The sequence below is a fragment of the Pantoea sp. PNT03 genome (assembly GCF_014852515.1).
In the GTDB taxonomy this organism is placed as follows: domain Bacteria; phylum Pseudomonadota; class Gammaproteobacteria; order Enterobacterales; family Enterobacteriaceae; genus Pantoea; species Pantoea leporis.
On record NZ_JACVBT010000007.1, the window covers coordinates 57,672 to 115,342 of the forward strand.

A 57,671-nucleotide genomic window follows, 5' to 3' on the forward strand; every position below is an offset into this window, starting at 1 on the left:
GCAGGGCGGCGCGCTGGTTGATATCGATTCGGCACAAACGCTAAAAGCGCGTCCGCCGTTGAGCAAAGCAATGTTCAGGAGGCTGCTCAGCAACCGCATGCTGTGGTGCGCCTATATCGGCCAATATTGCATCATCGCGTTGAGCTACTTCTTCATCACCTGGTTCCCGATCTATCTGGTGCAGGCGCGCGGCATGAATATTCTTGATGCCGGTTTTGCCACCATCGCACCAGCGGTATTTGGTTTCCTCGGCGGCATCAGCGGCGGCTATATCTCCGACAAACTGCTGGCAAGCGGCTGGAGTTTATCCTGGGCGCGTAAAACGCCGTATATCGTCGGCATGCTGATGGCGGCATCGCTGGTCCTGGCGGCGGTGATCCCCAGCAACGTCGGCATTATCGCCATGATGTCGTTCGCCTTCTTTGGTAAAGGCGTGGCGGCGGGCGCCGGAACCTGGACGATTGTCAGCGATACCGCACCGAAAGAAGCGGTTGGCCTGGCAGGCGCGATTTTTAACGGCATCGGCAATATGGCGGGTTTTATCACGCCGCTGCTGTTCGGCATCATCGTCGGCTTGACCGGTAGCTACAGCATCGGGCTGGTGTTTGTCGGCGCGCATTGCGTGGTCGCCGCACTGCTGTTCCTGCTAGTGATGGGACCGATTGAACGCGTTGGTGCGGAGCAGAACCCTGCTGCCTCTTATGAAAATCCGGAGAAAGCGCGCGGTATTAAAGCGGTTTAATCATCGGCTCATAAATTTTTGGAATCCCGATCTGAAATTCGTTATGATGTTAAAAAATGCACTTGAGCACAGTGCGTTAGTGCAATAAGTTGCCCACCATGTTTACATCAGGTGTGGTAGTAGATGAAGGGTTCAATTCACAGTTTCAGGGACGATTGGCTGCGATTATTTTTTGTTTATGCAACACCGCATAAGCATATCCCGGCCATGATTGAGTCCGCATTGGCGCGCAAGCTCGACATCATCCATGCCGCAACATCGCATCATGATTTGCGTTCACCACCGGGTAATCGCTTTGAGGCCTTAAGACCTCCGCTATTGGGATATTATTCAATACGGATAAATGAGCAGTATCGACTAATTTTTCAATGGGTTAATGGCACGGCAAGAGATCTCTATCTCGATCCACACACTTATCGTAAACACCGCTAGCAGCCACTTGTGGCCAACTGCTAACCGTTAAAGAGAAGCAACAATGAAACAGGCGATGCGTAAACCGACCAGCGTTGGCGATGTTCTGCAGTACGAGTTCCTCGAGCCGCTTAACCTCAAAGTGAATGACCTGGCAGAGATGTTGAACGTGCACCGCAATACAGTCAGTGCATTGGTGAATAACAACCGTAAACTGACCACCGAAATGGCCTATAGGCTGGCAGCTGTTTTCGATACTTCAGTCGATTTCTGGCTGAATCTGCAGCGCCATTTGGATCTATGGGAAGTGGAAAACGATGCCAGAACACAGGAAGAGTTGAGCAGGGTAACGCCGTTAAGTGCCTTTCTGGCGCAGCGTTCAGCGGTTGTAGCCTAAAATCATGGTCGCCATAAATGGCGATCCAACGTCGTAAAATTCGCATTTATACGCACCCCTCTCGCAAACCTCACCGATCGCACAAATCCACTCTGAAGATTTTTTGCTCAGCTGCCGATACCTCCTTACCACCCACTGATATTAAGGAGCGATATCGTGATAAAGCTGATTAATGTTGACGAACTGCGGCAGGGAATGTTTATCCACAAACTGGAGGTTTGGTGGGTCAAAGATAAGCGCATTCGCAACCAAATGCTGATCACTGATAAACGCCAGATCGCGATGATCCGCAATGAGGGGATCCTGCAGTTATGGATCGATCTCGACAAATCGGTACAGGCACCCGTCACGCCTGCGCCGAAAAAAGAGATTCCTCAAACCCCGTTTTTCCAGGAGATGGATCAGGCGCAAAGCATCTTCAATCAGGGGAAACCGCAGGTGCTGGCGATGTTTAACGAGGCGCGCATGGGGCAAGGCCTCGACCTCGATTACACCCTTGATCTGGTTGATCAAATTGCCGGTTCGATCACCCGCGAACCCACGGCGCTGCTGAGCGTGGCGCGCCTGAAGAATCACGACGATTACACTTATCTGCACTCAATGGCGGTGTGCGGTTTGATGATCTCGCTCGGCAAAAAAATGGGCCTCGATGAGCATCAGCTGCGGCGCGTTGGTATGGGCGGTTTGCTGCATGATGTGGGTAAAGCCGCGGTGCCGCTGGAGATTCTCAACAAACCCGGCAAGCTCAGCGATGAAGAGTTCACCGTGATGCGTCAGCATCCGATCGTGGGCGCGCAGATGCTAATGGAAGCCAATGCCGGTGAAGATCTGCTGGATATCGCGCTGCATCACCATGAAAAGTACGACGGCAACGGTTATCCGCACGGACTGAAAGGCGACGAAATCTCACTGTATGCGCGCATGGCATCGGTGTGCGACGTCTATGATGCCGTTACCTCGAATCGCCCTTATCGCCAAGGCTGGACGCCTGCCGAAGCGATGCACAACATGTTGAGCTGGCGTGGCCACTTCGATAACACGCTGTTGCACGCCTTCGTACGCACCATCGGCATTTATCCGGTGGGATCGCTGGTGCGACTGGCTTCCGGGCGCGTGGCGCTGGTGGTACAGGCTGGCGAAAAATCGCTGCTCAAGCCCAAAGTACATGTGTTCTGGTCGCTGCACGCGCAGCGCGAAGTAAAACCGGAAGCGCTCGATCTTGGCGACAGCTTCTGCACCGACAGCATCACCGGCGCGGAAGACAGCGGCTTATGGCAGAACATCGATCTGAACCGCATCTGGGCGTTAGAAAGCGCTTAATTCTTCACCATTTTTATACTTTATTTACGCCCGCTTCCCGCCTTTTTACCTCTTCTTTATGCCGCGCCGCGCATGCTTGCAGCATTACCAAAATCCTCTGGAGGTTGCTGTGAGCGTGGGCGTGATAGCCGGCATCGTGCTGGTGTTTGTTCTTCTGGGCTACCTGATTTATGCCCTGCTTAATGCGGAGGCATTCTGATGGCGGCGAATGCATTTATGCTAATTGCGGTGTTTCTGCTGGTACTGATGGTGCTGGCACAACCGCTGGGACGTTATCTCGCCCTGTTTGTCGCTGACAAGCCGCTGCTGCCGCGCACCGAAGGCGCGCTGTGGCGACTGGCCGGTGCCGACGGCGATGCCATGCGCTGGCCGCACTATCTGCTGGCGATTCTGCTGTTTAACGCGCTGGGTTTTGCCTTGCTGCTGCTGATGTTGATGACGCAGGCTGCGCTGCCGCTGAACCCGCAGCATCTGCCTAATCTCAGCTGGGATCTGGCGCTCAATACCGCTATCAGCTTCGTCACCAACACCAACTGGCAATCCTACGCCGGGGAAAGCACGCTGAGCTATTTCAGTCAGATGGCGGGCCTCACGGTGCAGAACTTCCTGTCGGCGGCGACCGGTATCGCCGTGGCGTTTGCGCTGATTCGTGGTTTTGCCAACCGTTCGCTGGATACGCTCGGCAACGCATGGCGTGACCTGACGCGCATTACCCTTTACGTGTTGCTGCCAATCAGCCTGGTTATCGCGCTGTTCTTCGTCAGCCAGGGCAGCATTCAAACCTTCGAACCGTACCATGCGCTCACCACGCTGGAAGGCGCGCAGCAGACGCTGCCGCTCGGGCCGGTGGCATCGCAGGAAGCGATCAAAATGCTCGGCACCAACGGCGGCGGTTTCTTCAACGTTAACTCGGCGCATCCGTTCGAAAACCCGACGGCGCTAACCAACTTCGTACAGATGCTGAGCATCTTCCTGATCCCGGCGGCGCTCTGTTTCACCTTTGGTCAGCATCTGGGCGATCGTCGTCAGGGCCACATGCTGCTGTGGGCGATGACCATCATGTTTGTGCTGGCGGTGATCACCGTGATGTGGGCCGAACTGCGTGGTAATCCGCACTTCCTCGCGCTCGGCGCAGACAGCGCCATCAACATGGAAGGCAAGGAGACGCGCTTCGGCATTCTCAACTCCAGCTTGTTTGCGGTGATCACCACGGCGGCGTCGTGCGGTGCGGTTAACGCCATGCATGACTCCTTCACCGCGCTCGGCGGCATGGTGCCGATGTGGTTGATGCAGCTGGGTGAAGTGGTGTTCGGCGGCGTCGGTGCTGGCCTGTACGGCATGCTGCTGTTCGTGCTGCTCGGCGTGTTTATCGCCGGGTTGATGATCGGTCGCACGCCAGAGTACATGGGCAAAAAAATCGACGTATGGGAGATGAAGATGACAGCGCTGGCGATCCTGGTGACGCCAACGCTGGTGCTGCTCGGCACCGCGCTGGCGATGATGACCGACGCCGGTCGCGCCGGTATGGCCAATCCTGGTATTCATGGCTTCAGCGAAGTGCTGTACGCGGTTTCCTCTGCATCCAATAACAACGGCAGCGCCTTCGCCGGACTGAGCGCTAACACGCCGTTCTGGAACCTGCTGCTGGGCTTCTGCATGTTGGTGGGCCGCTTCGGCATCATCATTCCGGTGCTGGCGATTGCCGGTTCGCTGGCGGCGAAGAAAATTCAGCCAGTCGGCAACGGCACGCTGCCAACGCACGGCCCGCTGTTTATCGCGCTGCTGATTGGCACCGTCTTGCTGGTGGGCGCATTGACGTTCATCCCCGCGCTGGCATTGGGCCCGGTCGCGGAACATCTGCAATTAATTCAGGGATAACGGAATCATGAGTCGTCAACAACTGGCGCTGTTTGATGCGGCGCTGACCCGCGTTGCCATGCTGGATGCGCTGAAAAAACTCGATCCACGCGTGCAGTTCCGCAACCCGGTGATGTTTTTGGTGTGGATCGGCAGCGTGCTGACCTCGGTATTGGCGGTGGGCATGGCCAGCGGCGCGCTCAGCGGTAACGCGGGCTTTACCGCCGGCGTCGCCATCTGGTTGTGGTTCACCGTGCTGTTCGCCAACTTCGCTGAAGCGCTGGCGGAAGGGCGCAGCAAGGCGCAGGCCAACAGTCTGAAAGGCATCAGTAAAACCAGCGATGCGAAAAAACTGGCCGAAGCGCGCTACGGCGCAGCCTGGCACAACGTGGCGGCCGATACGCTGCGCAAAGGCGATGTGGTGCTGGTGGAAGCCGGTGACATCATTCCGTGCGACGGCGAGGTGCTGGAGGGCGGCGCATCGGTGGATGAGAGCGCCATCACCGGTGAATCCGCGCCGGTGATTCGTGAATCGGGCGGGGATTTCTCCTCGGTGACCGGCGGTACGCGCATTCTTTCCGACTGGCTGGTGATTCAGTGCAGCGTCAATCCGGGCGAAACCTTCCTTGACCGCATGATTGCGATGGTGGAAGGCGCGAAACGCCGTAAAACGCCGAACGAAGTGGCGCTGACCATTCTGCTGGTGTCGCTGACAATTGTGTTCCTGCTGGCGACCGCCACGCTGTGGCCGTTCTCAGCGTATGGCGGCACGCCGGTCAGCATCACGGTGCTGGTGGCGCTGCTGGTGTGTTTGATCCCGACCACCATCGGCGGCCTGCTGTCGGCCATCGGTGTGGCGGGCATGAGCCGCATGCTGGGCGCGAACGTTATCGCCACCAGCGGCCGTGCGGTGGAAGCGGCGGGCGACGTAGATGTGCTGATGCTGGATAAAACCGGCACCATCACGCTTGGCAACCGTCAGGCGACGCAGTTTCTGCCCGCGCCGGGTGTCAGCGAACAGCAGCTGGCCGATGCGGCGCAGCTGGCATCGCTGGCCGATGAAACGCCGGAAGGACGCAGCATCGTGGTGTTGGCGAAGCAGAAATTTAACCTGCGTGAGCGTGACTTGAGCAGCATGGGGGCGAGCTTCATTCCCTTCTCGGCGCAAACGCGCATGAGCGGCGTAAACGTGCAGGATCGTCTGATCCGCAAAGGCGCGGTCGATGCGGTTCGTCGCCACATTGAAGCCAATCATGGCCGCTTCCCGTTAGAAGTGAATGCCGCCGTCGAAGAAGTGGCGCGCGCTGGCGGCACGCCGCTGGTGGTGGCCGAAGGCGCGCAGGTGCTGGGCGTGGTGGCGCTGAAAGATATCGTCAAAGGCGGCATCAAAGAGCGCTTTGCCGAGCTGCGCAAGATGGGCATCAAGACGGTGATGATCACCGGCGATAATCCGTTAACTGCGGCGGCGATTGCGGCGGAAGCCGGCGTCGATGACTTCCTGTCTGAAGCGACGCCGGAAGCCAAGCTGGCGCTGATTCGTCAGTATCAGGCCGAAGGGCGCTTAGTGGCGATGACCGGCGACGGCACCAATGACGCACCGGCGCTGGCGCAGGCCGACGTGGCGGTGGCGATGAACTCGGGAACTCAGGCGGCGAAGGAGGCCGGCAACATGGTCGATCTCGACTCGAATCCGACCAAGCTGCTGGAAGTGGTGCACATCGGCAAACAGATGCTGATGACGCGCGGCTCGCTCACCACCTTCAGTATCGCCAACGACGTGGCGAAGTATTTCGCCATTATTCCGGCCGCGTTTGCCGCCACCTATCCGCAGCTCAACATGCTCAACGTGATGGGGCTGCATTCGCCGAACTCGGCGATTCTGTCGGCGGTAATTTTCAACGCGCTGGTGATTGTGTTCCTGATCCCGCTGGCGCTGAAAGGCGTGAGTTATCGTCCGCTGAGCGCGGCGGCGCTGCTGCGTCGCAACCTGTGGATTTACGGTGCGGGCGGATTAGTAGTGCCGTTTATTGGTATTAAAGCCATCGACCTGCTGCTGACGCTGCTTGGTCTGGCTTAAGGAGAAGAGAAATGAGTCAGTTACGTCCGGCTATTGTATTGTTAATAGTGCTTACGCTGCTCACCGGCGCGGTCTATCCGCTGCTCACCACCGGTCTGGCGCAGTGGTGGTTCCCATCGCAGGCCAACGGTTCGCTGATTGAGCAGGATGGCGCGGTACGCGGTTCCGAGCAGATTGGGCAAATGTTTAATCAGCCGGGCCACTTTTGGGGCCGACCTTCCGCTACCGGCGATGCGCCTTATAATGCGTTGGCCTCCAGCGGCAGCAATCTGGCAGGCAGTAATCCGGCGCTGGATAAAGCGGTAGCGGAACGCGTCGCCGCGCTGCGTGCGGCGAATCCGCAAGCGCCCAAAGCGGTGCCGGTGGAGTTGGTCACCGCATCGGCGAGCGGATTAGATCCGGATATTTCGCCAGAAGCCGCGTTGTGGCAGGCACCGCGCATCGCCGCCGCGCGCAAGATGGCGCTGAAAGATGTCGAGGCGCTGATTGTGCGCCACACCGAGCGCCCGCTGCTGCCGTTTGTTGGCGAAGAGACGGTAAACGTGCTGCGCCTGAATCTGGCGCTGGATGATTTACAAGGATAAACACCTCGCGCAATGCATTGCGCCGCTACGGTATATGCACGCAATCGTAGCGGCGTGATGTATCACGCTGTTTTTACGATGGACGATCGATGAACGACGATATTGCCCGCCCCGATCCCGATGCGCTGCTGCTGAACCACAGCGACAGCCATCGCGGTAAGCTGAAAATCTACTTTGGCGCCTGTGCGGGCGTGGGCAAAACGTTCGCCATGCTGCAGGAGGCGCAGCGCCTGCGGGCGCAAGGTCTCGACGTGTTAGCCGGCGTGGTAGAGACCCACGATCGTGCAGAGACCGCCGCGCTGCTCAACGGGCTGGCGCTGTTGCCACGGCGAACCACCGGCCGTTCGCGCCATGCCGAATTCGATCTCGATGCCGCGCTGGCGCGCCATCCGGCGGTGATCCTGATGGATGAACTGGCGCACACCAACGTGCAAGGTTCGCGTCATCCCAAGCGCTGGCAGGACATTGAAGAGCTGCTCGAAGCGGGCATTGACGTCATCACCACCGTTAACGTCCAGCATCTGGAAAGCCTGAATGATGTGGTCGGCGGCGTCACCGGCATTCAGGTGCGTGAAACCGTGCCCGATCCCTTCTTTGATAGCGCCGACGAAGTGGTGCTGGTGGATCTGCCGCCGGACGATCTGCGTCAGCGGCTGAAAGAGGGCAAAGTCTACGTCGGCGACCGCGCCGAACGCGCCATCGAAAACTTCTTCCGCAAAGGTAATCTGTTCGCGCTGCGTGAGCTGGCGTTGCGTCGTACCGCCGATCGCGTGGATGACCAGATGCGTGCCTGGCGCGATCGGCAAGGCCGCGACAAAGTGTGGCACACGCGTGACGCCATTCTGCTGTGCATCGGCGACGATACCGGCAGCGAAAAACTGGTGCGCACCGCCGCGCGTTTAGCGGCACGGCTCGGCAGCGAATGGCACGCGGTGTATGTGGAAACGCCGCGCCTCAATCGGCTACCGGAAGCGCGCCGTCGCGCCATTTTACGCACGCTGCAACTGGCGCAGGAACTTGGCGCTGAAACCGCCACGCTCTCCGATCCCGATGAAGCGCGCGCGGTGCTGCGTTACGCGCGCGAGCACAACCTCGGCAAAATTGTGACCGGCCGTCAGCCACAACGGCGTTGGCGGCGCGACAGCTTTGCCCAGCGCCTCGGCGAACTCGGCCCGGATCTCGATTTGCTGGTGGTCGCACTGGATGAACCGGTGCGCGATGCGCCGCATCCGCTCAGCGGCCAGCGCGCCAGCAACGAAAAATGGCGGCTCTATCTGCGCGGCTGTGTGATGGCGCTGCTGCTGTGTATTTTGGTCACCGGCGTCGGCCGCTGGCTGCTGGTGGCGTTTGATCCCGCCAACAGCGTGATGATTTATCTGCTGGCGGTGGTGCTGGTGGCGCTGCGCTATGGCCGCTGGCCATCGGTGTTCGCCACGGTGATCAACATCATCGCTTTCGACCTGTTCTTTGTCGCGCCTACCGGCACCGTGGCGGTGTCGGATTTGCAGTATCTGGTGACCTTCGCGGTGATGCTGGCGGTGGGCGTGATTGTTGGTAATCTGACAGCGGGCGAGCGCTATCAGGCCAAAGTGGCGCGCTACCGTGAACAGCGCGCGCGGCATCTGTATGAGATGGCGAAAGCGCTCGGCAGCGATTTGACGCCGCAGGATATCGCCACCACCAGCCAGCGCATCATCGATGTCACCCTGCAGGCGCGCAGTTTACTGCTGCTGCCGGATGAGCAGGGCGAGCTGCAAACCGTGGGCGATACCGCGATCGGTACGCCGCCGGATCTGGCTATCGCCAAATGGAGTTACAGCAAAGGCCAACCGGCGGGCGCGGGCACCGATACCTTGCCCGCGGTGCCGTACCAGATTTTGCCGCTGAAAAGTGGTAATCACTGTCGCGGCTTGCTGGTGGTGGAACCGGAAAACCTGCGTCAGCTGATGATCCCCGAACAGCAGCGTTTACTGGAAACCTTCACCGTGTTGATTGCTAACGCGCTGGAACGCATGGCGCTGTCGCACAGTGAGGCGGCGTCGCGGCTGGCCGCCGAGCGCGAGCAGCTGCGCAATGCGCTGCTGTCAGCGCTGTCGCACGATCTGCGCACGCCGCTGACGGTGCTGTTTGGTCAGGCGGAGATGCTGATGCTCGATCTCGCCAGCGAAGAGTCGAAGTATGTCGGCCAGGCCAATCAGATTCGTGAACAGACGCTGAGTACTATCCGGCTGGTGAGTAACATGCTGGATATGGCGCGCATTCAATCCGGTGGACTCAATCTGCGCGAAGAGTGGGTGGCGCTGGATGAGGTGATTGGCGGCGCGCTGAGCAGCATGGGCCCGTCGCTGAAGGGCCATGAATTTATCCTCGATTTACCCGAGATGGTGCTGATCAAAGGCGACAGCGCCATGCTGGAGCGGGTGTTTACCAATCTGATCGAAAACAGCCTGAAATACGCGGGCAACGCGGCGCAGCACGGTATTCGGGCGTGGCGCGATCGCGATCGGCTGGAGATTGCGGTGTGGGACAGCGGTCCCGGCATCGCGGCGGAGAACCTCACGCGTATTTTTGACAAATTTGCGCGCGGTGATAAAGAGTCGGCGGTGCCGGGCGTCGGCTTGGGTTTGGCGATCGGTAAAACCATTATCGAATCCCATCGCGGGCGCATCTGGGCGGAGAATCGGCCGGAAGGCGGCGCGGTGTTCCGTTTGTCATTGCCGCTGCCCGCCGCGCCTGAAATTTCTGAAGAAGGGCTGAAATAACTTCACATAAGTTCGGTTATACTCGCCCACTTGTCTGTTTATTAATGGGAACTTATGGAACGTTTTATCGAAAACCTGATGTATTCATCGCGCTGGCTGCTGGCTCCGGTTTACATGGGACTTTCGTTGGGCCTGCTGGCGCTGACCATCAAATTCTTCCAGGAAATTTTTCACCTGTTGCCGCACGTCTTCAGCATTGCGGAGAACGATTTGATTCTGCTGCTGCTGTCGCTGGTGGATATGACGCTGGTCGGCGGTTTGCTGGTGATGGTGATGCTTTCGGGTTACGAGAACTTTGTCTCCAAGCTGGATATTGATGAGCACAGAGAGAAGCTGAGCTGGCTCGGTAAAATGGACTCCGGCTCGTTGAAAAACAAAGTTGCGGCCTCGATTGTGGCGATTTCGTCGATTCACCTGCTGCGTATCTTTATGGACGCGCGCAACATCGAAAACGACAAGCTGATGTGGTACGTGATTATCCACCTGACGTTTGTGCTGTCGGCCTTTGTGATGGGCTGGCTGGACAATATGTCGAAGGGGGATAAGAAAGCAGTGAAGATGTAGTTTGTGCGCGCTGTCCCTCACCCCAGCCCTCTCCCGCAAGCGGGCGAGGGGGCTGACCGTGCCGCCATCGGCTTGAGCGGGCGAGGGGCTGACCGTGCCGCCATCGGCTTAAGCGGGCGAGGGGGCTGACCGCGCTACCATCGGTTCCCTCTCCCGTTGGGAGAGGGTTAGGGTGAGGGAAAACCGCTACCGCGTCGCTGGCTGCGTCCCGGCTAACTTCGGCATCACGTCCCGAATCATGGCGAAAAACTTCTGTAACCGCGCCGGATAGTAGCTGGCCCACGGATAAGTCAGCCACACCGGCAGCGGCGGCGCTTGCCACTCCGGCAACAGCTGAATCAAATCCCCTTTAGCTAAATCCTCCTGCACCACCCACGATGACACCACAGCCGCGCCCATCCCGGCAACGGCGGCTTTGCGCACCGCGTATAAACTGTCGCTGGCGAGGCGCGGGGCAATCGCCAGGTTCACCGGCTTGCCATCGTTGATACGCTGCAGGGCGATTTCGTTGCGATAAAAACTGGTCAGCGCCAGCCAGGGCAGGTTGGTGAGCTGCGAGACGTCCTCAATCGGCGGGTGCGCGGCCAGCAGCGACGGTGCCGCCACCACAAAGCGCGGCACTTCCGCCAGCAGCACCGCCACGATGGACGCATCGCTGGGCGCACCGACCTGAATGGCGCAGTCGATGTTTTCGCTGATGAAGTCTGGCGTGCGGTCATTCAGCGTCCACTCCACGTTTAAGCGTGGATAGCGATGCAGATAATCAATCAGCGGTTCAATCAGCTGATCCTGACCAAACGCATGCGGTGCCCGCACGCGCAGGGTGCCAATCGGGTCGTCGCTGGCACCGGTGAGGTCATCCTCCAGCGCGTGCCAGGTCGCGACCAGCTGACGCGCCTGCGCATAACAGCGTTCGCCATCGTCGGTGAGTTTCAGCGCATGCGTGGTGCGCATAATCAGTTTGAGACCGAGCCGCTGCTCAAGCGCCTGCAGCCTTCGGCTGATGGTGGGCTGCGTGGTGCCGAGCTGGGCGGCGGCGGCGGAGAGCGAGCCGCTCTCGACGATGCGGATAAAGGTCTGCATCAGTTCGATACGATCAAGGCTGGATGGGTTGTTCATACGCACCACGCATAACAGTTCTGTGTTTGAGCAGTCTACCGCGTATGGCGGCAACGCGCTTTAATAAGCGCACTTTCACGGGGGAATCCACTATGTCAGCTATATCAACGTCAGCCATGCCAGCTGAAAAACTGCCCGCGCCGCTGGTCTTTACGCTCGCGGCCGGTGCCGGACTCAGCGTCGCATCGATTTACTACAGCCAGCCGATGCTGGATATCATCAGCAAACAATTCAACGTTGGGATTGGCAGCGTCGGCATGGTGCCAATGCTGACGCAAGCCGGTTACGCGCTGGGGATTCTGCTGCTGGCTCCGCTTGGCGACCGCCACGATCGCCGTACCATTATCCTGATTAAAGGTTTGCTGCTGGTTGCCGCGCTGCTGCTGTGTGGCTTCTCGGGCGGATTGAACGCCTTGCTGATTGCCAGTTTCGTCACCGGTTTAACCGCCACCGTGGCGCAGGACATCGTGCCCGCTTCAGCGGCGTTAGCGCCGGAGCGCAGCCGCGGCAAAATCGTCGGCACGGTAATGACGGGATTGCTGGTGGGGATTTTGCTATCACGCGTGGTAAGCGGCGTGGTGGCGGAGTATTTCGGCTGGCGCACCATGTACATGATTGCGGCGGCGGCGGTGTTGCTGATTAGCGTGGCGCTGTGGCGCGTGCTTCCGCGCTTTACGCCGGGCACGTCGGTGAGCTATCCGCGTTTGCTGCTGTCGCTGGCGCATCTGTGGCAGCACCATCAAACGCTGCGCCGCGCCGCGCTGGCACAAGGTTTGTTGTCGGTGGGCTTTAGCGCCTTCTGGTCAACGCTGGCGTTGATGCTGAGTCAAAACTTCCATCTGGATAGCGCGGTCGCTGGCGCATTCGGCCTTGCGGGTGCGGCAGGCGCTCTAGCCGCGCCGTTAGCGGGCAGCGTGGCGGATCGCATCGGTCCGGCGCGTGTTACGCAGTACGGTGCCACGCTGGTAATGGTGTCGTTCGCGCTGATGTTCCTGCTGCCGCTGCTGCCGATGCCGGCTCAGCTTGGTCTGATTATCATCAGCACCATCGGTTTTGATTTGGGGGTGCAGGCCACGCTGGTGGCGCATCAGACGCTGGTTTACAGCCTGGCGCCAGAAGCACGCAGCCGCCTTAACGCCTTGATGTTTACCGTTGTTTTCATCGGCATGGCGACCGGCGCGGCGCTGGGTAGCTTGGCGCTGGCACATTGGGGCTGGACCGGAGTAGTCGCACTCTCAACATTGGCCGCTGCGCTTGCCCTGATGATTCGCCTCGCAAGCCGTCATCTGAAAAACTGATCGCCTAACATGTGCCAGGCTTAAAGGAGAATGTTATTTAAAAACGGAGCGTTATGAATTTCCTGGCCTGGACCGCCGCCACCGGCGGTCTTTTACTTCTTATGTCACTGGCTTCCGGTTGGATACACCGCGGGCCAGTGACCTCATTTGGTCTCTACCTGTTCGCGGGCATTCTATGTGGCCCGTGGATGCTCAATCTGCTGCAAGTCGACATCATCGGTCACGCCAACCTCGCCGCACATCTCACCGAAATCGCGATGGCAGCCTCGCTGTTTATCACCGGGCTGAAACTGCGCTTACCGCTCAACGCGCATGCGTGGCGGCTTGGCGTCAGGCTGGCGTTTCCCGCGATGCTGCTCACCGTCGGCGGCATGACGGTGCTGGTGCACTGGATCACCGGCTTTGACTGGGCGATGTCGCTGGCGTTTGGTGCCATTGTCGCGCCGACCGATCCGGTGCTCGCCAGCCTGATTTCAGTGAACGATGCGCGTGACGACGATGCCCTGCGCGTGGCGCTCTCCAGCGAAGCGGGCATGAACGACGGCTCGGCGCTGCCGCTGCTGATGCTGGCGATTTTGCTGTTGCAGCCGGGCGAACTCAGCACCGCTGCGCTCGGTGAATGGTTCGCCAAAGATGCGCTGTGGGCGATTGGCGGCGGGCTGGGAATCGGCTTTGCGCTGGGTTGGCTGATCGGCCAGCTGGCGACGCATTTACGTACCGCCAATCAGGATCTGGCACCCAACGATCTGTTCGCGCTGGCGCTGATTGCGCTCAGCTATGCCGCAGCGCAGTCGGTGGATGCGTCGGGCTTCCTCGCCACCTTTGCGGCTGGCGTCGGTTTACGTCGTGCGGAATTGCGCGTGGTGAAGCACTATCCGCAAGATGAGATGTCTGAAGAGGAGCGTTTCTTACCGGCTGAAGCGCGCGTGAATACCGGTCAGCGGATGGCGCAGGGCAGCAGCGGCATGGTGAAATCGGTGGGTTTGGTGATCGGCGATGCGCTCTCCTTTGGTGATACTATCGAGCGTTTGCTGGCGGCGGGCATGATGGTGGTGCTCGGTATTACGCTGGCGCAGCACTGGAATCTCACCGGCATTGGCCTGGCGCTGCTGCTGTTTGTGGTGGTGCGCCCGCTGGCGGTGTGGATCACCACGTGGCGCTGTGATATTCCGCTGATGCGACGCTTGCTAATTGGCTGGTTGGGTATTCGCGGCATCGGCAGTATCAATTATATTGCCTATGCATGGGTGCACGGCATGCGTGGACCGCAGGCGGAACAGATGGTGGACATGGCGCTGACGTTAGTGGTGTGCAGCATTGTGTTGCACGGCATCACGGTCACGCCATTGTTAAACTGGCGTGCTGCCCGTCAGGCCGCCCGCGCCGAACAGAACGAAAAATGATTTATTGGAAATTATTGGAGCCTATTATGAAAGCGTTATTACTCGCCCTCGTTGGGCTGTCGCTGTCGGCCGGTGCGTTGGCTGCCGACGGTGACAATAATCAGGAAGAGAATGTTTATGCCAGCCAGCTGTGTCATCTGGTGAGCAGTGAAAAGAAGACCAGTGATTTGGATGGTTACACCGAGAAGCTGAAGTCGCAACTCGCGGCCAGCCAGTCTTCATCGGCCATGCAGCAGCCTGAATTTAATGAAGAAATCGCGCAGGAAGTGATTAGCGCGTGGCTGGAGTTGGGCGAAGATGAGCGCGGCAAACTGCGTAAAGATCAGCAGCAGTGCGAACAAACGGTAATGACCCAGTTCCAGCAACAGGACTAATACCCGTCATACTTCAAGCTGCAGGTGCGTTGGCTGCGTGTGTTCACCCCTTTTGTAAGCTCCTGGGGATTCACACCCTCGCCGCCTTCCTGCAGCTCGAATTATTTAGGGTATTCGAAAAAGCTCGCGCCTTTTTAGGCGCGTTTTTTTATGGCTTTTTTGTACGATTTACGTACATAATCGCCAACGTCGAAATCAGACACGCGTCACATAATGAGATTCAGCTGTTGAAGCTGGCATTTTTTGCATACTGGCACTGGGCAAGATGATTACACGTCGTCACTTTTTGTTGGCTACTGGAGCAACCGTTCTCTCGATGACCGCGGGCAAGCTGTTTGCCCGCGATGACGTCATTCCGTTGTGGCCCGACGATCCGCCGGGCGGCGGCGGTCCTTCCGGCTTGCTTAAAGTGAATTCGCACGGCTCCTGGACCAATATCGTTTCACCCGCGATTCAGCGTTTCCGCCCGGAAAATCCCAACGGCGAAGCGGTGATTGTGGCGGCGGGCGGCGGCTATCGTTTTATCGGCATGGGCCGCGAAGCCTGGCCGGTAGCGCGCTGGCTTAATGCCAACGGTTATACCGTGTATGTGCTCAGCTACCGTTTGCCGGGTGAGAAGTGGCAGGCGGGCAATCTGGCACCGCTGCAGGACGCGCAGCGCGCCATTCGTCTGGTGCGTTCGATGGAGCGCAAAGTGCATGTGCTGGGCTTTTCTGCCGGTGGCCATCTGCTTGGCATGGCGGCAGCGCGTCCGGATTTCGAATCCTATCCGGCGCAGGATCCGCTTGACCAGATCAGGCCGAAGGTGGATAGCGTTGGCCTGATTTATCCGGTGATCACCCTTGAAGCGCCGTATCAGCACACCAACACGCATCTGATGATGGTGGGAAAAAACGCCACGCCAAGCCAGGAAGCCAACTGGTCAGTGCAAAATTACGTCACACGTCAATATCCCCCGACGTTCCTCGCGCAGGCCGAGGACGATCGCACCTCCAATCCTCATAATACTGAACTGATGCGCGATACCTGCCGCCGCATGCGCGTGCCGGTTGAGCTGATTGAGCTCAGCAGCGGCGGTCACGGTTTTGGTCTCGGCAAAGCGGGCACGCCTGCCGCATTGTGGGATCAGGCGTATGTGCGTTGGTTGGATAATCAGAGTTGATTACGTCAAATTGAAATGCGCATCCGGCTGCAGTGGTTCCGGTAACGGCATATCGCCATTCATCGCTTTCAAATTGCGTTCGATAGTGACGCACAGCGCATCGAGCGGCAGATGATTCGGTGCGGTGCCAAACGGATGTTCCAGCTCCTCCGCCAGCGCTTCCAGCGATAAAAAGGTGTAGGAGATAAACATCGACACCAGCGGCGTCATCAGGTGCAAATCCGCCACCAGCGCAAACGGCAGCAGCGTGCAGAACAGATAAACGGTGCGATGCAGAATCAGGCTGTAGGCGAACGGAATCGGTGTGCTGGCAATGCGATCGCAACCGCCCAGAATCGCTGATAGCTGATTCAGATTCTCATCAATGCTTTGCCAGACAATATCCGACACCAACCCTTCATCGCGGCGTAGCGCCAGCCATTCACTCAAACACACTAAAATCTGCGACGTCGGCATCGGATGATGCAACACCGCGCTGTGCCAGTTAGCCGGCAGCAAACGCTGTAAATCGGCCTGCACATCGGTTTTACGCAGGCGATGTTTCAGGCACCAGCAGAACGCCAGCAGCAAGCCGGTAAATTCCCGCACCTGTTCTTCGCTCACGCCACGCATGCTTTTGATCTGCCGCAGCAGCGAGCGCTGGGTGATATGCAGGCTGCCCCACAGGGTGCGGGCTTCGAGAAAGCGCGCATAGCTGGCGTTATTGCGAAAGCCGAGGAAGATGGCGATCGACACCCCGACCAGGCTAAAAGGCGCGGTGGTGAGGTGAATGCCGAAAGTGGAGTACCACGGATAGCCAAAAATGGCGATCAGCGACATCAGCAGGTTAAGTGACAGGCGGAACACGATGTTGCTGAGCACCGATCCATGCCAGTCAAATAGCCGGAGAAACCAGTGTTGGTGAGGACGTACGATCATTTTGCGATGGTGTATTTTTTAGGTTTTGTGGCGACAGGTTACGCCGCCAGGCATGAGGTGATCAACGCCATTGCTACAGGTTTTGAGACAAAAGCCGTGCTGCTCGCCTCACGCATGACGTGGCAGGCCGACTTTCAGCGCATCGATAAACAGCCGCAGCGCCATGGATTGATGCCGGTTGGGCGGGAACCACAGCGCAATCCCCGCCGATTGCACCCGCCAATCGGCCAGCAGCTCCACCAACTGGCCGCTGCGCATCTCCTTCTCGACATACAGCGACGGCACATAAGCAATGCCTAAACCGGCGAGAGCGGCCTGCGCCATCAGCGCGTTGCTGTCCAAAGTCAGCGTGCCTGGCACGTCAATCTCCTGCTTTTCTTCCGCCTGCACATATTCCCACTGATAACGTTTTCCGCTCGGTAAGCGCTGGCGAATGCACTGTTGCTGTAGCAGATCGCACGGATGATTAACCGCCGCGTTTCTCGCCAGATAAGCGGGCGCGGCGACGGTGACAAACGTCAGCGGGCCGCCAAGCGGAACGGCCACCATATCCTGTGGCACATCCTCAATCAGCCGAATGCCGGCATCAAAACCGGCGGCGGTGATATCCACCAACGCACCTTGCGCGGCAAAATCGAGCTGGATATCGGGATAGCGCGCGCTAAAGTCCGCCACCACGTGCTCCAGCAGCAAAGCGATCGCGGCATCGCTGGCGCTGATACGCAGCGTGCCGTAATGCTGATGGCGGCTGGCGGAGATGTCGTGCAGCACATCATCCATCTGGTTCAGCAGCGGCGACAGTCGATCCAGCAGTTGCTGCCCGGCATCGGTGAGCGACACGCTACGTGTGGTGCGTTGAAACAGCTGTACGCCCAGATTGTGCTCCAGCGTTTTCACCAGATGGCTGAGTGACGAGCGCTTGAGGCCGAGCATTTCAGCGGCACGACGAAAGCTGCGCTGCTCGCCCAGCGTTTTAATGGCCTGCAGTTCGTGCCAGGAAGGACGTTTCATTGGTGGCTTTTCCTCACCGGGTCATGCGCGATTAGGTGGATTATCTCCACCAGTAAAGCGATCTACCATCAGGTTTTCAATATGAGGAGCACAAGATGAAAACCTGGTTGATTACCGGCGCCAGCAGCGGGCTGGGCCGATTGATGAGTGAACGTTTACTGGCACGCGGCGATCGCGTAGTAGCGACGGTGCGGCGTGAACAGGCGATGGCCGATCTGCAGCAAACCTATGGCGAACGGCTGCAGGTTATCACGCTCGATCTGGCGCACACCGCCAGCATCGCGCCCACCATTAAACGCGCCTTTGCCGCCATCGATCGCATTGATGTGGTGGTGAGCAATGCCGCTTACGGCCTGTTCGGCGCAGCTGAAGAGTTGAGCGATGCGCAGATTGATCGGCAGATCGCCACCAATCTTACCGGCTCAATCCAGCTGATTCGCGCGGTGATCCCGTTCCTGCGCCAGCAAGGCGGCGGGCGCATCGCACAGGTTTCCTCGGAAGGCGGCCAGGTCGCTTATCCCAATTTCAGCCTGTATCACGCCACGAAATGGGGGATTGAAGGATTTGTCGAGGCGGTACGCCAGGAAGTCGCCAGTTTCGGTATCGATTTCCTGCTAGTCGAGCCGGGCCCCACCGCAACCCATTTTGGCGCCGGGCTGGACGTGGCAGATGCGCTAGAAATTTATCGTGAAAACGCTGCAGGCCAGCTGCGCCAGGCAATTCTTTCAGGCGATTTCACCATTGCTGGCGATGCCGGGAAATGCGTCACGGCGATGATCGCCACGCTGGATCAGGCCAGCATGCCGCTGCGTTTAGCGCTTGGCAGTACGGCGTATCAGAACATCGAAGCGGCGCTGGAAGGGCGGCTGGCGGAGCTGCGCGGGCAACGGGATGTGGCATTCGGCGCGGATGTGTAATCGTATAATGTAAAAATCACGCGAGTGCCATGCAGAACGCGTGGCACAAAAAAGCCGGGAAGACCGGCTTTTTGTTTAATCATCGGTAAGTTGTTCTGGCATGCACTCATAAAGCTCAGCGAGCTTGGCGAGATTAAAATCACGCGGTTTTTCGCTTTTTTCCATCGCGGAGACAGACGCTTGCGTGATGCCAAGCGCTTCAGCAACCTGCTTTTGAGTCAGCTTACGATAAATACGCCATGCGGCATGAAGGGTGACACCCTTATTAAGGGCGATGTCTACGACGTCACCTGGAATCAAGGCGTCATCATTAATACCGGATTCGTAAGGGATTGATTGCCATAGTTCAGCGAAATCAGCATGTTGAGTCAGTTTTTCGAACAGCTCAATGGGAACAATTGCCGCTTTGCGGTTGCCAGCACTGTCAGTGATGAATTCGATCATAGGATGTATGTTCCAGTATTCAGCGTTATCAGTTTTTTGAAAACGAGTTGAGAATCTGTGAATTAAGGCAGCAAATCTCTACCTTGATTATTTATATGTTCCGCTGGTACGTCTCATTACCTGCTGAATAGCGATGATTTTCGGTTCCTCGCCTTTGTTATAGTCGAACAAAACACGATAATTTCCCCATCTAAGCCGATAGTCAGCCTGACCATTTTTCAAAGACTTAACATCCAGATTGGGCGGAACAAGCGGAAACTTTTTTAACTCATTCACTTGCTCATTCAGCTTCTTCCTTTCGTTAGCGTCTGCAATGGCTCGCATCTGCTTCAGAGCAGCTTTGCGCCAATGTAGCTCTGGCATTCCCTTACCTCACTTGTTACAAACACTCCTCACTGGATTTAGATATTATAGATATTCTTTTCTATATCTGCAATGTATATAGATTTTTACTGTGTTTTAGTTCTATATAATCACAAAGCAGCGGGTTTGGCGGCTATCCATCATCAACGCTTTTGAGCCATCATCAGAATAGAATGGCGTGCACCGTCGCACGCAGCGCAATACCGAGCAGAATGCCAGGCACGGCAAAGCGGAACAGGCGCGGGAATCGGCTCGACAGGCCAAGGTAAATCCCGATGCCGGGCAGGTCAAAGGTCTGAATCAGTAATCCTGCCGAGGCGTTGATGTTGTGCGCACTGTATAATCCTTTCTCCACCAATCCCGCCACCACGCCGTAATAGGCGGTGCCGCCCGCCAGACATTTGGTCAGCGCCGGAAGAATATAGACTTCGGAAATATTCAGCTTATCCAGCAGTGGCGACACCAGACGCGTCAGCATTTCAATCCCGCCCGCTTCTTTCAACATGCCAACCACCGATAATGAAATAATCAGCATCGGCAGCGAACCCAGCGCCAGACGAATCGCATCGGATCCGGCGCTATTAATGATGCCAATCAGCCCCATTTTATTTTCGCTATTGGTAACGGCCTCATCTTCATTTAATAGCGCCGCATCGGAAAGTTTGCGGCCAAACAGGTGATAGGTTGCCGCCGCCGCTAATACACCGCCGCAGATCGAAATAATTAGCGCTGTGCTCCAGTGTAATCCCGCCGGAATCAGGGGATAAAAGGTGCTGGCCTGGCCCATCGCAAACAGCATCGCCAGCGTGGCCGCCATATGACGATCGGACGTACCGCGCTTTTCCATGATGGCCAGCGCCGCCAGCGGTGCCGCGAAGCTGACGAAATTAAGTTGAATCATGGCAAAAAATGCCAGACCGGTAATACCGAAAGGTTTTAATAACGGTGTGGCATGACGTACAACAAAATCCAGTACGCCTTTGACCTCCAGATATTTCATGATGAATAACATCACCACCATAATCGGAATCAATGTGTAGAGCGCCACGTCTACCGAGGCTTTGCCTGCGGACATAATGATATCAATAATATTCATGCCCGATTCCGACCTTTGCTCACACCGTTCTCCCCGTAAAAATAAATAAGCTGGCAATGCCATGAAGTTTGCGGTGCGCATTAATGCTCACCCTGCAGCAAAGAAATAAATCTTATCCTGTGCGTGGATTATTGAGTAGTGAAGAAAAGGTATATAAATTGCAGCCATAAAAAAACCAGCCATATTAAACGGCTGGTTTTTCAATTCCGGCGGGAAATATTAACGCATCGTCACAAACTCTTCCGCCGCTGTTGGGTGAATCGCTACGGTGTTATCGAAGTCTTGCTTGGTTGCGCCCATTTTCAGCGCCACCGCGAAGCCTTGCAGCATCTCATCCATACCGTTACCGATACCGTGAATGCCTACAATCTTCTCTTCCGGGCCAACGCACACCAGCTTCATACGGCACGGCTGGCGATGCTGGGTAACGGCGGTATACATCGCGGTGAAAGAAGATTTATACACTTTCACCTGATCGTCGCCGTACTGTTCGCGCGCCTGCGGTTCGGTCAGGCCCACGGTGCCAATCGGCGGATGGCTGAACACCACGGTCGGCACGTTGCTGTAATCCAGATGCTCGTCCGGTTTGTTGTTGAACAGGCGCTCGGAGAGACGACGACCTGCCGCCACGGCCACCGGCGTCAGTTCCACCGCGCCGGTGTTGTCGCCCACCGCGTAGATGCCTTTCACGTTGGTGTTCTGGAACTTATCGACCTTGATGTAACCTTTGTCGTTCAGCGCCACGCCGGTTGCTGCCAGGTTGAGGTTGTCGGTCGCCGGCTCACGGCCAATCGCCCACACCAGGCAATCCACGGTTTGCTCGTGGCCGTTATCCAGCTGCAGCGTCAGGCTGCCGTCGGCGTTTTTAATCACGGCTTTTGGAATCGATTCGGTGTGCAGCGTTGGGCCTTCGGCCTGCATCACTTCTACCAGCGTATCGACGATCAGCGGATCGAAGCTGCGCAGTGGCGCATGCTTACGCACGAAGAGATGCGTTTCCGCACCCAGCGCATTGACCACGCCCGCCAGTTCCACCGCGATGTAACCCGCGCCCACGACCGCCACGCGTTTTGGCAGCGCATCGAGTTCGAAGAAACCGTCAGAATCGATACCGTATTCCGCGCCCGGCACCTTTGGATGGCTTGGACGCCCGCCGGTGGCGATCAGAATATGATCGGCAGTGAGTGTTTCACCGTTCACTTCCACGGTGTTGGCATCGATAAAGCGCGCGAAACCTTTGATCACCTCAACCTTGTTTTTACCTAGCACGTTGTCGTACGAGCTGTGAATGCGGTCGATGTAGGCGCTGCGGTTTTTCACCAGAATTGACCAGTCAAACCGGTTTACCGTGGTATCAAAGCCATAATCTGGCCCATAAAGATGAATAGCTTCAGCGATTTGCGCCGCATGCCACATAACCTTTTTCGGTACGCAGCCGACGTTGACACAGGTGCCGCCCAGCTCTTTGGCTTCAATCAGCGCGCACTTCTGGCCATGCATCGCAGCACGGTTAATCGAGGCGATACCGCCGCTGCCGCCGCCGATGGCGAGGTAGTCAAAATGTCTGGTCATCCGTTATGTCCGTCTGTTGGAAGAAAATTGGCATAGAGTTTAACGCCAGGATGATTATTGACGCAAAGATTGCACCTATGATTGTAATAGCATTGATTTTTATGTCCGATTACAGGGAAGCATAGCATGCAACTGACATTCCTCGGCACCGGCGGCGGTGCGCCCAGCCTGCAACGTAACGTCACGGCGATAGCGCTGACGCTATCGAAACGTGGCGACACCTGGCTGTTTGACTGCGGCGAGGCGACGCAGCATCAATACATGCGCTCTGCGCTAAAGCCGGGCAAGCTGGAGAAAATCTTTATCACCCATCTGCACGGCGACCACATCTTTGGGCTGCCGGGTTTGCTCACCAGCCGCTCCATGGCCGGCATCCCCGAACCGATGACCATTTACGGGCCGAAAGGTATTCGCCAGTTTATCGAGATGGCGCTCAGTTTGAGTGGCTCGTACACCTCTTATCCGCTGGAGATTATCGAGATTGAAGCCGGTTTGGTGCTGGATGACGGCGAAGTGCGCGTGACGGCCTGGCCGATGAATCATGTGATTGAGTGTTATGGCTATCGCATTGAGCAGCACGATAAAGCGGGCTTCCTTGATGCGGCACGCCTGAAAGCCGAAGGCGTACCGCGCGGGCCGTGGTATCAGGATTTGAAAGCGGGTAAGCGCATCCAGCTGGAAGATGGTCGCGAGATCAACGGCGCGGATTATCTTGGCCCGGCAACCAAAGGCAAAGTGCTGGCGATATTTGGCGATACCGCGCCCACCGACGTGGCGCTCCAGCTGGCGGCGAATGCCGATGTGATGGTGCATGAAACCACGCTGGAGGCGGCGCTGCAGGAGAAAGCCAATGGACGCGGCCACTCAACCACCATTCAGGCTGCGGAAGTGGCGAAACAGTCGAGGGCGAAGCGCATGATCGCCACGCATTTCAGCTCGCGCTATTTGTCTAAGGATCGGGAAAAACTGTTGGCGGAGTGCCAGTCGGTGTTTGCGGCGACCGAGCTGGCACATGATTTCGCGGTGTTCGAGGTTTAGTGCTGTAGCGCCGGATAGGTGAAGAACAGCAGATGCGTCATGTTGAACAGGAAATGGATGCCGGTGGCGACCCACAGGCGTCCGCTCCACTGCCACGCCAGGCCGTAAATCAATCCGGCGAGCGTGGCGAAGATCATCAGCAGCGGTCCGCCAGGGAAATGCGCCAGACCAAACAGCAGCGACGTCAGCAACAGGGCCGCCACGGCACCAATGTGCTGGCGCAGACGCTGTTGCAGATAGCCACGAAAGAACGCTTCTTCTGCAAGTGACACGAAGAACAGGTTCGCCAGCATAAAACTGCCCAACCATTCCGGCCAGTGGGGTTCAACGGCCAGGCCACCTAACTGCACCGCGACATACAGCAGCAGCGGAATCGCCGCCAGCAGCGCCAGCCACAAAATTTTAAGTCGCGGCGGCGCGGATTGGGTGCGGAACAGCTGCGGCAAGCAGATGAGCAGCACAAACGGAATCAGCGCTTTATCGAAGTTGTACGAGAAACTAAAGGGCAGGCTGAGCGGCCCGGCCTGCACATCTTCCACCTGGCGCGGATTTTTGAAGCCCGGGAAAAAGTGTACAAACAGGCCGATGGCAATGGCAACCAGCGCGACTTCACTCACCCACTGAATCCAGCGCGCGTTATTTTCCACGCGAATCCAGGCGATGACGGCAATGGCGCCGAGCAGCACCATCGCCGGCCAATCCAGCACATCCTGGAACAGCCCAAGAATGGTGGCGAGCGTGAGCAGCAGTACCGAAAAACGTTTGGCGGGCGACAGCATAGCAAGCGCGCCAGCCAGAATGATCCACATGATAATAGTCCTAATAGGCTGGCGACGCGGTAAGGCGAATTTATTCTGGCACGATCTGCGTGACGCTGAAGTGACCGGTTCCGGCTGGCACCAGCTTCTGATGCAGCCACGGCAGCAGCTCTTCCATCTGCGCTTTCAGCTTCCACGGCGGGTTAATCACGATCATGCCGGAAGCCGTCATGCCGCGCTGATCGCTGTCTGGACGCACCGCCAGTTCAATCTGCAGAATGTTGCGGATATTGGTGGCCTGCAGATCTTTAACCATGTGTTTGATCTGCTGACGCATCACCACCGGATACCACAGCGCAAACACGCCGGTGGCGAAACGCTTGTGACCTTCCTGAATGCCTTTCACCACATCCTGATAATCGCTTTTCAACTCATATGGCGGATCGATCAGAATCAGGCCGCGACGGCTCAGCGGCGGCAGCTTGGCTTTCAGCTGTTGGTAGCCATCACCACGCGCCACGCGCGCGCGGGAATCTTTGCTGAACTCGGTGCGCAGCAGCGGGTAATCGCTGGAGTGCAGCTCGGTCAGCTCCATTTTGTCCTCTTCACGCAGCAGGAAGCGGGCAATCAACGGCGAACCAGGATAGTACTTTAAGGTGCCGTGCGGATTGAGATTACGCACCGCCGAAAGATACGGCTTGAGCAACTCAGGTACATCCGGCTGCTGCCAGATGCGGCCGATGCCTTCCAGATATTCACCGGTACGCTCGGCGTGCTCTCCGCTCAGCAGGTAACGTCCGGCACCGGCGTGGGTATCCAGATAGAGGAAAGGTTTTTCCTTCTCCATCAGGGCGGTGAGGATCAGGCTTTCAACGGTGTGTTTCAGCACGTCGGCATGGTTGCCGGCATGAAAACTGTGGCGATAACTCAGCATAAAAAAAGGGGGTCCGCGGTTGGATCAAAGGGAGTGAAAACATCGTGTGTGGCGCGATTATAGCCGCGCTGCATAAAAATTGCTGACGTTTTGGCTGCCGCTTAAGTTTTGCGCCAATGCGCCGCTATAGCCGGTTGCGATCAGACTTCTTGTCGGTAATTTGCTACGAAATGACGTGATACTCGAAATTTCATCGCGGATTAAGTAAGTTAGTTTCCGATAACGAAGCGGTCATGAGCGAAATGCCAGGTGGTTCTGGCAGGAAACTTTCCGGTGAAGACCGTATAATTTTTTGCTTAAAGCATCTCAAACAACTCCTGGTGACAATAATGAAAAAAATGACTGGTGTCGCGGTGGCAAGCCTGTTGGTACTGACTGGCTGCGCGAAACAACAACCCGTTCATAGTTTAGTAACGCCGCCGACTGCGGACGAACAATCCGCCGCGCAAACCGCGCCAGAGCAGCAAGGTACGCCATTTGTGGCTTCAGCGCCGGCGCAACCCGCGACGGCTTCACTCAGTGACGACCGTTCCAGCAACATTCAGCAGTGCCGTAAAGAGCTCGACGCGATGCGTCTGTATAGCCAGGCGTCATATGATAGCTATCAAGCCGAATTCCAGAAAATCGGTGCCCAGACCAATAAATATCTGCAAATTAAAGATTCGATTGGCGCGGATATTAACGACTTAGTGATGCCGCGTTATCAATTCCAGACTCGTGAATTGTGCTTCCGTATTAAGACACGTCTGTCACAGTTAATTATTCGTCAGGCCGGTTAAACCATAACTATTTAACTGCATTCGCTAAGTAGCAGCGCGAAATTTCGCGCTGAGGATGGGCTTCATCTCTATTTTATTAATAGAGATGAAGCCTTTTGTGTTCTTAAGGCTGTTACAGGAGATTGTGATGACACAGCGTCATCTGCCGTTTGTCTTTATTATCATCGCATTGTTCTTCCCTGCTCTGGCCTGCGCGGCCGCTGAAGATGATGTATTGCAAGCGTTTGGCGATGCAGCCCGCACGTTGCCTCCTGTTCCAGTGCAAAAGCCAAAACCTCAGCTAAAACCGGTAGCGCCAAAATTAGCTGAGAAACCTGCCGTAAAATCGAAAACGCCGGAGCAGCTTCACCAGCTCCGTGCGCAAATAAGCGAGCTTGAAAAACAGAAAGCCGCACTGCAACTAAAGAATGAACAGCATGAAAAAGCGCTGAAAGAACAGCAGGCGAACAGCGATAACAAACGGGCGGCGCTGGATGAAGAAAAACAGCAGCAAACACTAAATATCATCCGGCTAACTCAAGAGCTCAAAGCCGCACAGCAGCAAACGACGGATGCAACCGCGCTACGTAAGCAACTTACCGCAGCGCAGGCTGCTGCTAAGCGCGATCAGGATGCGCTAAAAACTCAGCGGGTCGAAAGTGAAAAAATGTCGCAGGCACTACAAAAGCAACAATCTGAGAGTGAGAAAAAGCTCGCGTCACTGAATGAAGTAAAAGTGATGCAGCAGCAAAACATAGTGAAACTCACCGCTGAACTGGAGGCTGCGAAAAAGCAGCCAGCAGCAGTGGTTGCAGCCGCAGAACCCAAAACCGATGCTGAGCGCGATGGCTATATGCTGGGGCAATCGATCGCCAGCAATGCGGTCGTTCAACTACAGATGGTAAAAGATACCGGTCTCACCATCAGCATTGATCAGTTGATCGCGGGATTCAGCACGCAGTTACAAACTGGCACTTCGCTAATGAACAGTGAAGAGATGTCACGGCGATATGCTGCGATGCAGGAGACGATCAATAAAAAGATGGGATCGCTGATTGAGAAGGGCTATGACCACCTCAACAAACATTTAGAACAGCGCAAAGCTTTAGTGACGCAAAATGGTGTGCGTTGGTTTGCCGTAAAAACAGTCAAAGCTAAGCTTATTCCTGACCAGCAAGTGGAAGTCAGCGTGAAAGTCAGTACCTTAGGCGGCAAAGTGATTAACGATTTTGCTGATGACAAAGTGCCGTTTGATAACAATCTGCCTCCCATGTTGTATGAAGGGATGTCGTTAACGGGAGCCGGCGGCGCAGTAGAAGGCTGGGCACTGGCAAAAGATATCATCGAACGCGAACCGCTGCCGCCGTGGGTGGCGCCCTACGATGTGATTCACTACCAACTCGCGATTAAATAATCTTCAGCCCGCCTTCTGGCGGGCTTTTCTTCATGGGTACAGGCTCAGTGGCATTGATTTTCCTGTCATCAAGCCGCATGTTAATAAAATGCGTCGCGCGAGCATTCGCGCCACTACTTCATCATGAAAGGACTGCGCTTATGACCAATCCGTTACTCACGCCTTTTTCGCTGCCCCCGTTTTCTGCTATCAAACCTGAACATGTGGTTCCTGCGGTTACCGAAGCGCTGAACGACTGTCGCGCAGCGGTAGAGCGCGTTGTGGCGCAAGGCGCGCCTTACACCTGGGAAAATCTGGTGCAGCCGTTGGCTGAAGTTGACGATCGCTTAGGTCGCCTGTTCTCGCCGGTCAGCCATCTGAACTCGGTGAAAAACAGCCCGGAACTGCGCGAAGCTTACGAGCAAACGCTGCCGCTGCTGTCCGAATACAGCACCTGGGTCGGCCAGAATGAAGGTTTGTATCAGGCCTATCGCAACCTGAAAGAGGGCGATAGCTACGCGGCGCTGGATACCGCGCAGAAGAAAGCAGTGGATAACAGCCTGCGTGATTTCGAGCTGTCCGGTATTGGCCTCGATAAAGAGAAGCAAAAGCGCTACGGCGAAATCGCGGCACGTCTTTCTGAACTGGGTTCGACCTACAGCAACAACGTGCTCGACGCCACCATGGGCTGGAGCAAGCTGGTGACCGATGAAGCGGAGCTGGCGGGTATGCCGGAAAGCGCGCTGGCCGCCGCCAAAGCGCAGGCCGAAGCCAAAGAGCAACAAGGCTGGCTTCTGACGCTGGATATCCCAAGTTATTTGCCGGTCATGACTTACTGCGACAACGCTGCGCTGCGTGAAGAGCTGTACCGCGCGTATTCAACGCGTGCTTCCGAACAGGGCCCGAATGCCGGCAAATGGGACAACGGTCCGGTGATGGCGGAAGAGCTGGCGCTGCGTCATGAACTGGCTCAGCTGCTGGGCTTCGACTCTTACGCCGACAAATCGCTGGCAACCAAAATGGCGGAAAATCCGGCGCAGGTCATCGACTTCCTGACCGATCTGGCGAAACGCGCCCGTCCGCAGGGTGAAAAAGAGCTGGCTCAGCTGCGCGCCTTCGCGAAGAAAGAGTACGGCGTCGACGAGATGAATCCGTGGGATCTGACGTATTACGGCGAGAAACAGAAACAGCATCTCTACACCATCAGCGACGAGCAGCTGCGTCCGTACTTCCCGGAAGCGCGCGCGGTAAGTGGTCTGTTCGAGGTGGTTAAACGCATTTACGGCATCACCGCTAAAGAGCGTAAAGACGTCGATGTTTACCATCCAGACGTGCGCTTCTTCGACCTGTTCGACGAAAGCGGTGAACTGCGCGGCAGCTTCTACCTCGATCTCTACGCACGTGAACACAAGCGTGGCGGTGCGTGGATGGACGATTGCGTCGGCCAGATGCGTAAAGCCGACGGCAGTCTGCAGAAGCCGGTGGCCTATCTCACCTGCAACTTTAACCGTCCGCTGCAGGGCAAACCGGCGCTGTTCACGCACGATGAAGTGATCACGCTGTTCCATGAATTCGGTCACGGTCTGCATCACATGCTGACGCGCATCGAAACGCCGGGCGTGTCTGGCATCAGCGGTGTGCCGTGGGATGCCGTCGAGCTCCCGAGCCAGTTTATGGAAAACTGGTGCTGGGAGCCGGAAGCGCTGGCGTTTATCTCCGGCCACTACGAAACCGGTGAACCGCTGCCGAAGGAACTGCTGGATAAAATGCTGGCGGCGAAAAATTATCAGGCGGCGCTATTTATTCTGCGTCAGCTGGAGTTCGGCCTGTTCGATTTCCGTCTGCATACCGAGTTCGATCCCGCCCAAGGTGCGCGCATCCTCGAAACCCTGCATGAAGTGAAGAAGCAGGTTGCCGTGGTGCCAAGCCCGGAATGGGGCCGTTTCCCGCACGCCTTCAGCCACGTCTTTGCTGGCGGATATGCGGCTGGTTACTACAGCTATCTGTGGGCCGACGTGCTGGCTGCCGATGCCTATTCGCGCTTCGAAGAAGAGGGCATTTTCAACCGTCAGACTGGTCAGTCGTTCCTCGACAACATCCTGACGCGTGGCGGTTCCGAAGAGCCCATGGAGCTGTTCAAACGCTTCCGTGGTCGTGAACCGCAGCTCGATGCGATGCTGGAACACTACGGAATTCAGGGATAAGCCGGCTTGTGAAAATTGGTTTAATCGATGAAACGGGCGCCGGAGACGGCGCCTTATTACATTTAGCCGAGCGCTGGGGTTTGCAGCAGGACGAACAGGCGACGATGGCGCTGGTGTTAACCGCTGAGCATCTTGAGTTGCGTAAACTGGATGAGCCGAAACTCGGCGGCATCTTTGTGGATTTCGTCTCGGGCGCGATGGCGCATCGGCGTAAGTTTGGCGGCGGTCGCGGCGAAGCGGTGGCAAAAGCGGTCGGCATCAAAAGCGGTTATCTGCCAGACGTGGTTGATGCAACGGCCGGTTTGGGGCGCGATGCGTTTGTGCTGGCGGCGCTGGGCTGTCGCGTGCGCATGCTGGAGCGCCATCCGGTGGTGGCGGCCTTGCTGGACGATGGCTTGCGTCGCGGTTATCAGGATGCGGAGATTGGCGGCTGGCTGCGCGATCGGCTGACGTTGCTGCACGCTGCTAGCCAGCAAGCGCTGAGCGATATCACGCCTGCGCCGGATGTGGTCTATCTCGATCCGATGTATCCGCATCGCCAGAAAAGCGCGATGGTGAAGAAAGAGATGCGGGTGTTTCAGTCGCTGGTCGGTGCGGATGATGATGCTGATGCGTTGCTGGAACCGGCGCGCCGTCTGGCGAAGAAGCGCATTGTGGTGAAGCGTCCGGATTACGCGCCGCCGTTAGCGGGCGTGGTGACGCAGGATGCGGTGGTGACCAAAAGCCATCGTTTTGATATTTATCCGCCGCTGGGGTAATAACGCAAACAATGCGCAATACATTGCGCCGCTACAAAAAATCAGGCCGGTAACCCGGCCTGATTTTTATTCTTCGTCTTCGTCGCGCAACGGCACAATCAACATGTCGATGTGCACGGTGTTAATCAACTGGCGCGCCGATGACATCAGCTTGCTCCAGAAGTCCTGATGGTGACCACACACCACCAAATCCACATCATATTTCTTAATCGCATCAACCAGTACCTGGCCAAGATCACCGCTGCCGCTCAGGGTTTCACTGATCGGATAACCGGCGTTAATCGACAGCTCTTTCAGCGCGGTGTGCGTCTCTTCAGAAATACGCTTCTGCATGTCGCCCAGATTGACATCAATCAGCCCGGTGTAGAGGTCTGAATAGTTCACATCAACGTGGATCAGCGAGATTTTTGCATCATAAGGACGGGCCAGCGAAACGGCTTTATCAACCAGCAACTGGCTTTCCGGGGAAAGGTCTACTGCAATCAGGATGTGTTTATAAGCCATGATAAAACTCCTTTCTCAAGATTCGGGGCAATCTTCCTGCTTTCACGGTCGGCGATTCCTTTGCGCGAGACGGCGATGAAGCGCCACCAACCAACTATTTCAGCCTCGCAGGCGGTTTTTGTTATGTCCTGAGTATAGCCAGAGTTGTTAACAAATGCTGCAAGCGCAAGTTCGCTTGTGAGGAAGATCAAGCGTTATCGGCTTTTTCACTCGCCCTGAACGAAAATCATCGCTGGAAAAAAATTCAACAGATCTCCTACACTGAAAATAAGTGCCACTGCCATATGCGTTGCGCACTCAGGTTCGCATAACAACAATGCAATCGACATCATTCAATGGCTGGTTTATTTCCCGTGCGGCGTCTACAGCAATTCCCCGCTGCGTTCGACGTCGTTGCGGCTCCAGCCGGGAGGGGAACATGATCAGCACTATCGCGCTTTTTTGGGCTCTGTGTGTGGTTTGTCTGGTGAATATGGCGCGCTATTTCTCTTCTTTGCGCTCACTTTTAGCCGTTTTGCGCGGTTGCGATCCGCTGTTATATCAATACGTGGATGGTGCGGGTTTCTTCACGTCGCACGGGCAGCCGAGTAAGCAGGTGCGGCTGGTGCGCTATATCTGGGAGAAGCGCTATCACGATCATCATGACGACGAGTTCATTCGCCGCTGTGAGCGCGTGCGCGGACAGTTTGTGCTGACCAGCGGGCTCTGCTTTTTGGTGGTGGTGAGTTTGATTGCGATGGCGATCTGGCAATAAAAAGGGCAATAAAAAGGGCAATAAAAAGGGCGACATCGCGTCGCCCTCATACCCGTCATACTTCGAATCACAGCCGCGTTAGCTGCGCGAGTTCACCTCAGTCACTTACTTAAGTAAGCTCCTGAGGATTCACTCACTTGCCGCCTTGCTGTCATTCGAATTATTTAGGGTATCCATCAGATCAGTTTCAATGCAATCCAGTAGAGCGAACCCGACAGCAAAATACACACCGGCAAGGTGAACACCCACGCCATAGCGATATTTTTGATGGTGCGACTCTGCAATCCACCGCCATCGACCAGCATAGTACCGGCCACCGACGACGACAGAATGTGCGTGGTAGAAACGGGCATACCGGTGTAACTGGCCACGCCAATCGATACTGCGGCCGTCACCTGCGCCGACATCCCTTGCGCATACGTCATGCCTTTCTTACCGATTTTCTCACCAATGGTGGTGGCAACACGACGCCAGCCAATCATGGTGCCGATGCCGAGCGCCAGCGCCACAGCCACAATAATCCAGATCGGTGCGTACTCAACGGTGCCCAGCAAATCGCTTTTCAGCTTGTTGAGGAAGCGCTTATCGTCCGCGCTGGTTTCCGGCAGCTTGGCCACTTTATCTACGGTATCGGAAACGCACAGCAGCAGGCGACGCATCTGGCTGCGTTGATCAACCGTCAGCTGATCGTAGCTCTGCAGATTGTTCAGCAGCAGCTGCGCACGATCGATAGCCTGCAGCGCACGGCTGCTGTCGCAATGGAACTCCTGCGGACCGCCAAGCGATTCATCTGGCGTTGGCACCACAGGCGGCGCCATCTGCACCATGTGCGTCAGTGATTCGTTGTGCTGCTGATAATACTGCTCCAGATGGTTTACGGCATCGCGCGTGCGGGTGATGTCATAACCCGACGCATTCAGGTTCACCACAAAACCAGCCGGCGCAACGCCGATCAGCACCAGCATAATCAGGCCAATGCCTTTCTGACCATCGTTAGCGCCGTGTGAGTAGCTCACGCCAATCGCGGAAACGATCAGGGCAATGCGCGTCCAGAACGGGGGCTTTTTCTTGCCATCAATCTTTTCACGGTCAGCAGGCGTCATGTGGATGCGCGAACGCTTGGTGGTTCCGCTCCAGTAGCGACGCAGGATAAAGATCAGACCGCCTGCAATCACCAGACCTACAATCGGCGAAAGAATCAGGGACATGAAGATATTGATGACTTTCGGCAGGTTGAGCGCGTCAACCACCGAGGTGCCGGTCATCAGGGCGTTGGTGAGACCAATACCGATGATAGCGCCAATCAATGTGTGAGAACTGGACGCCGGCAAACCCAAATACCAGGTGCCAAGGTTCCAGATAATCGCGGCCAGCAGCATGGAGAAGACCATGGCGAGTCCGTGGGCCGAACCGACATTCAACAGTAAATCGGTCGGAAGCATATGAACAATGGCATACGCCACGCTCAATCCACCAAGCAAAACACCTAAGAAGTTGAAAACACCCGCCATGACAACCGCCAGTTGCGCCCGCATCGCACGGGTATAAATGACAGTCGCGACCGCGTTAGCAGTGTCGTGAAAACCGTTGATTGCTTCGTAAAACAATACAAACAGCAGAGCAAGAATCAGTAACAGGCTGGTACTGAGGTCGAGACCAGCAAACAGATGTAGCATAAACGTTACGCCATTTTGGGAGGACATGAACGCGGCGCATTATCTGCGACAACGTGCGCGATATGAAAGAAAAATATAGCTCTTTATTGTCTTAAAATTGTAATGCAGCGTATAGATTTAGCTGAAAACAGCTTAAAATTAGTAAGTTACATTATGACACATTTACGGCATTTTTTTGAAGCTGGCGCTAAAAGCCGCAAATCCCTACAATCAGCGCCTTTCGGGCAAGGCGGATAAAGCAGTGGAAAAGTTTGACGTTATCATTATTGGTGCAGGCGCAGCCGGCATGTTCTGTGCGGCGCAGGCAGGGCAATTGGGTCGCCGCGTATTGCTGCTGGATAACGGCAAAAAAGCCGGTCGCAAGATTTTGATGTCGGGCGGCGGTCGCTGCAACTTCACCAACATGCACACCGAACCGGCGGCGTATCTGTCGCACAATCCGCATTTCTGCAAATCGGCGCTGGCGCGCTACAACCAATGGGATTTCATCGATCTGGTCAATCGCCACGGCATTGCGTATCACGAGAAAACGCTCGGGCAATTATTCTGCGATGACTCCGCACAGCAGATTGTCGATCTGCTGTTGAAAGAGTGTGATGCCGGGCAGGTGACGCTGCGCCTGCGCAGTGAAGTGCTGAGCGTCGATCGCGACGATAATGGTTATACCTTGCAGCTGAACGGCACATCGGTGCAGGCAGAAAAACTGGTGATCGCCAGCGGCGGGCTCTCAATGCCAGGCCTCGGCGCCACGCCGTTTGGCTATAAAGTGGCGGAACAGTTCGGCCTGAAAGTGTTCCCGACGCGCGCGGCATTGGTGCCGTTCACGCTGCATAAACCGCTGCTGGAACAGCTCAACACGCTGTCGGGCGTCGCGCTGCCCACCACCATCACCGCGCAGGACGGCACCTTATTTAAAGAAGCGATGCTGTTTACCCATCGCGGCTTATCGGGGCCCGCCGTGCTGCAAATCTCCAGCTACTGGCAGCCGGGTGAATTCGTCACCATTGATTTGTCACCTGCCACTTCGCTGGATGATTTCATTCATGTGCAGCGCGAAGCGCATCCCAATCTCAGCCTGAAAAACAGCCTGGCGAAAATTCTGCCAAAACGGTTGGTGGAAGTGCTGCAGGAGCTAAAGCAGATTCCTGACGTCACGCTGAAGCAGCTAAACAGCAAGCAGCAGGGCGAACTGGTCAGCACGCTGCATCAATGGCGCGTGCAGCCAAACGGCACCGAAGGCTATCGCACCGCCGAAGTGACGCTAGGCGGCGTCGATACCACCCAACTGTCGTCAAAAACCATGGAAGCGCGCGATGTGCCAGGTTTGTTCTTTATCGGCGAAGTGGTGGACGTTACCGGTTGGCTGGGCGGCTACAACTTCCAGTGGGCGTGGAGCTCGGCTTGGGCGTGCGCGCAGGCGCTTTAACTCACGTCGCTATGATGGCGCATTTCCTTTCTCCAGCGGATGAACCTATTAATGCTAAAACTCAAATTTATTGTGCCGTTGCTGATCGTCATCAGTGCCGCCGTTTGGTGGCTGATGCCGCATTACAGCGATGAGGACAAAGGCTATTACATCGCCATGTTCTGTACGCTCACTCATGATGGACGCGGCAATGCTCCGCAAGATATGCAGCAGATTATTGAAGGCAGTAATTCCGATTACGCATTACAAAAGGTGCATTTCCAGCAAGCTTTGGCAGAGCATCTGCAAACGGTTTGGCAGGATTTGTCACCGCAACAGCAGCAACAAGCGCGGCAGGAAAGACTCTCCTGCCGCCGTTTGATGTCTGAGAAATTGCTACCGGGCCAGCCGGTTCAGTAATTATTGAACGGGCAGCGCAGGGATTAAAAGCTGCGCCGCCGTTTTAAGAAGCCGCTCAACACCTTCCCGCTCCCATATCGCAAAACGTTTCGCAGCAGAATCTGACGCCAATTTTGCGAGACGCCCCGCATCCGCTTGCACGTTACTTATTGTACTAATTGATATTTTTCGCAGTGCCGCGCAAAATACACACAGTCACATGGTGCAGCAATCGCTCGCTGAGCATGATGTTGGCACGCGCCTCACATCAACTCAGGAGCTTCACGGATGACACTCGCGATGATGAACACACACAAAGCCTTTAAAGCACTGCAGTTGGCCGGCGTCAGCGACCAACAGGCCGAAGTCATGGTCGAGATCTTTACTGAGATGCAGCAGGATAATGCGTTATCTCGTGCTGATTTAATGAAGGCCGGAGAAGGAATTACAGGGAGCATTAAAGAACTGGATGTTCGACTTACCGGCGATATAAGAGAGCTGGATATTCGGCTTACTGGTGCGATTAAAGATCTGGATGTTCGGTTAAGTGGCGCGATTAAGGATATTGAGGAACTGAAAGCTGACGTGAAACAACTCAAAGCGGATGTTGCCACGCTGAAAACCGATATGCGCTGGATCAAACGTTTGCTAATGGTGATGACCACCACGATGGTCATTGCAGCGATCAAATACATTTTCTCTTAGATCTTGTGCTCCTGCGGCAGGAGTACAGTCGGCTGTACTCTCAGCGCGGCGCGATTCACATTCCCGCACACGCGCTGCCAGCAAACACGCTCAGCGCCGCGTAATTTGAAGCGGCGCACACTTATCACGAAGTAAAACTACAACACTGCGCTCCAGATTATCAGACTGGAGTCCAGCATGTTGGAAATTACGCCTGTCCCCGCGCTGACGCGCGCCATTGCGATTCTCGACTTTATTGCCCAGCACGGACCGTGCAGTGCCGCCGAGATCATTGAAACGCTGGCGCTTCCTAAAAGCAGCGCCTACCTGCTGTTCGCTGAACTGAAAAAACAGCGTCTGATCACTATCGATCGCAACAACAACTATTGCCTGTGGACGCGGCTGGTGGAGTTTGCCGGTCACGCACTGCAGCGCATGGATATCCGCGATATTGCGCGTCCACCTCTGACACGTTTAATGCAGCAGACCAATCTGCTGTGCCACCTCGGCATCCTCGAGGGTGGTCACGCCTGTTACATCCTCAAACTCGAATCCGCCGCCACCATCAGCGTGCGCTCACACGAAGGCAAAAGCCTGTCGCTGTATCGCTCGGGCATTGGCAAGTGTCTGCTCGCCTGGCAGCAACCTGAAGAGCAGGAACGCATCATCAGCGGCCTGCGTTTTGTGGCGGTGACGCCAACCTCGCTGCGTAATGCCGACGCGCTGCGTACCGAGCTGGCACGCATTCGCCGTCAGGGCTGGAGCTTTGATAACGGTGAAGATTATCCCGATGTGCGCTGCGTCGCCGCGCCGATTTTCAATGCCCGCCAGCAGCTCGTCGCCGCCATTTCGCTGGTGGGCACCCGACTCGACATTGACGACGACAAACGCGATTACCTTGCTGGCCAGGCGATTGCCTGCGCCCGCGATATTTCCCGTCTGCTGGGCTGGCGTAGCCCGGCGGAAAAACACGCCTCGTAACCAGGAGAAGAGCATGTCCCTACCTAAAATTAAAACTGTCCGCGCCTACTTTGCCGGTGGCGCTACCGCGGATAAAGCAGCGGCTGGCGGCGATTATCACGATCAAGGTGCCAATCACTGGATTGACGACCACGTCGCCACGCCCATGAGCAAATACAAGCAGTATGAGCAGTCGCGTCAATCCTTTGGCATCAACGTGTTAGGCACGCTAATTGTCGAAGTCGAAGCCGATAACGGTCAAACCGGTTTTGCCATTACCACCGGCGGCGAAATGGGCTGCTTCATCGTGGAAAAGCATCTCAACCGCTTCCTTGAAGGACGCTGCGTCAGCGATATCAAACTGATTCACGACCAGATGATGAACGCCACCCTGTATTACGCCGGATCGGGCGGCCTGGTGATGAACACCATTTCATGTGTCGATTTGGCGTTGTGGGATCTGTTCGGCAAAGTCACCGATCTGCCGGTGTACAAACTGCTGGGCGGCGCGGTACGCGATGAACTGCAGTTTTACGCCACCGGCGCACGTCCGGATCTGGCGCAGCAGATGGGCTTTATCGGCGGCAAAATGGCGGTGCAGTGGGGACCGCACGATGGCGATGAAGGCATCCGTAAAGAGGTGGCGCGCATCGCTCACTATCGCGAAAGTTGCGGCCCGGATTTCTGGCTGATGCTTGATTGCTGGATGAGCCAGGACGTCAATTTCGCCACCAAGCTGGCCCACGCCTGCGCACCTTATAACGTCAAGTGGCTGGAAGAGTGTTTGCCGCCGCAGCAGTTCGAAGGATACGCCCAGCTGAAACAGCAAGCGCCGCAGGGCATGTTGATCACCAGCGGCGAACATCACGGCACGCTGCAATCATTCCGCACGCTGGCTGAAACCGGCATCGATATTTTGCAGCCTGATGTCGGTTGGTGCGGCGGCCTGACCACGCTAGTGGAAGTGGCGGCGCTGGCGAAATCACGCGGCCAGCTGGTGGTGCCGCACGGCTCCTCGGTTTACTCGCATCACGCGGTGATCACCTTCACCAACAGCCCATTCAGTGAATTCCTGATGACCAGCCCGGATTGCAGCACGCTGCGCCCGCAGTTTGATCCGCTGCTGATCAACGAACCGGTGCCGGTTAACGGTCGTATGCACAAATCGGTGCTGGATAAACCGGGCTTCGGCGTGGAACTGAATCGCGATGGACTGAAGCGTCCTTATCAACACTAATCGCAGCGGCTGCGGCGACTCGTCGCAGCCCTGCGTGAGGGTTTACCATGGATAATCTGGTGTTAAGCGCGGTTAAAAAGAATCGCGCACGTCTTATTCCTTTCATGTTGATGCTCTACGTGCTGGCGTTTCTCGATCGCGCCAACATTGGTTTCGCCAAAGAGGCATATCAACTTGATACCGGCCTGAGTAATGAAGCTTACGCGTTAGGGGCTGGGATCTTCTTTGTGGTGTACGCGCTGCTTGGCGTGCCGGCCAATTTGCTGATGCGACGCTTTGGCGCGCGCAGCTGGATTGGCGGCACCACGCTGCTGTGGGGATTGCTTTCGGCGGCGATGGCATTTGCTGATACCGAAGCCAAATTCCTGCTGGTGCGTACCTTGCTCGGCGCCGCTGAGGCGGGTTTCTTCCCGGGCATGATTTATCTGACCTCGCTGTGGTTCCCGCAACAGCAGCGCGCTAGCGTCATGGGACTGTTCTACATGGGCGCGCCGCTGGCGTTGACGCTGGGTTCACCGCTCTCTGGCGCACTGCTGGAAATGCACGGCGTGCTAGGCCATCCCGGCTGGTTCTGGATGTTTATCATTGAAGGATTACTGGCGGTGGCAGCCGGCGTTTTCACTTTCAGCTATATCGACGACACACCGGCGAAAGCGCGTTTTCTCAGCGCCGAGGAGAAGCGGGCGCTGCAACGTCAGCTGGAGAGCGAAGAGCAGCAGAAGCCGACTTCACATCTGCGTGATGCGCTGCGCAATGGTCGCGTCTGGCAGCTCGCCATTATCTATATGACCATTCAGATTGCGGTTTATGGCCTGATTTTCTTCCTGCCTTCTCAGGTCGCAGCGTTGTTGGGCACCAAAGTCGGTTTCCTCGCCTCGCTGGTGGCGGCCATTCCCTGGGTGGCCGCGCTGTTTGGCACCTGGCTGATTCCGCGCTATTCCGACCGCAGCGGCGAGCGTCGCCGGGTCGCGGCGTTCACCTTGCTGGCTGCTGCCGTCGGGATTGGTTTGTCCGGATTGGTTTCGCCGCTGTTGGCCATCATTGCGCTTAGCGTCGCAGCGGTGGGTTTTATTGCCGTGCAGCCGGTGTTCTGGACCATGCCGACGCAGCTGCTTTCTGGCACTGCGCTGGCGGCGGGCATCGGCTTCGTCAATTTGTTTGGTGCTGTAGGTGGCTTCCTCGCACCGCTGATTCGCGTAAATGCCGAAATGCACTTTAACAGCAGCGCTGCCGGATTGCTGGCGCTGGCGCTGATTGCCGCCATCGGTTCACTCATTATCCTCAGCCTGAAAGTGGAGCGTCAGTTGCCACACTCTCAGCAGCCAAGTCATTAAGTAAGGAGCAGCTATGCAGGATCCGTTAAAAAATCCCTTCAAAGCCGGATTGGCGAAAGGCGAAACGCAGATTGGTTTGTGGCTGAGCAGCACATCGTCGTATCTGGCCGAAATTGCTGCCACCAGCGGCTACGACTGGTTATTGATAGATGGCGAACACGCCCCGAATACCGTACAGGATCTCTATCATCAATTGCAGGCCGTTGCGCCTTATCGCAGCCAGCCGGTGATACGGCCAATCGAATTCCAGACCGCACTGATTAAGCAGGTGCTGGATATCGGTGCGCGCACCTTGCTGGTGCCGATGATCGATACCGCTGAGCAGGCACAGGCGCTGGTGAAGGCGACGCGCTATCCGCCTTATGGCACGCGCGGCGTCGGCGCAGGCGTGGCGCGGGCGGCACGTTGGGGGCGCGTGGAAAATTATATGGCGCGCGCCAATGAAGAGTTATGCCTGCTGATTCAGGCCGAAAGCAAAACGGCGATTGATAATCTCGATGCGTTGCTGGAGGTTGAGGGTGTTGACGGAATCTTTATTGGTCCGGCAGATTTGTCAGCCTCATTGGGCTATCCCGATAATGCCGGGCATCCTGAAGTGCAGAAGGTGATTGAGCAGAGTATCAAACGCATCCGCAGCGCAGGAAAAGCGGCCGGTTTTCTGGCGGTTAATCTGGAGATGGCGGAACGCGCTATTCGGTGGGGAGCTAATTTCGTTGCCGTCGGTGTGGATACCATGCTGTATACCGATGCGCTGGATAATCGGCTCGCGCATTTTAAAAAGAGCGTAAATGCGCTGAATAAATCGAGTTACTAATTGAGAAACGGATGGTATGCCATCCGTTTCTATTCAATTAAAGCGTTCATGAATTGGAATGAAGAAGTCTGTTGGCGTCAAATGGCGCCAAAAAAGAGTCAATTATTTATCAACGCATCGCACAACCAATTCGCGGCATATATTTATCGTTACGTACCGCGGGCGTGATAATTGCTTTATTGCGTTCCGTGGCGTCAAATCCCGCCTGACGGCAAAGCACACAGGGATCGCTACTTTCACGCATTGCAAGTTTGGCTTCCTCATCCAGCTGGCGCTTACGGCAATAAAGTGGCGTGCAGCCCAGCACCTGTTTAAATGAGCGCGTGAAAGATTGCTGGCTTTCAAAATGATATTTCACTGCCAGGCTGATAATTGGCACATTGCTGTCTTTTAAGTCATTAATGCAATGAGCCAGTTTCTTTTTTCGGATGTAGCGTGCCAGCGTCTCATTGTGATAGCGGGCGAACAGTTTCTGTAAATACCATTTCGAATAGCCAGACTTCAGTGCAATATCATCAATCGTTAAACGCTGATCCAGATTAGCCATAATCCATTCGGTTACCGAATCAATTACCCCTTCATTATATTTTTGCTGTGTCATCATAGTCCTCCATTAACAGTGGCAGAGTGTAATTTAATTAATCTTTCCAATCTGCAATTAATGTAAAGTTTTCTGGTTATTTGGCTTTTTTAATATTTGTCATCAAGACCGGTCTTGGTTTTCGTGAATTTACAGGTTTTCTTGTTGTGATGATGTTGAGTATTTATCGTAATAACGGGCGTTATTATTAACTCAAATTTTTCATCGCTTCGCGGCGCTTAATAGTAAAAGGTGTGCTTTCTGGCGGCACACCTCATCAATACTTAACGCGGATTAACGTGCCACACTGAAGGTTTTCACTGTTGAGGAATCACCTAATGGGTTTTCGTTTCAAGCCAAAACAGTCACTTGCCGTGATTCTGGCATCAGTGGCATTAGGCGCTGTTGCTCCGGCGCTCGCCGCCAATGTGTATGGTGAACAGCTCGAAGGCTTTAACTATCCCTATCCGCTGCAGCACTTTAACTTCTCCTCGCAGCAGCAAGCGCTGAGTATGGGTTATATGGATGTCAAACCTACGCAGCAGGCCAACGGTGAAACCGTGGTGTTGATGCACGGCAAGAACTTCTGTGGCGCAACCTGGGATGACACCATCAAAGCGCTGAGCCAGAAAGGGTATCGCGTCATCGCGCCGGATCAGATTGGCTTCTGCAGCTCAACTAAACCAGCTAACTATCAATACACCTTCCAGCAACTGGCACAGAACACCCATCAACTGTTGCAGCAACTGGGTATCGACAACGCCATTATGGTTGGGCACTCGACCGGCGGCATGCTGGCGACGCGTTATGCGCTGATGTATCCCAGACAAACGCAGAAGCTGGTGCTGGTCAATCCCATCGGCTTAGAAGACTGGAAAGCCAAAGGCGCGCCGTGGCGCTCGGTGGATCAGTGGTATCAGCGTGAACTCAAGCTGGATGCGGCGGGCATCAAGAAATATGAACAGCAGACATATTACAGCGGCCAGTGGAAGCCGGAGTATGACAAATGGGTCGATATGCTGGCCGGGCTAAACAGCGGGCCAGGTCACAAGAAAGTGGCGTGGAACTCGGCGCTCATCTACGACATGATTTTCACTCAGCCGGTGTATTACGAGTTTAAAGATCTACGCGTGCCGACCACGTTGATGATTGGCACCGCAGATACCACGGCGATTGGCAGTGATATCGCGCCGCCGGAAGTGAAAGCAAAACTCGGGCATTACAATGTATTGGGTAAGCAGGTGGCGCAGCTGATTCCCGGCGCACGCTTAATCGAATTCCCGGGCATGGGGCACGCGCCGCAGATGGAAGAACCGCAGACGTTTAATCAGACATTGATTGACGCTTTGGCTGACAATTAACCGTAGGGTCGCCATGAATGGCGTAATGCTCGTCAGTTAAGACATGAAAACCCGTAATTACCGAGCGCACACATAGTAGCGGCGCAATTCATTGCGCGATAAATCGCGCCGCTACGGAAGGTGCGGTGATTTGATACGGCGCTTAACTGATCGGCATTACGCCATTCATGGCGACCCACAATCAACTCAACTTCTTTTTCCCGTTCTTAGCGGCGTACATCCGTTCGTCGCTACCTTCCAGCAGCTGTTCCAGCGACTGCGGATGATCGGGATCGAACTCAACAATGCCCGATGAGAAGTGCAAAGCGTAGCGGCGCTCCAGATTCTGGGTTTGCTGTTGCAGGAAACCATCAAAGCGCGCCAACACACCTTCGGCATCGGCTTGCTGCAAGCCATTAAACAGCACCACAAATTCGTCGCCGCCCAAACGGGCAAAGATATCCGCATGGCGGAAACTCACCTTCATGGCGTTGGCAAAGTCCATTAATGCGCGGTCGCCTTCGCGATGACCGAGCGTATCGTTAATGGCTTTAAAGCGATCGAGATCGAGGAAAGTCAGGCTGGCCGGTAACTGCTTCAACTGGCACTCATTCAGCGCCAGCTGGCCGAGCGTCATAAAGCCACGGCGGTTGGTGATTTGCGTCAGTTCATCGGATGTTGCGGTCTGGAACGCCACCAGCTCCGCTTCCGCCATTGCGGCTAAATCACGCAATGTATGGATATCATCCGCATCGAACTGGCGCGCATGATGATCGATAATGCACAAGGTGCCGACTTTCGCACCAGCCGGCGTGCGCAATGGGCAACCGGCGTAGAAACGCACCGGATTTTCGGCATTTTTAACCAGTGGATTATCGAAGAAGCGTTCATCATCAAGCGCGTTTTCCACCACCATCACATCATCCTGCAGCACGGCGTGGCCACAGAAAGAGGTATTGCGCGGTGCGGTGGTATCGCTTGAACCCGCAGTGGATTTGAACCACTGATGGTCCTCTTCCAGCAGGCTGACCAGCGCAACGGGTACACCAAACAAACGACGGGCAAGGCGGGTTAAACGGTCGAAACGCTCTTCGGCAGGCGTGTGCAGAATGTTGAGCGCACGTAACTGGGCCAGACGATATGACTCGTCCGCAGGCAGTGCAGGTGCTTTCATCGCGTTACTCTTATTAATTATGGAATTACAGTTATTAATTATGGAATTACAGAAACACTGGTGTTTAAGCCACAAAGGCTGAAAGCGCCTGGCAACGGTATGCGATGTCCGATGCCAGGCGTAACGATAATCAGAGCACTTTTTGCTCAGCGAGATCAAGGGCAAAATAGCTGAAAATGAGATCCGCGCCGGCACGTTTAATCGCGCCAAGGCTCTCCAGAACCACATTACGTTCGTCGATGGCACCCGCCTGCGCGGCGAATTTGATCATCGCGTACTCACCGCTCACCTGGTACGCAGCGAGCGGCAGTGTGGTGCGTTCGCGGATATCGCGCAGGATATCGAGGTAAGCGCCAGCCGGTTTTACCATCAGAGAATCTGCACCTTCCGCTTCATCAAGCAGCGACTCGCGCAGCGCTTCACGGCGGTTCATCGGATTCATCTGGTAAGTCTTACGATCGCCTTTCAGCGCGGTGCCTGCGGCTTCACGGAACGGGCCGTAGAAGGAGGACGCGAACTTCGTCGAATAAGACATGATGGCGGTATCGGTGAAGCCAGCGGCGTCGAGCGCCTGGCGAATGGCTTTCACTTGGCCATCCATCGCGGCAGAAGGAGCGATAAAGTCTGCGCCGGCTTGTGCCGCAACCACGGCTTGCTTGCCGAGGTTGATCAGCGTTTGGTCGTTATCGACGCCGTGATCGCACAGTACGCCGCAATGGCCGTGGCTGGTGTATTCGCAGAAGCAGGTATCAGACATCACGATCATTTCTGGCACGGTGTCTTTGCAGATACGCGACATACGCGCCACTAAACCGTTTTCATTCCAGGCATCGCTGCCGGTGGCGTCGGTGTGGTGGGAAATACCGAAGGTCATCACTGAACGAATGCCCGCTTTGGCAATACGTTCAATTTCATAAGCTAAACGTTTCTCGGGGATACGCACCACGCCCGGCATGGCGTTAATGGGCACATACTCGTCCACGCCTTCTTCAACGAAAATGGGCAGTGCCAAATCGTTGATGCTGAGGTGAGATTCCTGGAACATTTCGCGCATTGACGCGCTTTTGCGCAGCCTTCTTGGGCGCTGGATCAGATTAAATTCAGACATGCTTTACAACTTATGCAGGTTAAAAAAGTGGCAATAGTTTACCCCTTTTCGCGGCTGTGCATGAAGGATTGTGTGCGGAAACGAAAACTCCCGCCGGGTGGCGGGAGTCGGGAAGATTACTCGTTGATGTCCGGATGCTGCTGCACCAGGTTTTTACGTTTCGCCTCAAGCTTGGCGATCTCGTCATCAATATCTTCGATTTTCTGCTCGATGTTGTCGTGATGCTCCTGCAGGATCTCACGTGCTTCATCCATGTCCGACGCGGCTGGCGTAGCACCGCGCAGCGGCTTGTTGGCGGTCTCTTTCATGAAGATACCGGTAATCAAACCAATCACCGCGACAACCATCAGGTAGTATGCCGGCATATACAGATTGTTGGTGGCTTCCACTAAATAAGCGGCGAATGTCGGTGTTAGACCGGCAATCAGCACCGAAATATTGAAGGCACTTGCTAATGCGCTGTAGCGAATGTGGGTTGGGAACATCGCAGGTAGCGAGGATGCCATTACACCGGTAAAGGCGTTTAAGATCACAGCCATCAGCAACAGACCGGCAAAAATCAGACCCAGCACGCCACTGTTAATCAGCATAAAGGCCGGAATCGCGAAGGCAAACAGGGCGATACTGCCGATGATGACAAATGGACGACGGCCAAAGCGGTCACTCAGCATGCCCATTACTGGCTGTACAAACAACATACCCATCATAATGGCGATGATGATCAACACGCCGTGATCTTCCGAGTAGTGCAGGTTATGTGACAGGTAACTCGGCATGTAGGTCAGCAGCATGTAATAGGTCACGTTGGTGGCGATCACCAGACCGATACAGGCCAACAGGCTTTTCCAGTGTTTGGTCGCGATCTCTTTAAACGACACTTTCGGGCCGTCGCGCAGACCTTCACGGTCGCCTTGTTCTAGCTTGTCAACGTGTTGCTGGAACGCCGGCGTTTCTTCCAGGGCATGACGCAGATACAAACCGATAATGCCGAGCGGCAGCGCAATAAAGAACGGAATACGCCAGCCCCACTCGAGGAATTTCTCTTCACCGATAATGGTGGAGATCAGCACCACGACGCCCGCACCGAGCACAAAACCGGCGATGGAGCCGAAATCAAGCCAGCTGCCCATAAAGCCGCGCTTGCGGTCAGGCGAGTACTCGGCAACGAAGATCGATGCACCGGTATATTCACCGCCGACCGAGAAGCCCTGCGCCATTTTTGCCAATAGCAGCAGAATCGGTGCCCAAATACCAATTGAGGCATAGGACGGTATCAAGCCGATACAGAAGGTACTGATCGACATAATAACGATGGTAATAGAAAGGATTTTCTGGCGACCATATTTATCGCCCAACATGCCGAAGAACAAACCACCGAGTGGACGAATCAGGAACGGAACTGAGAACGTACCCAGTGCAGCAATCATCTGTACACTTGGAGAAGCATCCGGGAAGAACACCTTACCCAGCGCGTAAGCCACAAAGCCATAAACACCAAAATCAAACCATTCCATCGCGTTGCCCAGCGAAGCCGCGGTAATGGCTTTACGTAAACGGGAGTCATCGATAATGGTGACATCATCAATCCCGATAGGTTTTACACGCTTCCTACGTAGTTTCATGCAGATACCCTGTATTGGAATTCGAAAAATCCTCAACGCTGCGGACTCAAACAATGCCAACAGTCCGCGGCGTTGAGAAAATTAAAGCATAGCGGGGAAATAACGCTTTTTCCCTGCCCTGCCGGGCAATTATTAGGAAAGTAATGATTGCCAACCGCGACAGAGTATACCGATTTTGTGTGATATTTGTCATGTTCTCACCATTAACTGGCTATTTTTTAGCTAATGCTGTGGCCTGTTAGCGCTTAAAACGCGTCGAAAAAAGGCCACAATTTCACGCAGCGATTTGCAGTAAGCGTGCGCCATCTCGCGAAACTACATATACTTGCGTGAGTTGCTTTTTTGGAAATCAGGTTTCATATGGCGCGCTTTGTTTTATTTGCCAAAAGTCTCTGTTTTGATGCCGACCAACAGGTGTTTTATCCACTCAATTCTCCCGCTCAACGCGTGGCATTAAGTCCGCTGCAAAGCGCGGTATTACGTCGCGTGCTCAATGCCCAAGGCAAGCTGGTGCGTAATCAGGCATTGCATGTGCTGTTTCAGCGCGAACCTTCTGAGATCCCCTTTGCCGATCGCTTAACGTTGACCATTGCTGAGATCAATCGTCTGGCGCAGCAGGCGCACGCGCCAGGTGCATTGGTACATCAGGTGCCGCTGATTGGCTGCGTGCTGGCCGAGCAGGTCGATGTCGAATCCTTCAGTGAGGTCGCTACGCCTGCTGCTGAAGCTGATAAGCCGGTCACGGTGCAGCCCGAACCTGCTGTGAAAGCGGTCGCCGTGAAGAAAAAATCCTGGCTGTGGCGTGGCGTGCTGGCGGGATTATTACTGCTAAATGTGGCGCTAGCACTGATTATCCGTCAGGAGTTTGCGCCAACCGAACATGATGGCATGCAATTTAAATTTTATGGTCAGGAAGCGCAGACGCAGGTCTTTATCAATGAAAGACTTTCTGCCGATTCTTTTGTCGTTCAGGATGCTATGCGCCGATTCCGCGAGTTAAAACCGCGCCTGCCGGATGGCTCAGTCCCGCCGTTGCTGTACATCAACCGTTCACGCATTCGTGCCTTCAGCAGTGCTTTCCTTTGCCTCCAACCCATCGAGCAAAAGAATAATGGATGTATTTCATGGTTGATATCTAATCAGGAGCTACCTGATGCGTAAGTCATTACTCACATTGGTTGTTATTATTGCTTTCATTCTTCCCTGGGCGTGGGTTCTGTTGGTCCGCCCAACTGTTGTGGTACCCGAATGGTGTGATGTTCCCTATCGCATTGATAATGAAGGGAAGCCAACGGGTACGCTGGATGCGACGGTACGCACACGTTTTAAAGCGGATGGTAGCGGCGCATCAACGCTAATCGGCACGGTGACATTGCCGGATCGTCAATATCGTTTAAATCGCGTTTCTGTCAGTAGCTGGCATCGTCAGGGCGATTTTATGCTGGTGAATACCCGTAAAGTGCAGGCGATGGCCGATGATACGGTGCCCGAGCCACTCGCTGCGCAGATACTTTTCACCTCGGCGCGAGAATCCCACAGTGATTATTATCAGATGTATCAACTCCCCAATGGCGATCAAATAATCAATTATTCTGGTATGCCGCGGCTTTATTGCCATACCTGATTGATGCGCAAATAAGTAAGAAAAATTTACCATTAAGCGAGGCGGCAACCTCTGCTTGCCAGCTCCAAAACATTGGGTAATACTCTGCCGCCGTGCTTTGGTGGAGTGTTCATGTCGAGGATAAACGCCCAGTCTTTTAAGAATCCCTGGCTGTCGATGAGCGACAGTGTAGAAAGCAATCTTATCAATCTTGTGCCTGCGGCACAGCGTACGACTGCCGTTTCCATTAGCTCGGTGGCGTGGATTAACTGTGGCGAACGAACCGATGCGCAGCTGGCATTATTGGCGCAACAACCCGATGAACTGCTGCAGCGCCTGAAAAGCTGGCGTCAGGCCGGATTACTCTCCCGCCAGGCGACCGAGAGCTTGCGTCAGCTGCAACGGTTGACGCAAACCAGCATCGCATGTAACCAACCCATCACGCAGCTTGATGAATATCAGCAGTTGGTGGGGCAGTTAACGCCGACGCTGGAGCGCATTAATCAACGTCTCAATGCCCAGCGCGATGTGCCGAATGGCGCGCTGGCGGAAGACAGCCTTGAAGTGGCGCTGCGCATTGCGGAAAAACGGCGCGCAGGCCGTTCAGAGCAGCGAGCGCAGCGGCGCACCCGTTAACCATCCTTGAATATCTTCCACCGCCTGCGTGAAGTAGGTGCGATAATTGCTGTCGGCGACATAGCCGAGATGCGGCGTCGCCAGCACGTTCGGCAGCTGACGCAGCGGATGATTGGCGGGCAGCGGTTCCTGTTCAAACACATCTAATCCCGCACCGGCTAACTGACCCGATTGCAGCGCGGCGATCATCGCCTGTTGATCGACAATGCCGGCGCGCGATGTGTTAATCAGCAGCGCGCCGGGCTTCATCTGCGTCAGCGCCGCTGCATCGATTAAATGGCGTGAGCGCTCGCTCAATACCAGATGAATGGACACCACATCGCTGCTACTGAGCAGCGCAGCCAGCGATGGCGAACGTTCTGCGCCACACTCGGCGGCACGTTCGGCGGTTAAATTCTGGCTCCACGCACACACGCGCATCCCAAACGCCTGCGCCACTTTTGCCATCTCGCCGCCGATTTTACCCAATCCAATTAATCCCAGCGTTTTGCCCTGCAGGCTCATGCCAACGGTGTGCTGCCACGCGCCGTTGCTGCGCAGCGCCTGATTCTCCGGCACGATATGGCGCGCCAATCCCAGCAACAATCCCCACGTCAGTTCCAGCGGTGCCGCGCTGCTGCTGGCGGTACCGCACACCGCGATATAGCGTTCCGCGCAGGCATGTAAATCGATGGAGGCATTACGCATGCCGGAAGTGACTACCATTTTCAGATTGGGCAAGCGGCCAATCAGCTCGGCGCTGAGCGGCGTGCGTTCGCGCATAACCACCAAAATATCGGCGTGCGCGATGCGCTTAACCAATTCATCCTGGTCGGCGAAATGTTCAGTCAGGGAAGTGGTGTGCACCAGCGGGGCGAGAGACGCCCAATCGGCAAGCGACTGGGCGACGTTCTGGTAGTCATCAAGAATGATGCAGTTCAGGCTCATAATGTTCCTCAACGAGAAGTGGCTTGTGCCCTTGCTCGCTGAGCCAGGCACGCAGCCGGTCATTATCCAGCGGACGGGCATAATAGTAGCCCTGAATAAATATCACACCACGCTGCCGCAGGTACTCAAATTGTGTTGCGGTCTCGACGCCTTCGCCCAGCACATCCAGTTCCAGCTTGTGGCACAGATTAATAATCGCATCCAGCACCGGCGTTTCCACGTCGAGGCCTTCAATGGCATTGATAAAGCCGCGATCGATTTTCAGGTAGTCCAGCGGGAAGGTGAGCAGGTAGGTCAGTGAACAGTGGCCGGTACCGAAATCATCAATCGCCACCTTCATGCCCTGCGCGCGCAAATGACGCAGTTTACACGCCACCTTTTCACCCTCTTCAATCAGGCTGCGTTCGGTCAGCTCCAGCGTGATGCACAGCTGTTTGTCTTTGATGCGCTCAGCAAACAATTCAATATCGGCCACGAAATCGTCATGCTGCAGATGCTCCGCCGCCAGATTCAGCCCGAGGTGAAATCCGGGCTCGACCTGCCAGCTCTGAATATCTTCGGCCATCAACTCCAGCAGATGCTGCGTCAACGGCACAATCATCCCTTCGGCTTCAGCGGCGCTGATAAAGATATCCGGACGAATCATCACGCCGTTGGGCCGTTGCCAGCGCAGTAAGGCTTCAACACCGGCGCAGGCGTGCAAGGTATTGCTGTATACCGGCTGATAATGCACTGAGAACTGGCGGGCGCGGATAGCGCGACCAATCTCATCGTGCCAGGAAATACGACGACGCAGCCAATTGGCGGTGAGGATCATCAGCAAAATCGAGAAAATCGCCGCCATCGGCAGGAAGATGAACAGCGCCTGACGCCAGGCTTTGAGCAGCTCAGAAGCCGGAACGGTTACATTAACGGTGATGGGATAGCGGCTGGAGTCGGCCTGAAAAGATTCACTTTTCATATACAGCTTTGGCTGCATGTCAGCCGGTCCGCTGGCGATCACTGCGCCACCGCTAAATTGCAGGATCATGTGGTAACCGCGTGAACCGCCAATGGCGTTCATGAAATCCATCAAATATTGGCCGTCGATGACCGCCCAAAAACCGCTGGTATCGGGAAGCTGACGCATAAACACCACCGCCGGACGATTCGGCACGCCAACCGTTCCGTGCACCGAGATGCTCCACCAGGCTTTGCCGGTTATCGGCGGCGGCTGCATCATCATCTCGGTCAGGGTGCCATGTCGCAGGCCAAAGGCGGACGAGCAAATGATGTCATTGCCTTTCAGCATACCAATGGATCGAAAATAGGGATTAAGCGTACCGGCGCGCTGCAGCTGATCTTCGATTTTGGCACAAGGCTGGTACTGATACTGGCGCATCTCAGTGATCATATTCCAGGCGTTGTCACTCATCTTTTCAGCCTGAGTAATCAAGGTATTGGCGGTTGAAATCTGCTGTTGGCTGACGGTGTGACGCGCTTCGATGGCCGTACAAAGGATGCCGAGCACCAACGGTAGCAACCCGGCACAAACGATTAAGACCCAATCAAAATCGTGATGTCGTTTTTTCAGTGGCACCAGACAATCCTCAGTCGGTTTAAGCTGCGCTTGCGGCGTCAGCAGCATACCATTTTCACAGGGCTGTGTAGGGTAGCGATTTAAGAATAAACCGGTCTGATACAGGTCAATGATCAATCTCACTTTGCGTTTAATGACATTGTTTTGCCGTTATTGGCATTTCCCAGCGGCAAAAACGCTATGCCACGATGTTAGGTAAGCACATTGACCTGAAATGAGGAGCGGAAATGAGCACGGAAACCCTGGATATCACATCATTACGGCAGCGCATCAGCGAAGGCGAATGGCAGGCGCGCATCAAACTGGCGCAGGCTTATCATCTGGCGGCGAAGCTACGCTGGACCGACCATATTTACACCCATTTTTCCCTGCGCGTACCGGGCGATCAGCCGCACTTTCTTATCAACGCTTTCGGGCAAACCTTCGATGAAATCCAGGCGGAAACGCTGGTTAAAATCGACATCGACGGCAATATTATTGACGACCCAACCGGGCTGGGAATTAACCTTGCCGGGTTTGTTATTCACAGTGCGATTCACCGCGCGCGGCCAGATGCCCATGCGGTGCTGCATACGCACACTGCGGCCGGCATTGGCGTTTCGGCGCAGCGAAACGGCCTGCTGATGATTTCGCAACACAGCACGCGTTTCCATAATCGCCTCGGCTATCACGATTACGAAGGTATCGCGCTGGATCTCGACGAGCAGCAGCGCATCGTTGCCGATCTCGGCGATCTTAACGCGCTGATCCTGCGCAATCACGGCCTGCTGACCAGCGGCGGCAGCATTGAAGAAGCTTTCTACAACCTCTATTACCTCGAGCGCGCCTGCCAGGCACAGTTGGCGGCACAATCGGGTGGCGCGGATCTGATCATTCTGCCGGACGCCGTTTCCGAGAAAGCCGCGCAGGCGTTTGATAACAGCATCCGCAATCGCAAATATCAGCTGCACTGGGATGCTTACATCCGCCAGCTCAACCGCAACGCACTCTGAGAATCTCCCCGATGAAATGGCTAAAACCGGTAGTTTCTGCGCTGCTGCTGTGCGCGGCGTTTGGCAGTCAGGCGGCGCCTGATTTGAGTAAAGTCACGCTGGTGCTGGGCGATCAGGCACGCAATCTGCGTTCGCTGATCGAAGCGGCAGATGTCATGAAAGACGCGCCTTATCACTATAGCTGGGCGAATTTCCAGGGCGCGGCGCCGCTGTTTGAAGCGCAGCGTGCGGGTGCGGTCGATACCTCGTACGCTGGCGATTTGCCGGTGCTGATGGCGGCGTCGGGCGGCGTACCGCTGAAGATCATCGCCACCAACGTCGGTGACGCCGGTTCGAACGGGCTGATCGTCCCCGCCGATTCGCCGATCCACAGCGTGAAAGATTTGGCTGGCAAGCAGGTTGTCGTCTCGTCGGCGCGCGGCAGTATCTCGCAGCACTTGCTGTATGAGGCGTTGGAAGAGGCGAAAGTGCCACGTGATACGGTGCCGGTGCGTTTTGTGTTGCCAACCGACGCCAGCGCGGCGTTTAACTCCGGGCAGATTGCCGCATGGGCAACCTTCGATCCCTATTTAGGTATTGCGGAAAAGCATGGCGCGCGTCTGCTGCGTGACGGCAAAGGGCTGACAACCGCGCTGTCGTTTGTCACCGCCACGCAAAGCTCGCTCGACGATCCCGCGAAGCGCGCGGCGATTGCGGATTTCACCCATCGTCTGGCCAAAGCGCGCGAGTGGGCGCTGGCGCATCCGCAGCAGTATAACGAGGTGTATGCGCAGTTAACGCGCCTGCAACCGGCGGACGCGCAGCAGATTACTGCGCGTATTTCCCACGGTGTACGTGGCGTGACGCCGGATGATGTGGCAAAGGTGCAGAAGGTGTCGGACTTGTTTAGCGAGTTGAATATCCTGCCAAACAAAGTTGATATACAGGCGATTACCGACAACAGCGTGTTTCAAACGCAATAACGTAAAATCACGCCGCTACGACAACCTGCACTAAACCGTAGCGGCGCAATTTATTGCGCGACCTTGAGTAAAAGAGCCTTAACGCGCCCGTTTACCCGGCCGTCCATTACCCAACATAATCGCCAATCGGCTTCCGCCCGGCGTGGTTTCCATCAAAATCTTGGTCACGCTGGTGAGCGGCACCGACAGCAACATGCCGACCGGACCCAGCAGCCAGCCCCAGAAAATCAACGACAGAAACACCACTAGCGTCGAGAGTCCCAGCCCGCGCCCCATCAATCTTGGCTCCAGCATGTTGCCGAACACCATATGAATCGCGCTGAACAGCGCCGCCACCAGCATGGCGTCATAAATATCATTTAACACCAGCGCCTGAATAAATGGCGGAATACCGGCGATGATCGGGCCAATGTTGGGGATGAAATTAAGGATGAACGCCACCACGCCCCAGAACAGCGCGAACTTCACGCCGAGCAGCAGCAGCGACAGCCAAACGGCCACGCCGGTAATCAAACTCACCAGGGTTTTCAGTGCCAGATAGTGCGTCACACCTTTCAGCGCGCGGTGCAGACCGGCGATGCGGATTTGTGGATTAACCATCGCATTGCGCATCTTGTACGGCAGATGACGCACTTCAAACAGCATAAACACCACGGTGAGGATCAGCAGCAGGACGTTGGTCATCGCGCCGGACAGCTGTTTTAGCACCGATGTTGCCATGTCCATCACCACGTTGGGATCGAGGCGCGCAGCCAGCGCTTCGGTAGAGATGTTGATATGAAAACGCGCGGCAAAATGTTGCACCACCGCCAGTTTCTGCTCCAGCATGGCGCGGATTTGCGGATAGGTATCGCTGAAGTCACTGGCCGAGCTGGCGAGTACAGCAATGAGTAACAGTACGACGATAAAAATCACGGTGATCACCAGCGTAATCGCCAAGCCACGTTTGACGCCGCGTCGCATTAGCATCGTGACCAGCGGATTGAGCACAATAGCTAAAAAGCTGGCGAGTAAGAAGGGCACCAGAATGTCTGAGGCGGCGCGAATGCCCGCCAGAATAATCACCAGCATCGCCAGTTTTACCAGGATGTTCTGGCCAATTTTTTCCTGAAGCAGGTTATTCATTCTCTCTCCTGAGACGAAATTTCTCAGGAGAGTGTAGTTGATGAAAATTAACCATCTGTTTTTTAAGATAAAGAGAAATTTTTACAACACGCAACATCCGTAGCTACCTGCATGAACGTCAAGCGGTAGCTGTGAAATTTTCACACCTCGGCTTACCGTGCCGACATCAATACTTATTTAAACATCGGCACAGACAAACAGCGAGCAAGGTAAGGTGTTAACTATTTAATTAAGCGATCATTCGTTCATTCCAACCATCTTTAAACTGAATATTTCCATCGACGTATTTCCACATAATAGTTTCATAACGAATCTCGACATTTTCCATATGTGTGCTTGCTATGCCTGCTGGTACGAGTGATGGAGTAATGCTGGTTATTTTTACGTTTTCAAGAACAATGTTAAAGTATTCTGTTTCAATTCCTGCCTCATTAATTCTATACATTTTTATCGTGGCTGATTTAAGTATTCTGCCCTGACACAGCGCGCGAAATAATAATGGCGTCGTCTGGTCAAATTCTTTCTAGAAAACTATTGGGGCATAGATTCTTGCTGCTGTTAACTTTCAGGTATGTCTGTCGGCTGGAACCGATATGTTATGCGTTAGAGTGCGCATTTCAATTGAGCCGAGTCGTGTAGGCATCAGGCATCCACCCGCGATAGGGGATCCGTTTTCATCTGTTAGCCATAAATGAGCTGGAGTTGACATAGTTAAGTTCCTTTTAATTTTAACGAGGGCGGTTAAACCAGACAACAAACGCAAAGGTAATGATTATCAAAACCCCTATGGCCTGAAGTGCGTAGGGGCGAAAGTACGTTACTGCAAAAACACCGAAAGTAATAATTAAAACAAGCGGAACGTAGCCCCAAAAGAAATATGATGCCTGCGCCTTTAACCATTGTTTTAGAAAATTACGCATGCCTACTTCACCATGTTAATTATTGCATTGGTAATGTCACTCTCAAATGCTTGAGCTTTCATAAAAGTCGGCTCGACGAGGAAATACATCATTTCGAGTCTTTGCATGTGCAGGGCTTGATAATACATCGGCGCTTGCAGCCTAAGCCTTTCAGCACTATCAGCAGCTTGTTGTACGATGCCGTATAGCCCTAGCCCGGTAACAGTTAGCGCGGCGGTCTTTCCTGTCCAGGCGACGATGGATGAGTTAAAGCCTATGCCAAGGCAAACAGCTGTTGTTATTCCAATGACAAAAGTCTGGTTGTTTAGTGTGTTAGAGGAGATGATCACGCCTGCTTTTAATAAACCGGAATTGATTGCTGAAAGTTGTTCGCGTGTTTTGAATCTGAAAATTCCTTCAAAATAGATGTGAACCAGCCTAAAGATAATGTCACGTCTTTTGACCACTTCGGCAATGCCATCCAGGAAGCGCAAGTCTTCTTCTTTTAGCTTTGCACAGACATCTTGATAGTTATCGGTGAAGCAAGATGTGTAATACACCAAGCGTGTTGCTCCGTCGCCAATTTTACTGGCTTGCTGAAGTACCTGGTCTTTTACACCTATAAGAGCTTTTTCAAGCTGTGACGCCATCAACTCATCGGCTTTGATGCCCTTGAGTATCAAATCACTGTGATACATGCCGTTTCCTTACGGTTAGAAATCATCCCTAATCGAAACTATAATTTACCCATTTAAAATGTAAGGTCAATGCGGCATGGACATGGGTTTTAAAATATGTGGATAAGATGACAGTTAAACTCACAATCACGGCTTAAATAATGTTAATCATCAATGTCATATTTATGCGTGATGAATCACGCCGCTACGGTATGTATGACTATTTTTCATGACGCCGCATCAGCACCGTGGCCGCCAACATCAAACTCAAACTGGCGCAAAGCGTCAGCGTGGCCATCGCCATACCTTGTCCCACCGAGCCCTGTTCGAACTGACGCCAGATAAAGATCGCCACGGTTTGCGTGCCTGCCGGAGCCAGCAGCAGCGATGTCACCAGCTCGCGCGACGCTACGGCAAACACCATCATCATCGCCGCCAGCAGGCTGGGCGCGACTAGCGGCAGCACAATCAGACGCAGCGCCTGCACACGTGATGCGCCGTGCACGCGCGCCGCTGGTTGCAGCGTGGGTGCCAGCTGGCGCAGCGCGCTACTGACATAACGCACCGGCCACGGCAGCAGCAAACAGCTGTACGACAGCAGCAGAATAAACATCGTGTTGTAGGGCGAAAACGGCCAGAAACCGCGGTTCCACAGCAGAATCAACCCCACGCCCACCACCACGCCGGGCATCGCCGCAGGCAGCAGCGCCAGGCCATCCATCATCGCCAGCAAACGGGTTTTCCCTTCCGATACGCGCCAGGCGATCAGAAAACCCAGCGCGCCGGTCAGCAGCGCCGCGCCGAGTGCCAAGCCAATGCTGGTGGAGAAGGCCGCCAGCGCATCGCCTTGCTGGCTGAACAGCGCGCCGAAGTGGCGTAGCGTCAGATTACTCAGATGTAATCCGCCGGAGAGCGTATTCAGCAAGCCGCTCAGGGTCATCGCGCCGAGCGGCAGCACCACCGCCAGCAGCACGGTGACAGCAAACGGCAGCAGCATTAAGATTTGTAAGCGTCCCGCATGCGCCAGTTCCTGACTCACCGGTTTGCCACCAACCGCCGTCACATCGCTGCTGCCGGTCAGTTTGCGCTGTAGCAGCCACGCCGTGAGCGCCATCAGGCTCAGTATCAGTGACAGCGACGCCGCGCCAGGCAGATCGATCGGCCAGTCGGCGAGTTTGGTTTCAATACCGACGGTCATCAGCGTCAACTTCGCCTGCGCACCGAGCGCCGCAGGCACGCCGTACTCCTCAATCGCCAGCGTAAACGCCAACAGCACGCCGCCCGCCAATGCCGGTAAGGTGAGCGGCAAGGTGATGTGCCAGAAGCCGCGCCACGCCGATGCGCCATGCACGCGCGCCACCCAGGCGAGACGTTGCCCGCTGGCCAGCAGCGAACGCGACACCGCGAAATAGACCACCGGAAAGATGTTCAGCGTCATCACGCCAATCATGCCGCTGCTGCTAAACAGCAGGCTGTCGAAGTTGATGCCGGTGAGTTGTTCGATATACCCGTTGCGTTGCAGCGCCAGCGTCCATGACAGCGCCACAATATAGGGCGGCGTCAAAAAGGGGATCAGAAACAGCAGATCCCACAGCGCCGCGCCCGGCAAGCGGAACAGGCCGCGCAGTGCGCCGAGCGGCAAGCCCAGCAGCAAACTGCACAGCGCCACGCCGCCGCCGATTTTCAGCGTGCCCAGCCACATCGCTGCCAGCTGCGGATCGTCCAGCAGCGCCGGAAAAGCACTAAAAGCGCCGCGCCAACTGCCTTCACCTAAGTAGGGAAACAACGCTTGCAGCACGATAAACAGCAGCGGCAGCGCCACCAGCAGCAATAACGCCAGCAGAATCACGCCATTCAGGGCACGCGACATCGCTTACTGTCCGAACAGGGCGCCAAAGCGCTTCAGCACCGCCGAACGTTCGCTGCTGCCATCCTGATTAGACGGCAATAACTTGATCTCGGTAAACAGCGGACGTTGCGCTTTGATATCGGTACGCGCCGGCATCAGCCAGGCTTTCGCCACTTGCTCCTGACCTTCATCTGACAGCACGTAATCAACGAACTTTTTCGCATCGTCTGGGTGCTGGCTGCTTTTCAGGATCATCATCGGACGCGGTGCGACCACGGTACCGTTTTCCGGGAAGATCACTTTCACGCTCTCGCCCTGCGCGATGTTGTTATAGGTGACGTAATCGACCGCGCCAAACACCGCCGCTTTCGCGCCTTGCAGCACCGGCGTCACCGCCTGCGCGTTGGGGCCGCTCATCACCATGCCGTTGGCTTTCAGCTGGTCAAACAGCTGCCAGGCTTTTTCGCCTTCGCTGTTTTGCAGGCCAATCAGCAGATCGAGTGACGCGCCAGACAGCGCCGGATCCGGCGTGGTGACGTTATCTTTGAAGGCGGGCGCGGTGAGATCCTGCCAGGTTTTCGGCTCTGGCGTGTTGCT

55 protein-coding genes and 1 pseudogene (2 of these 56 cut by a window edge) are annotated in these 57,671 nt (G+C 55.5%); 34 read left to right on the plus strand and 22 right to left on the minus strand.

Annotated elements, in window-relative coordinates:
* From IB226_RS21300 to IB226_RS21345, 10 genes are all read left to right on the plus strand, one after another.
* Positions 1–742: the 3' portion of an MFS transporter gene (locus IB226_RS21300; protein ID WP_192236932.1), read on the plus strand. The gene continues 650 nt to the left of window position 1, outside the view; only the last 742 of its 1,392 coding nucleotides appear in the window; its start codon lies beyond the left edge, outside the window; the stop codon is at positions 740–742.
* 123 nt (positions 743–865) lie between these two features.
* Positions 866–1,174 (plus strand): type II toxin-antitoxin system RelE/ParE family toxin, encoded by a 309-nt coding sequence (locus tag IB226_RS21305; protein ID WP_101762747.1) that lies wholly within the window; start codon positions 866–868, stop codon positions 1,172–1,174.
* 43 nt (positions 1,175–1,217) lie between these two features.
* Positions 1,218–1,550 carry a HigA family addiction module antitoxin gene (locus IB226_RS21310; RefSeq protein ID WP_101762746.1) on the plus strand — a complete coding sequence of 111 codons (333 nt, stop codon included), beginning with the start codon at positions 1,218–1,220 and terminating at the stop codon, positions 1,548–1,550.
* Between the two features lie 156 nt (positions 1,551–1,706).
* Complete coding sequence (locus tag IB226_RS21315; RefSeq protein WP_192236933.1) at positions 1,707–2,870, plus strand: HD-GYP domain-containing protein; 1,164 nt, start codon at positions 1,707–1,709, stop codon at positions 2,868–2,870.
* A 109-nt stretch (positions 2,871–2,979) separates the two neighbouring features.
* Positions 2,980–3,069 (plus strand): K(+)-transporting ATPase subunit F, encoded by a 90-nt coding sequence (kdpF, locus tag IB226_RS21320; RefSeq protein WP_081113208.1) that lies wholly within the window; start codon positions 2,980–2,982, stop codon positions 3,067–3,069.
* Positions 3,069–4,748 carry a potassium-transporting ATPase subunit KdpA gene (gene kdpA / locus IB226_RS21325; protein ID WP_192236934.1) on the plus strand — a complete coding sequence of 560 codons (1,680 nt, stop codon included), beginning with the start codon at positions 3,069–3,071 and terminating at the stop codon, positions 4,746–4,748. The genes kdpF and kdpA overlap by 1 nt, the downstream gene beginning before the upstream one ends.
* Before the next feature lie 7 nt (positions 4,749–4,755).
* The gene (gene kdpB / locus IB226_RS21330) at positions 4,756–6,804 is read left to right on the plus strand and encodes a potassium-transporting ATPase subunit KdpB (RefSeq protein WP_137386708.1); all 2,049 of its coding nucleotides are present in this window, start codon (positions 4,756–4,758) and stop codon (positions 6,802–6,804) included.
* A gap of 11 nt (positions 6,805–6,815) precedes the next feature.
* Entirely contained in the window at positions 6,816–7,388 is a 573-nt protein-coding gene (gene kdpC / locus IB226_RS21335) for a potassium-transporting ATPase subunit KdpC (protein WP_192236935.1), read from the plus strand.
* 89 nt (positions 7,389–7,477) lie between these two features.
* Complete coding sequence (gene kdpD, locus IB226_RS21340) at positions 7,478–10,150, plus strand: two-component system sensor histidine kinase KdpD (RefSeq protein WP_192236936.1); 2,673 nt, start codon at positions 7,478–7,480, stop codon at positions 10,148–10,150.
* A 54-nt stretch (positions 10,151–10,204) separates the two neighbouring features.
* On the plus strand, positions 10,205–10,714 hold the full coding sequence (locus tag IB226_RS21345; RefSeq protein WP_101762740.1) for a TIGR00645 family protein: 510 nt from the start codon (positions 10,205–10,207) through the stop codon (positions 10,712–10,714).
* Between the two features lie 186 nt (positions 10,715–10,900).
* On the opposite strand, the gene IB226_RS21350 is transcribed toward IB226_RS21345, so the two are convergent.
* Entirely contained in the window at positions 10,901–11,833 is a 933-nt protein-coding gene (locus IB226_RS21350; protein ID WP_192236937.1) for a LysR family transcriptional regulator, read from the minus strand.
* A 92-nt stretch (positions 11,834–11,925) separates the two neighbouring features.
* Between IB226_RS21350 and IB226_RS21355 the strand changes: the two genes are divergently transcribed.
* The 4 genes from IB226_RS21355 (at position 11,926) to IB226_RS21370 (ending at position 16,070) form a co-directional block, all read left to right on the plus strand.
* Positions 11,926–13,131: an MFS transporter gene (locus IB226_RS21355; RefSeq protein ID WP_110867673.1), complete on the plus strand. Its 1,206-nt coding sequence runs from the start codon at positions 11,926–11,928 to the stop codon at positions 13,129–13,131.
* Positions 13,132–13,184: 53 nt separating this feature from the next.
* Complete coding sequence (locus IB226_RS21360) at positions 13,185–14,534, plus strand: sodium:proton antiporter (RefSeq protein ID WP_192236938.1); 1,350 nt, start codon at positions 13,185–13,187, stop codon at positions 14,532–14,534.
* Between the two features lie 26 nt (positions 14,535–14,560).
* Complete coding sequence (locus tag IB226_RS21365) at positions 14,561–14,908, plus strand: hypothetical protein (RefSeq protein ID WP_101762791.1); 348 nt, start codon at positions 14,561–14,563, stop codon at positions 14,906–14,908.
* 265 nt (positions 14,909–15,173) lie between these two features.
* A complete protein-coding gene (locus tag IB226_RS21370; RefSeq protein ID WP_110867672.1) occupies positions 15,174–16,070 on the plus strand; it encodes an alpha/beta hydrolase in 897 nt (298 codons plus the stop codon).
* Here the strand turns inward: IB226_RS21370 and IB226_RS21375 are convergent, their stop codons facing one another.
* Complete coding sequence (locus IB226_RS21375) at positions 16,071–16,988, minus strand: bestrophin family protein (RefSeq protein WP_110867671.1); 918 nt, start codon at positions 16,986–16,988, stop codon at positions 16,071–16,073.
* Between the two features lie 108 nt (positions 16,989–17,096).
* Positions 17,097–17,999 (minus strand): LysR family transcriptional regulator, encoded by a 903-nt coding sequence (locus IB226_RS21380; RefSeq protein ID WP_192236939.1) that lies wholly within the window; start codon positions 17,997–17,999, stop codon positions 17,097–17,099.
* A gap of 95 nt (positions 18,000–18,094) precedes the next feature.
* Between IB226_RS21380 and IB226_RS21385 the strand changes: the two genes are divergently transcribed.
* Positions 18,095–18,916: an SDR family oxidoreductase gene (locus tag IB226_RS21385; protein WP_192236940.1), complete on the plus strand. Its 822-nt coding sequence runs from the start codon at positions 18,095–18,097 to the stop codon at positions 18,914–18,916.
* Positions 18,917–18,991: 75 nt separating this feature from the next.
* Here IB226_RS21385 and IB226_RS21390 read toward each other — a convergent pair whose 3' ends face one another.
* The 4 genes from IB226_RS21390 to gorA form a co-directional block, all read right to left on the minus strand.
* Complete coding sequence (locus IB226_RS21390) at positions 18,992–19,360, minus strand: helix-turn-helix domain-containing protein (RefSeq protein ID WP_192236941.1); 369 nt, start codon at positions 19,358–19,360, stop codon at positions 18,992–18,994.
* Between the two features lie 87 nt (positions 19,361–19,447).
* Positions 19,448–19,723: a type II toxin-antitoxin system RelE/ParE family toxin gene (locus tag IB226_RS21395; RefSeq protein ID WP_101762732.1), complete on the minus strand. Its 276-nt coding sequence runs from the start codon at positions 19,721–19,723 to the stop codon at positions 19,448–19,450.
* A gap of 163 nt (positions 19,724–19,886) precedes the next feature.
* Positions 19,887–20,819 (minus strand): nucleoside recognition domain-containing protein, encoded by a 933-nt coding sequence (locus IB226_RS21400; RefSeq protein WP_101762731.1) that lies wholly within the window; start codon positions 20,817–20,819, stop codon positions 19,887–19,889.
* Positions 20,820–21,038: 219 nt separating this feature from the next.
* Positions 21,039–22,391, minus strand: coding sequence for a glutathione-disulfide reductase (gene gorA, locus IB226_RS21405; RefSeq protein WP_192236942.1), 1,353 nt, complete (start codon positions 22,389–22,391; stop codon positions 21,039–21,041).
* A gap of 126 nt (positions 22,392–22,517) precedes the next feature.
* On the opposite strand from gorA, the gene rnz reads away from it, so the two are divergent.
* Positions 22,518–23,429 carry a ribonuclease Z gene (gene rnz, locus IB226_RS21410; RefSeq protein ID WP_192236943.1) on the plus strand — a complete coding sequence of 304 codons (912 nt, stop codon included), beginning with the start codon at positions 22,518–22,520 and terminating at the stop codon, positions 23,427–23,429.
* On the opposite strand, the gene IB226_RS21415 is transcribed toward rnz, so the two are convergent.
* Both IB226_RS21415 and IB226_RS21420 read right to left on the minus strand, forming a co-directional pair.
* A complete protein-coding gene (locus tag IB226_RS21415) occupies positions 23,426–24,238 on the minus strand; it encodes a CPBP family intramembrane glutamic endopeptidase (RefSeq protein WP_192236944.1) in 813 nt (270 codons plus the stop codon). The genes rnz and IB226_RS21415 overlap by 4 nt on opposite strands.
* A 40-nt stretch (positions 24,239–24,278) precedes the next feature.
* Positions 24,279–25,121, minus strand: a complete 843-nt coding sequence (locus IB226_RS21420) for a 23S rRNA (adenine(2030)-N(6))-methyltransferase RlmJ (protein ID WP_101762727.1) — start codon at positions 25,119–25,121, stop codon at positions 24,279–24,281.
* Between the two features lie 329 nt (positions 25,122–25,450).
* On the opposite strand from IB226_RS21420, the gene IB226_RS23300 reads away from it, so the two are divergent.
* From IB226_RS23300 to rsmJ, 4 genes are all read left to right on the plus strand, one after another.
* On the plus strand, positions 25,451–25,900 hold the full coding sequence (locus tag IB226_RS23300) for a hypothetical protein (protein WP_225608414.1): 450 nt from the start codon (positions 25,451–25,453) through the stop codon (positions 25,898–25,900).
* A 124-nt stretch (positions 25,901–26,024) separates the two neighbouring features.
* On the plus strand, positions 26,025–27,293 hold the full coding sequence (locus tag IB226_RS21430) for a hypothetical protein (RefSeq protein WP_192236945.1): 1,269 nt from the start codon (positions 26,025–26,027) through the stop codon (positions 27,291–27,293).
* Positions 27,294–27,433: 140 nt separating this feature from the next.
* Positions 27,434–29,476 (plus strand): oligopeptidase A, encoded by a 2,043-nt coding sequence (gene prlC / locus IB226_RS21435; protein ID WP_192236946.1) that lies wholly within the window; start codon positions 27,434–27,436, stop codon positions 29,474–29,476.
* 8 nt (positions 29,477–29,484) lie between these two features.
* Positions 29,485–30,234: a 16S rRNA (guanine(1516)-N(2))-methyltransferase RsmJ gene (rsmJ, locus tag IB226_RS21440; protein ID WP_192236947.1), complete on the plus strand. Its 750-nt coding sequence runs from the start codon at positions 29,485–29,487 to the stop codon at positions 30,232–30,234.
* Positions 30,235–30,300: 66 nt separating this feature from the next.
* On the opposite strand, the gene uspA is transcribed toward rsmJ, so the two are convergent.
* Positions 30,301–30,738: a universal stress protein UspA gene (gene uspA, locus IB226_RS21445; RefSeq protein WP_007889892.1), complete on the minus strand. Its 438-nt coding sequence runs from the start codon at positions 30,736–30,738 to the stop codon at positions 30,301–30,303.
* 418 nt (positions 30,739–31,156) lie between these two features.
* Here uspA and uspB point away from each other — a divergent pair, with 418 nt between their 5' ends.
* Positions 31,157–31,492, plus strand: a complete 336-nt coding sequence (gene uspB, locus IB226_RS21450) for a universal stress protein UspB (RefSeq protein ID WP_008108136.1) — start codon at positions 31,157–31,159, stop codon at positions 31,490–31,492.
* A gap of 176 nt (positions 31,493–31,668) precedes the next feature.
* Here uspB and pitA read toward each other — a convergent pair whose 3' ends face one another.
* Positions 31,669–33,168, minus strand: coding sequence for an inorganic phosphate transporter PitA (gene pitA, locus IB226_RS21455; protein WP_137386695.1), 1,500 nt, complete (start codon positions 33,166–33,168; stop codon positions 31,669–31,671).
* A 241-nt stretch (positions 33,169–33,409) separates the two neighbouring features.
* Here pitA and IB226_RS21460 point away from each other — a divergent pair, with 241 nt between their 5' ends.
* The 7 genes from IB226_RS21460 (at position 33,410) to yfaU (ending at position 40,001) form a co-directional block, all read left to right on the plus strand.
* Positions 33,410–34,594 carry an NAD(P)/FAD-dependent oxidoreductase gene (locus IB226_RS21460; RefSeq protein WP_192236948.1) on the plus strand — a complete coding sequence of 395 codons (1,185 nt, stop codon included), beginning with the start codon at positions 33,410–33,412 and terminating at the stop codon, positions 34,592–34,594.
* A 51-nt stretch (positions 34,595–34,645) separates the two neighbouring features.
* Positions 34,646–34,993, plus strand: a complete 348-nt coding sequence (locus IB226_RS21465) for a hypothetical protein (protein ID WP_101762721.1) — start codon at positions 34,646–34,648, stop codon at positions 34,991–34,993.
* Between the two features lie 267 nt (positions 34,994–35,260).
* Positions 35,261–35,677, plus strand: a complete 417-nt coding sequence (locus IB226_RS21470; RefSeq protein WP_192236949.1) for a DUF1640 domain-containing protein — start codon at positions 35,261–35,263, stop codon at positions 35,675–35,677.
* 177 nt (positions 35,678–35,854) lie between these two features.
* Positions 35,855–36,637: an IclR family transcriptional regulator gene (locus IB226_RS21475; RefSeq protein WP_101762719.1), complete on the plus strand. Its 783-nt coding sequence runs from the start codon at positions 35,855–35,857 to the stop codon at positions 36,635–36,637.
* 13 nt (positions 36,638–36,650) lie between these two features.
* Positions 36,651–37,853 carry an L-rhamnonate dehydratase gene (gene rhmD, locus IB226_RS21480; RefSeq protein ID WP_192236950.1) on the plus strand — a complete coding sequence of 401 codons (1,203 nt, stop codon included), beginning with the start codon at positions 36,651–36,653 and terminating at the stop codon, positions 37,851–37,853.
* A 47-nt stretch (positions 37,854–37,900) separates the two neighbouring features.
* A complete protein-coding gene (locus tag IB226_RS21485) occupies positions 37,901–39,187 on the plus strand; it encodes an MFS transporter (protein ID WP_101762717.1) in 1,287 nt (428 codons plus the stop codon).
* Positions 39,188–39,200: 13 nt separating this feature from the next.
* Positions 39,201–40,001, plus strand: a complete 801-nt coding sequence (gene yfaU / locus IB226_RS21490; RefSeq protein WP_192236951.1) for a 2-keto-3-deoxy-L-rhamnonate aldolase — start codon at positions 39,201–39,203, stop codon at positions 39,999–40,001.
* Between the two features lie 109 nt (positions 40,002–40,110).
* Here yfaU and IB226_RS21495 read toward each other — a convergent pair whose 3' ends face one another.
* Positions 40,111–40,602 (minus strand): helix-turn-helix domain-containing protein, encoded by a 492-nt coding sequence (locus tag IB226_RS21495; protein ID WP_192237004.1) that lies wholly within the window; start codon positions 40,600–40,602, stop codon positions 40,111–40,113.
* Between the two features lie 317 nt (positions 40,603–40,919).
* Here IB226_RS21495 and IB226_RS21500 point away from each other — a divergent pair, with 317 nt between their 5' ends.
* The gene (locus tag IB226_RS21500) at positions 40,920–41,942 is read left to right on the plus strand and encodes an alpha/beta fold hydrolase (protein WP_192236952.1); all 1,023 of its coding nucleotides are present in this window, start codon (positions 40,920–40,922) and stop codon (positions 41,940–41,942) included.
* 181 nt (positions 41,943–42,123) lie between these two features.
* On the opposite strand, the gene IB226_RS21505 is transcribed toward IB226_RS21500, so the two are convergent.
* The 3 genes from IB226_RS21505 to proP all read right to left on the minus strand — a co-directional run bounded on the left by IB226_RS21505 (position 42,124) and on the right by proP (position 45,825).
* Positions 42,124–43,095, minus strand: coding sequence for a diguanylate cyclase (locus IB226_RS21505; protein WP_192236953.1), 972 nt, complete (start codon positions 43,093–43,095; stop codon positions 42,124–42,126).
* A 130-nt stretch (positions 43,096–43,225) separates the two neighbouring features.
* A complete protein-coding gene (gene hemB, locus IB226_RS21510) occupies positions 43,226–44,203 on the minus strand; it encodes a porphobilinogen synthase (protein ID WP_110867652.1) in 978 nt (325 codons plus the stop codon).
* A 116-nt stretch (positions 44,204–44,319) separates the two neighbouring features.
* A complete protein-coding gene (gene proP, locus IB226_RS21515; RefSeq protein WP_101762711.1) occupies positions 44,320–45,825 on the minus strand; it encodes a glycine betaine/L-proline transporter ProP in 1,506 nt (501 codons plus the stop codon).
* Positions 45,826–46,185: 360 nt separating this feature from the next.
* Between proP and IB226_RS21520 the strand changes: the two genes are divergently transcribed.
* From IB226_RS21520 to IB226_RS21530, 3 genes are all read left to right on the plus strand, one after another.
* On the plus strand, positions 46,186–46,986 hold the full coding sequence (locus IB226_RS21520; protein WP_192236954.1) for a hypothetical protein: 801 nt from the start codon (positions 46,186–46,188) through the stop codon (positions 46,984–46,986).
* Positions 46,979–47,449, plus strand: coding sequence for a hypothetical protein (locus IB226_RS21525; RefSeq protein WP_101762709.1), 471 nt, complete (start codon positions 46,979–46,981; stop codon positions 47,447–47,449). Before IB226_RS21520 ends, IB226_RS21525 begins: the two co-directional genes overlap by 8 nt.
* A 111-nt stretch (positions 47,450–47,560) precedes the next feature.
* A complete protein-coding gene (locus IB226_RS21530; RefSeq protein WP_137386684.1) occupies positions 47,561–48,064 on the plus strand; it encodes a hypothetical protein in 504 nt (167 codons plus the stop codon).
* On the opposite strand, the gene IB226_RS21535 is transcribed toward IB226_RS21530, so the two are convergent.
* Positions 48,032–48,991 (minus strand): D-2-hydroxyacid dehydrogenase family protein, encoded by a 960-nt coding sequence (locus tag IB226_RS21535; RefSeq protein WP_192236955.1) that lies wholly within the window; start codon positions 48,989–48,991, stop codon positions 48,032–48,034. The two genes, IB226_RS21530 and IB226_RS21535, sit on opposite strands and share 33 nt — an antisense overlap.
* Positions 48,966–50,570 carry an EAL domain-containing protein gene (locus IB226_RS21540; protein ID WP_192236956.1) on the minus strand — a complete coding sequence of 535 codons (1,605 nt, stop codon included), beginning with the start codon at positions 50,568–50,570 and terminating at the stop codon, positions 48,966–48,968. Before IB226_RS21540 ends, IB226_RS21535 begins: the two co-directional genes overlap by 26 nt.
* A gap of 227 nt (positions 50,571–50,797) precedes the next feature.
* On the opposite strand from IB226_RS21540, the gene IB226_RS21545 reads away from it, so the two are divergent.
* Complete coding sequence (locus IB226_RS21545; RefSeq protein WP_137386681.1) at positions 50,798–51,562, plus strand: class II aldolase/adducin family protein; 765 nt, start codon at positions 50,798–50,800, stop codon at positions 51,560–51,562.
* Positions 51,563–51,573: 11 nt separating this feature from the next.
* Entirely contained in the window at positions 51,574–52,524 is a 951-nt protein-coding gene (locus tag IB226_RS21550) for an ABC transporter substrate-binding protein (protein WP_192236957.1), read from the plus strand.
* Between the two features lie 78 nt (positions 52,525–52,602).
* Here IB226_RS21550 and IB226_RS21555 read toward each other — a convergent pair whose 3' ends face one another.
* The 5 genes and pseudogenes from IB226_RS21555 to IB226_RS21575 all read right to left on the minus strand — a co-directional run.
* The gene (locus tag IB226_RS21555) at positions 52,603–53,649 is read right to left on the minus strand and encodes an AI-2E family transporter (RefSeq protein WP_101762704.1); all 1,047 of its coding nucleotides are present in this window, start codon (positions 53,647–53,649) and stop codon (positions 52,603–52,605) included.
* Positions 53,650–53,878: 229 nt separating this feature from the next.
* A pseudogene (locus IB226_RS21560) lies at positions 53,879–54,358 on the minus strand (Hcp family type VI secretion system effector).
* 213 nt (positions 54,359–54,571) lie between these two features.
* Positions 54,572–55,246, minus strand: coding sequence for a hypothetical protein (locus tag IB226_RS21565; protein ID WP_101762701.1), 675 nt, complete (start codon positions 55,244–55,246; stop codon positions 54,572–54,574).
* A gap of 199 nt (positions 55,247–55,445) precedes the next feature.
* On the minus strand, positions 55,446–57,095 hold the full coding sequence (locus IB226_RS21570; RefSeq protein WP_192236958.1) for an iron ABC transporter permease: 1,650 nt from the start codon (positions 57,093–57,095) through the stop codon (positions 55,446–55,448).
* A 3-nt stretch (positions 57,096–57,098) separates the two neighbouring features.
* Positions 57,099–57,671 carry the 3' portion of an ABC transporter substrate-binding protein gene (locus IB226_RS21575; protein WP_192236959.1) on the minus strand. The gene runs 399 nt beyond the window's last position, so the window shows 573 of its 972 coding nt (coding positions 400–972); its start codon lies beyond the right edge, outside the window; its stop codon occupies positions 57,099–57,101.

Excerpts from the sequence above, each read along its gene's own strand:
- IB226_RS21305 (WP_101762747.1), top strand. The coding sequence starts at position 866 with ATGAAGGGTTCAATTCACAGTTTCAGGGACGATTGGCTGCGATTATTT.
- IB226_RS21310 (WP_101762746.1), top strand. The coding sequence starts at position 1,218 with ATGAAACAGGCGATGCGTAAACCGACCAGCGTTGGCGATGTTCTGCAG.
- kdpA (WP_192236934.1), top strand. The coding sequence starts at position 3,069 with ATGGCGGCGAATGCATTTATGCTAATTGCGGTGTTTCTGCTGGTACTG.
- kdpB (WP_137386708.1), top strand. The coding sequence starts at position 4,756 with ATGAGTCGTCAACAACTGGCGCTGTTTGATGCGGCGCTGACCCGCGTT.
- kdpC (WP_192236935.1), top strand. The coding sequence starts at position 6,816 with ATGAGTCAGTTACGTCCGGCTATTGTATTGTTAATAGTGCTTACGCTG.
- kdpD (WP_192236936.1), top strand. The coding sequence starts at position 7,478 with ATGAACGACGATATTGCCCGCCCCGATCCCGATGCGCTGCTGCTGAAC.
- IB226_RS21345 (WP_101762740.1), top strand. The coding sequence starts at position 10,205 with ATGGAACGTTTTATCGAAAACCTGATGTATTCATCGCGCTGGCTGCTG.
- IB226_RS21350 (WP_192236937.1), bottom strand. The coding sequence starts at position 11,833 with ATGAACAACCCATCCAGCCTTGATCGTATCGAACTGATGCAGACCTTT.
- IB226_RS21355 (WP_110867673.1), top strand. The coding sequence starts at position 11,926 with ATGTCAGCTATATCAACGTCAGCCATGCCAGCTGAAAAACTGCCCGCG.
- IB226_RS21360 (WP_192236938.1), top strand. The coding sequence starts at position 13,185 with ATGAATTTCCTGGCCTGGACCGCCGCCACCGGCGGTCTTTTACTTCTT.
- IB226_RS21365 (WP_101762791.1), top strand. The coding sequence starts at position 14,561 with ATGAAAGCGTTATTACTCGCCCTCGTTGGGCTGTCGCTGTCGGCCGGT.
- IB226_RS21370 (WP_110867672.1), top strand. The coding sequence starts at position 15,174 with ATGATTACACGTCGTCACTTTTTGTTGGCTACTGGAGCAACCGTTCTC.
- IB226_RS21375 (WP_110867671.1), bottom strand. The coding sequence starts at position 16,988 with ATGATCGTACGTCCTCACCAACACTGGTTTCTCCGGCTATTTGACTGG.
- IB226_RS21380 (WP_192236939.1), bottom strand. The coding sequence starts at position 17,999 with ATGAAACGTCCTTCCTGGCACGAACTGCAGGCCATTAAAACGCTGGGC.
- IB226_RS21385 (WP_192236940.1), top strand. The coding sequence starts at position 18,095 with ATGAAAACCTGGTTGATTACCGGCGCCAGCAGCGGGCTGGGCCGATTG.
- IB226_RS21390 (WP_192236941.1), bottom strand. The coding sequence starts at position 19,360 with ATGATCGAATTCATCACTGACAGTGCTGGCAACCGCAAAGCGGCAATT.
- IB226_RS21395 (WP_101762732.1), bottom strand. The coding sequence starts at position 19,723 with ATGCCAGAGCTACATTGGCGCAAAGCTGCTCTGAAGCAGATGCGAGCC.
- IB226_RS21400 (WP_101762731.1), bottom strand. The coding sequence starts at position 20,819 with ATGAATATTATTGATATCATTATGTCCGCAGGCAAAGCCTCGGTAGAC.
- gorA (WP_192236942.1), bottom strand. The coding sequence starts at position 22,391 with ATGACCAGACATTTTGACTACCTCGCCATCGGCGGCGGCAGCGGCGGT.
- rnz (WP_192236943.1), top strand. The coding sequence starts at position 22,518 with ATGCAACTGACATTCCTCGGCACCGGCGGCGGTGCGCCCAGCCTGCAA.
- IB226_RS21415 (WP_192236944.1), bottom strand. The coding sequence starts at position 24,238 with ATGTGGATCATTCTGGCTGGCGCGCTTGCTATGCTGTCGCCCGCCAAA.
- IB226_RS21420 (WP_101762727.1), bottom strand. The coding sequence starts at position 25,121 with ATGCTGAGTTATCGCCACAGTTTTCATGCCGGCAACCATGCCGACGTG.
- IB226_RS23300 (WP_225608414.1), top strand. The coding sequence starts at position 25,451 with ATGAAAAAAATGACTGGTGTCGCGGTGGCAAGCCTGTTGGTACTGACT.
- prlC (WP_192236946.1), top strand. The coding sequence starts at position 27,434 with ATGACCAATCCGTTACTCACGCCTTTTTCGCTGCCCCCGTTTTCTGCT.
- uspA (WP_007889892.1), bottom strand. The coding sequence starts at position 30,738 with ATGGCTTATAAACACATCCTGATTGCAGTAGACCTTTCCCCGGAAAGC.
- uspB (WP_008108136.1), top strand. The coding sequence starts at position 31,157 with ATGATCAGCACTATCGCGCTTTTTTGGGCTCTGTGTGTGGTTTGTCTG.
- pitA (WP_137386695.1), bottom strand. The coding sequence starts at position 33,168 with ATGCTACATCTGTTTGCTGGTCTCGACCTCAGTACCAGCCTGTTACTG.
- IB226_RS21465 (WP_101762721.1), top strand. The coding sequence starts at position 34,646 with ATGCTAAAACTCAAATTTATTGTGCCGTTGCTGATCGTCATCAGTGCC.
- IB226_RS21470 (WP_192236949.1), top strand. The coding sequence starts at position 35,261 with ATGACACTCGCGATGATGAACACACACAAAGCCTTTAAAGCACTGCAG.
- IB226_RS21475 (WP_101762719.1), top strand. The coding sequence starts at position 35,855 with ATGTTGGAAATTACGCCTGTCCCCGCGCTGACGCGCGCCATTGCGATT.
- rhmD (WP_192236950.1), top strand. The coding sequence starts at position 36,651 with ATGTCCCTACCTAAAATTAAAACTGTCCGCGCCTACTTTGCCGGTGGC.
- IB226_RS21485 (WP_101762717.1), top strand. The coding sequence starts at position 37,901 with ATGGATAATCTGGTGTTAAGCGCGGTTAAAAAGAATCGCGCACGTCTT.
- yfaU (WP_192236951.1), top strand. The coding sequence starts at position 39,201 with ATGCAGGATCCGTTAAAAAATCCCTTCAAAGCCGGATTGGCGAAAGGC.
- IB226_RS21495 (WP_192237004.1), bottom strand. The coding sequence starts at position 40,602 with ATGACACAGCAAAAATATAATGAAGGGGTAATTGATTCGGTAACCGAA.
- IB226_RS21500 (WP_192236952.1), top strand. The coding sequence starts at position 40,920 with ATGGGTTTTCGTTTCAAGCCAAAACAGTCACTTGCCGTGATTCTGGCA.
- IB226_RS21505 (WP_192236953.1), bottom strand. The coding sequence starts at position 43,095 with ATGAAAGCACCTGCACTGCCTGCGGACGAGTCATATCGTCTGGCCCAG.
- hemB (WP_110867652.1), bottom strand. The coding sequence starts at position 44,203 with ATGTCTGAATTTAATCTGATCCAGCGCCCAAGAAGGCTGCGCAAAAGC.
- proP (WP_101762711.1), bottom strand. The coding sequence starts at position 45,825 with ATGAAACTACGTAGGAAGCGTGTAAAACCTATCGGGATTGATGATGTC.
- IB226_RS21520 (WP_192236954.1), top strand. The coding sequence starts at position 46,186 with ATGGCGCGCTTTGTTTTATTTGCCAAAAGTCTCTGTTTTGATGCCGAC.
- IB226_RS21525 (WP_101762709.1), top strand. The coding sequence starts at position 46,979 with ATGCGTAAGTCATTACTCACATTGGTTGTTATTATTGCTTTCATTCTT.
- IB226_RS21530 (WP_137386684.1), top strand. The coding sequence starts at position 47,561 with ATGTCGAGGATAAACGCCCAGTCTTTTAAGAATCCCTGGCTGTCGATG.
- IB226_RS21535 (WP_192236955.1), bottom strand. The coding sequence starts at position 48,991 with ATGAGCCTGAACTGCATCATTCTTGATGACTACCAGAACGTCGCCCAG.
- IB226_RS21545 (WP_137386681.1), top strand. The coding sequence starts at position 50,798 with ATGAGCACGGAAACCCTGGATATCACATCATTACGGCAGCGCATCAGC.
- IB226_RS21550 (WP_192236957.1), top strand. The coding sequence starts at position 51,574 with ATGAAATGGCTAAAACCGGTAGTTTCTGCGCTGCTGCTGTGCGCGGCG.
- IB226_RS21555 (WP_101762704.1), bottom strand. The coding sequence starts at position 53,649 with ATGAATAACCTGCTTCAGGAAAAAATTGGCCAGAACATCCTGGTAAAA.
- IB226_RS21565 (WP_101762701.1), bottom strand. The coding sequence starts at position 55,246 with ATGTATCACAGTGATTTGATACTCAAGGGCATCAAAGCCGATGAGTTG.
- IB226_RS21570 (WP_192236958.1), bottom strand. The coding sequence starts at position 57,095 with ATGTCGCGTGCCCTGAATGGCGTGATTCTGCTGGCGTTATTGCTGCTG.